The 55,050-nt window shown below is 60.9% G+C and carries 57 protein-coding genes, 2 tRNA genes and 2 pseudogenes (2 of these 61 running past the window's edge); 34 read left to right on the top strand and 27 right to left on the bottom strand.

Translation table 11 applies throughout. The features are described 5' to 3' along the window. The 7 genes from LUU92_RS07590 to LUU92_RS07560 all read left to right on the top strand — a co-directional run. Positions 1–842, top strand: the 3' portion of a protein-coding gene (locus tag LUU92_RS07590) for an STAS domain-containing protein (RefSeq protein WP_257103369.1). It extends 10 nt beyond the left edge of the window; 842 of the gene's 852 nt are visible here — the last part of the coding sequence; its start codon lies beyond the left edge, outside the window; its stop codon occupies positions 840–842. A gap of 2 nt (positions 843–844) precedes the next feature. Beyond that, a complete protein-coding gene (locus LUU92_RS07585) occupies positions 845–1,207 on the top strand; it encodes an STAS domain-containing protein (protein WP_017254285.1) in 363 nt (120 codons plus the stop codon). After that, positions 1,204–1,608 carry an ATP-binding protein gene (locus LUU92_RS07580; protein WP_071488948.1) on the top strand — a complete coding sequence of 135 codons (405 nt, stop codon included), beginning with the start codon at positions 1,204–1,206 and terminating at the stop codon, positions 1,606–1,608. The genes LUU92_RS07585 and LUU92_RS07580 overlap by 4 nt, the downstream gene beginning before the upstream one ends. After that, positions 1,599–2,606, top strand: coding sequence for an ATP-binding protein (locus LUU92_RS07575; RefSeq protein WP_083351550.1), 1,008 nt, complete (start codon positions 1,599–1,601; stop codon positions 2,604–2,606). Before LUU92_RS07580 ends, LUU92_RS07575 begins: the two co-directional genes overlap by 10 nt. After that, on the top strand, positions 2,599–3,462 hold the full coding sequence (locus LUU92_RS07570; RefSeq protein WP_071488947.1) for a sensor histidine kinase: 864 nt from the start codon (positions 2,599–2,601) through the stop codon (positions 3,460–3,462). The genes LUU92_RS07575 and LUU92_RS07570 overlap by 8 nt, the downstream gene beginning before the upstream one ends. Beyond that, positions 3,452–5,371, top strand: coding sequence for a PAS domain-containing hybrid sensor histidine kinase/response regulator (locus tag LUU92_RS07565; RefSeq protein WP_071488946.1), 1,920 nt, complete (start codon positions 3,452–3,454; stop codon positions 5,369–5,371). The genes LUU92_RS07570 and LUU92_RS07565 overlap by 11 nt, the downstream gene beginning before the upstream one ends. Positions 5,372–5,806: 435 nt before the next feature. Continuing rightward, positions 5,807–7,033, top strand: a complete 1,227-nt coding sequence (locus tag LUU92_RS07560) for an MFS transporter (RefSeq protein ID WP_071488945.1) — start codon at positions 5,807–5,809, stop codon at positions 7,031–7,033. A 424-nt stretch (positions 7,034–7,457) separates the two neighbouring features. On the opposite strand, the gene LUU92_RS07555 is transcribed toward LUU92_RS07560, so the two are convergent. From LUU92_RS07555 to dapA, 5 genes are all read right to left on the bottom strand, one after another. Continuing rightward, positions 7,458–7,547, bottom strand: a tRNA-Ser gene (locus tag LUU92_RS07555). Positions 7,548–7,630: 83 nt separating this feature from the next. Further along, positions 7,631–8,344 carry a phosphoribosylaminoimidazolesuccinocarboxamide synthase gene (gene purC / locus LUU92_RS07550; RefSeq protein WP_010212191.1) on the bottom strand — a complete coding sequence of 238 codons (714 nt, stop codon included), beginning with the start codon at positions 8,342–8,344 and terminating at the stop codon, positions 7,631–7,633. Positions 8,345–8,371: 27 nt separating this feature from the next. Then, a complete protein-coding gene (locus LUU92_RS07545) occupies positions 8,372–9,130 on the bottom strand; it encodes an MBL fold metallo-hydrolase (protein ID WP_012722776.1) in 759 nt (252 codons plus the stop codon). 4 nt (positions 9,131–9,134) lie between these two features. Then, positions 9,135–10,250, bottom strand: a complete 1,116-nt coding sequence (bamC, locus tag LUU92_RS07540) for an NlpB/DapX family lipoprotein (RefSeq protein WP_058425138.1) — start codon at positions 10,248–10,250, stop codon at positions 9,135–9,137. 17 nt (positions 10,251–10,267) lie between these two features. Then, positions 10,268–11,146: a 4-hydroxy-tetrahydrodipicolinate synthase gene (gene dapA, locus LUU92_RS07535; protein WP_071488942.1), complete on the bottom strand. Its 879-nt coding sequence runs from the start codon at positions 11,144–11,146 to the stop codon at positions 10,268–10,270. Positions 11,147–11,419: 273 nt separating this feature from the next. On the opposite strand from dapA, the gene LUU92_RS07530 reads away from it, so the two are divergent. Together LUU92_RS07530 and LUU92_RS07525 are read left to right on the top strand one after the other, a co-directional pair. Then, complete coding sequence (locus LUU92_RS07530) at positions 11,420–11,980, top strand: glycine cleavage system transcriptional repressor (RefSeq protein ID WP_003172487.1); 561 nt, start codon at positions 11,420–11,422, stop codon at positions 11,978–11,980. Positions 11,981–11,990: 10 nt separating this feature from the next. Further along, the gene (locus tag LUU92_RS07525) at positions 11,991–12,464 is read left to right on the top strand and encodes a peroxiredoxin (RefSeq protein WP_071488941.1); all 474 of its coding nucleotides are present in this window, start codon (positions 11,991–11,993) and stop codon (positions 12,462–12,464) included. Between the two features lie 40 nt (positions 12,465–12,504). Here the strand turns inward: LUU92_RS07525 and LUU92_RS07520 are convergent, their stop codons facing one another. Together LUU92_RS07520 and LUU92_RS07515 are read right to left on the bottom strand one after the other, a co-directional pair. Then, the gene (locus tag LUU92_RS07520; protein WP_071488940.1) at positions 12,505–13,575 is read right to left on the bottom strand and encodes an AI-2E family transporter; all 1,071 of its coding nucleotides are present in this window, start codon (positions 13,573–13,575) and stop codon (positions 12,505–12,507) included. Between the two features lie 30 nt (positions 13,576–13,605). Further along, the gene (locus LUU92_RS07515; RefSeq protein ID WP_092247220.1) at positions 13,606–13,845 is read right to left on the bottom strand and encodes a sulfurtransferase TusA family protein; all 240 of its coding nucleotides are present in this window, start codon (positions 13,843–13,845) and stop codon (positions 13,606–13,608) included. A gap of 94 nt (positions 13,846–13,939) precedes the next feature. Between LUU92_RS07515 and LUU92_RS07510 the strand changes: the two genes are divergently transcribed. Beyond that, positions 13,940–15,373 (top strand): M48 family metalloprotease, encoded by a 1,434-nt coding sequence (locus LUU92_RS07510; RefSeq protein WP_071488938.1) that lies wholly within the window; start codon positions 13,940–13,942, stop codon positions 15,371–15,373. A gap of 65 nt (positions 15,374–15,438) precedes the next feature. Here LUU92_RS07510 and LUU92_RS07505 read toward each other — a convergent pair whose 3' ends face one another. Next, positions 15,439–16,875: a DegQ family serine endoprotease gene (locus LUU92_RS07505; protein WP_071488937.1), complete on the bottom strand. Its 1,437-nt coding sequence runs from the start codon at positions 16,873–16,875 to the stop codon at positions 15,439–15,441. Between the two features lie 25 nt (positions 16,876–16,900). Here LUU92_RS07505 and LUU92_RS07500 point away from each other — a divergent pair, with 25 nt between their 5' ends. Continuing rightward, a complete protein-coding gene (locus tag LUU92_RS07500) occupies positions 16,901–17,080 on the top strand; it encodes a hypothetical protein (RefSeq protein ID WP_130898099.1) in 180 nt (59 codons plus the stop codon). A 29-nt stretch (positions 17,081–17,109) separates the two neighbouring features. Here the strand turns inward: LUU92_RS07500 and LUU92_RS07495 are convergent, their stop codons facing one another. The 3 genes from LUU92_RS07495 to rpoE are packed head-to-tail and all read right to left on the bottom strand — an operon-like array spanning position 17,110 to position 19,289. Next, the gene (locus LUU92_RS07495; RefSeq protein WP_071488936.1) at positions 17,110–18,072 is read right to left on the bottom strand and encodes a MucB/RseB family sigma factor regulatory protein; all 963 of its coding nucleotides are present in this window, start codon (positions 18,070–18,072) and stop codon (positions 17,110–17,112) included. A 15-nt stretch (positions 18,073–18,087) separates the two neighbouring features. Continuing rightward, entirely contained in the window at positions 18,088–18,675 is a 588-nt protein-coding gene (locus LUU92_RS07490; protein ID WP_071488935.1) for a sigma-E factor negative regulatory protein, read from the bottom strand. 32 nt (positions 18,676–18,707) lie between these two features. Further along, entirely contained in the window at positions 18,708–19,289 is a 582-nt protein-coding gene (gene rpoE / locus LUU92_RS07485) for an RNA polymerase sigma factor RpoE/AlgU (RefSeq protein ID WP_003172477.1), read from the bottom strand. A gap of 463 nt (positions 19,290–19,752) precedes the next feature. Here rpoE and nadB point away from each other — a divergent pair, with 463 nt between their 5' ends. Beyond that, on the top strand, positions 19,753–21,369 hold the full coding sequence (nadB, locus tag LUU92_RS07480) for an L-aspartate oxidase (protein ID WP_071488934.1): 1,617 nt from the start codon (positions 19,753–19,755) through the stop codon (positions 21,367–21,369). Here nadB and LUU92_RS07475 read toward each other — a convergent pair. Next, entirely contained in the window at positions 21,338–21,784 is a 447-nt protein-coding gene (locus LUU92_RS07475) for a protein YgfX (RefSeq protein WP_071488933.1), read from the bottom strand. The two genes, nadB and LUU92_RS07475, sit on opposite strands and share 32 nt — an antisense overlap. Continuing rightward, on the bottom strand, positions 21,768–22,022 hold the full coding sequence (locus LUU92_RS07470; protein WP_071488932.1) for an FAD assembly factor SdhE: 255 nt from the start codon (positions 22,020–22,022) through the stop codon (positions 21,768–21,770). The genes LUU92_RS07475 and LUU92_RS07470 overlap by 17 nt, the downstream gene beginning before the upstream one ends. Positions 22,023–22,164: 142 nt before the next feature. Here LUU92_RS07470 and ygfZ point away from each other — a divergent pair, with 142 nt between their 5' ends. Both ygfZ and LUU92_RS07460 read left to right on the top strand, forming a co-directional pair. Continuing rightward, positions 22,165–23,106 carry a CAF17-like 4Fe-4S cluster assembly/insertion protein YgfZ gene (ygfZ, locus tag LUU92_RS07465; RefSeq protein ID WP_257103368.1) on the top strand — a complete coding sequence of 314 codons (942 nt, stop codon included), beginning with the start codon at positions 22,165–22,167 and terminating at the stop codon, positions 23,104–23,106. Positions 23,107–23,143: 37 nt separating this feature from the next. After that, positions 23,144–23,965, top strand: coding sequence for an HDOD domain-containing protein (locus LUU92_RS07460; protein WP_071488930.1), 822 nt, complete (start codon positions 23,144–23,146; stop codon positions 23,963–23,965). Here the strand turns inward: LUU92_RS07460 and tctE are convergent, their stop codons facing one another. Together tctE and tctD are read right to left on the bottom strand one after the other, a co-directional pair. Then, on the bottom strand, positions 23,966–25,351 hold the full coding sequence (gene tctE, locus LUU92_RS07455; protein WP_257103367.1) for a two-component system sensor histidine kinase TctE: 1,386 nt from the start codon (positions 25,349–25,351) through the stop codon (positions 23,966–23,968). It abuts the gene before it with no gap. Next, positions 25,344–26,015: a two-component system response regulator TctD gene (tctD, locus tag LUU92_RS07450; protein ID WP_010212220.1), complete on the bottom strand. Its 672-nt coding sequence runs from the start codon at positions 26,013–26,015 to the stop codon at positions 25,344–25,346. The genes tctE and tctD overlap by 8 nt, the downstream gene beginning before the upstream one ends. Positions 26,016–26,250: 235 nt before the next feature. On the opposite strand from tctD, the gene LUU92_RS07445 reads away from it, so the two are divergent. The 5 genes from LUU92_RS07445 to LUU92_RS07425 are packed head-to-tail and all read left to right on the top strand — an operon-like array spanning position 26,251 to position 31,636. Next, positions 26,251–27,543 carry an OprD family porin gene (locus tag LUU92_RS07445; protein WP_071488928.1) on the top strand — a complete coding sequence of 431 codons (1,293 nt, stop codon included), beginning with the start codon at positions 26,251–26,253 and terminating at the stop codon, positions 27,541–27,543. Between the two features lie 39 nt (positions 27,544–27,582). Further along, positions 27,583–28,572 (top strand): Bug family tripartite tricarboxylate transporter substrate binding protein, encoded by a 990-nt coding sequence (locus LUU92_RS07440; protein WP_162276416.1) that lies wholly within the window; start codon positions 27,583–27,585, stop codon positions 28,570–28,572. A 59-nt stretch (positions 28,573–28,631) separates the two neighbouring features. Continuing rightward, positions 28,632–29,090, top strand: coding sequence for a tripartite tricarboxylate transporter TctB family protein (locus tag LUU92_RS07435; protein ID WP_071488927.1), 459 nt, complete (start codon positions 28,632–28,634; stop codon positions 29,088–29,090). 1 nt (position 29,091) lies between these two features. Next, positions 29,092–30,606 carry a tripartite tricarboxylate transporter permease gene (locus tag LUU92_RS07430; protein WP_257103366.1) on the top strand — a complete coding sequence of 505 codons (1,515 nt, stop codon included), beginning with the start codon at positions 29,092–29,094 and terminating at the stop codon, positions 30,604–30,606. Next, positions 30,599–31,636, top strand: coding sequence for an AbrB family protein (locus tag LUU92_RS07425; RefSeq protein ID WP_257103365.1), 1,038 nt, complete (start codon positions 30,599–30,601; stop codon positions 31,634–31,636). The genes LUU92_RS07430 and LUU92_RS07425 overlap by 8 nt, the downstream gene beginning before the upstream one ends. 50 nt (positions 31,637–31,686) lie before the next feature. Here LUU92_RS07425 and ung read toward each other — a convergent pair whose 3' ends face one another. Next, positions 31,687–32,379, bottom strand: coding sequence for a uracil-DNA glycosylase (gene ung / locus LUU92_RS07420; protein ID WP_071488924.1), 693 nt, complete (start codon positions 32,377–32,379; stop codon positions 31,687–31,689). Between the two features lie 136 nt (positions 32,380–32,515). On the opposite strand from ung, the gene dspII reads away from it, so the two are divergent. Further along, positions 32,516–33,628, top strand: a complete 1,113-nt coding sequence (dspII, locus tag LUU92_RS07415; RefSeq protein WP_071488923.1) for an enoyl-CoA hydratase/isomerase DspII — start codon at positions 32,516–32,518, stop codon at positions 33,626–33,628. Positions 33,629–33,681: 53 nt separating this feature from the next. On the opposite strand, the gene LUU92_RS07410 is transcribed toward dspII, so the two are convergent. Continuing rightward, positions 33,682–34,047, bottom strand: a complete 366-nt coding sequence (locus tag LUU92_RS07410) for a hypothetical protein (protein ID WP_083351549.1) — start codon at positions 34,045–34,047, stop codon at positions 33,682–33,684. A 262-nt stretch (positions 34,048–34,309) separates the two neighbouring features. Here LUU92_RS07410 and LUU92_RS07405 point away from each other — a divergent pair, with 262 nt between their 5' ends. From LUU92_RS07405 to LUU92_RS07380, 6 genes and pseudogenes are all read left to right on the top strand, one after another. Next, entirely contained in the window at positions 34,310–35,932 is a 1,623-nt protein-coding gene (locus LUU92_RS07405) for a methyl-accepting chemotaxis protein (protein WP_257103364.1), read from the top strand. Between the two features lie 74 nt (positions 35,933–36,006). After that, positions 36,007–36,219: a cysteine-rich CWC family protein gene (locus LUU92_RS07400; RefSeq protein ID WP_071488921.1), complete on the top strand. Its 213-nt coding sequence runs from the start codon at positions 36,007–36,009 to the stop codon at positions 36,217–36,219. Further along, positions 36,219–36,911 carry a pseudouridine synthase gene (locus tag LUU92_RS07395; RefSeq protein ID WP_257103363.1) on the top strand — a complete coding sequence of 231 codons (693 nt, stop codon included), beginning with the start codon at positions 36,219–36,221 and terminating at the stop codon, positions 36,909–36,911. The genes LUU92_RS07400 and LUU92_RS07395 overlap by 1 nt, the downstream gene beginning before the upstream one ends. Positions 36,912–37,216: 305 nt before the next feature. Then, positions 37,217–38,101, top strand: a complete 885-nt coding sequence (locus tag LUU92_RS07390) for an alpha/beta fold hydrolase (protein WP_071488919.1) — start codon at positions 37,217–37,219, stop codon at positions 38,099–38,101. Between the two features lie 215 nt (positions 38,102–38,316). After that, positions 38,317–38,390, top strand: a tRNA-Gly gene (locus tag LUU92_RS07385). Between the two features lie 349 nt (positions 38,391–38,739). Beyond that, positions 38,740–38,862 (top strand): annotated as a pseudogene (locus LUU92_RS07380) (addiction module antidote protein); the annotation flags it as partial. On the opposite strand, the gene LUU92_RS07375 reads toward LUU92_RS07380, so the two are convergent. Beyond that, a complete protein-coding gene (locus LUU92_RS07375) occupies positions 38,851–40,020 on the bottom strand; it encodes an MFS transporter (RefSeq protein WP_257103362.1) in 1,170 nt (389 codons plus the stop codon). The pseudogene LUU92_RS07380 and the gene LUU92_RS07375 sit on opposite strands and share 12 nt — an antisense overlap. Beyond that, positions 40,017–41,180, bottom strand: coding sequence for an MFS transporter (locus LUU92_RS07370; RefSeq protein ID WP_257103361.1), 1,164 nt, complete (start codon positions 41,178–41,180; stop codon positions 40,017–40,019). The genes LUU92_RS07375 and LUU92_RS07370 overlap by 4 nt, the downstream gene beginning before the upstream one ends. Before the next feature lie 95 nt (positions 41,181–41,275). On the opposite strand from LUU92_RS07370, the gene LUU92_RS07365 reads away from it, so the two are divergent. The 5 genes from LUU92_RS07365 to LUU92_RS07345 all read left to right on the top strand — a co-directional run bounded on the left by LUU92_RS07365 (position 41,276) and on the right by LUU92_RS07345 (position 44,051). Continuing rightward, positions 41,276–42,169, top strand: a complete 894-nt coding sequence (locus LUU92_RS07365) for a LysR family transcriptional regulator (protein WP_093119191.1) — start codon at positions 41,276–41,278, stop codon at positions 42,167–42,169. 168 nt (positions 42,170–42,337) lie between these two features. After that, positions 42,338–42,520 (top strand): type II toxin-antitoxin system HicA family toxin, encoded by a 183-nt coding sequence (locus LUU92_RS07360; protein WP_003189411.1) that lies wholly within the window; start codon positions 42,338–42,340, stop codon positions 42,518–42,520. A 22-nt stretch (positions 42,521–42,542) separates the two neighbouring features. Beyond that, complete coding sequence (locus tag LUU92_RS07355; protein ID WP_071488915.1) at positions 42,543–42,953, top strand: type II toxin-antitoxin system HicB family antitoxin; 411 nt, start codon at positions 42,543–42,545, stop codon at positions 42,951–42,953. A 90-nt stretch (positions 42,954–43,043) separates the two neighbouring features. Continuing rightward, entirely contained in the window at positions 43,044–43,544 is a 501-nt protein-coding gene (locus LUU92_RS07350; protein ID WP_092241352.1) for a methylated-DNA--[protein]-cysteine S-methyltransferase, read from the top strand. An 81-nt stretch (positions 43,545–43,625) separates the two neighbouring features. Continuing rightward, positions 43,626–44,051: a low affinity iron permease family protein gene (locus LUU92_RS07345; RefSeq protein WP_092241350.1), complete on the top strand. Its 426-nt coding sequence runs from the start codon at positions 43,626–43,628 to the stop codon at positions 44,049–44,051. A gap of 55 nt (positions 44,052–44,106) precedes the next feature. On the opposite strand, the gene LUU92_RS07340 is transcribed toward LUU92_RS07345, so the two are convergent. The 6 genes from LUU92_RS07340 to LUU92_RS07315 all read right to left on the bottom strand — a co-directional run bounded on the left by LUU92_RS07340 (position 44,107) and on the right by LUU92_RS07315 (position 49,993). Further along, positions 44,107–44,634 (bottom strand): DUF4142 domain-containing protein, encoded by a 528-nt coding sequence (locus LUU92_RS07340; protein WP_071488912.1) that lies wholly within the window; start codon positions 44,632–44,634, stop codon positions 44,107–44,109. Between the two features lie 164 nt (positions 44,635–44,798). After that, entirely contained in the window at positions 44,799–46,130 is a 1,332-nt protein-coding gene (locus LUU92_RS07335) for an MFS transporter (RefSeq protein WP_257103360.1), read from the bottom strand. Positions 46,131–46,189: 59 nt separating this feature from the next. Continuing rightward, a complete protein-coding gene (locus LUU92_RS07330) occupies positions 46,190–47,131 on the bottom strand; it encodes a hydroxymethylglutaryl-CoA lyase (RefSeq protein ID WP_071488910.1) in 942 nt (313 codons plus the stop codon). Next, positions 47,128–48,321 (bottom strand): CaiB/BaiF CoA transferase family protein, encoded by a 1,194-nt coding sequence (locus LUU92_RS07325; RefSeq protein ID WP_257103359.1) that lies wholly within the window; start codon positions 48,319–48,321, stop codon positions 47,128–47,130. Before LUU92_RS07325 ends, LUU92_RS07330 begins: the two co-directional genes overlap by 4 nt. A gap of 89 nt (positions 48,322–48,410) precedes the next feature. After that, positions 48,411–49,319, bottom strand: a complete 909-nt coding sequence (locus tag LUU92_RS07320) for a LysR family transcriptional regulator (RefSeq protein WP_257103358.1) — start codon at positions 49,317–49,319, stop codon at positions 48,411–48,413. Next, the gene (locus tag LUU92_RS07315; RefSeq protein ID WP_093512101.1) at positions 49,319–49,993 is read right to left on the bottom strand and encodes an NAD(P)H-binding protein; all 675 of its coding nucleotides are present in this window, start codon (positions 49,991–49,993) and stop codon (positions 49,319–49,321) included. The genes LUU92_RS07320 and LUU92_RS07315 overlap by 1 nt, the downstream gene beginning before the upstream one ends. A 337-nt stretch (positions 49,994–50,330) precedes the next feature. On the opposite strand from LUU92_RS07315, the pseudogene LUU92_RS07310 reads away from it, so the two are divergent. Both LUU92_RS07310 and LUU92_RS07305 read left to right on the top strand, forming a co-directional pair. Further along, positions 50,331–51,083: pseudogene (locus LUU92_RS07310) on the top strand (PLP-dependent aminotransferase family protein); the annotation flags it as partial. 178 nt (positions 51,084–51,261) lie between these two features. After that, positions 51,262–52,419: an MFS transporter gene (locus LUU92_RS07305; RefSeq protein WP_257103357.1), complete on the top strand. Its 1,158-nt coding sequence runs from the start codon at positions 51,262–51,264 to the stop codon at positions 52,417–52,419. On the opposite strand, the gene yiaY is transcribed toward LUU92_RS07305, so the two are convergent. Further along, a complete protein-coding gene (gene yiaY, locus LUU92_RS07300; RefSeq protein WP_222541159.1) occupies positions 52,416–53,564 on the bottom strand; it encodes an L-threonine dehydrogenase in 1,149 nt (382 codons plus the stop codon). The two genes, LUU92_RS07305 and yiaY, sit on opposite strands and share 4 nt — an antisense overlap. 123 nt (positions 53,565–53,687) lie before the next feature. Here yiaY and LUU92_RS07295 point away from each other — a divergent pair, with 123 nt between their 5' ends. Next, a complete protein-coding gene (locus LUU92_RS07295) occupies positions 53,688–54,704 on the top strand; it encodes a DUF4917 family protein (RefSeq protein ID WP_257103356.1) in 1,017 nt (338 codons plus the stop codon). Here LUU92_RS07295 and LUU92_RS07290 read toward each other — a convergent pair whose 3' ends face one another. Continuing rightward, positions 54,705–55,050, bottom strand: partial view of a helix-turn-helix domain-containing protein gene (locus LUU92_RS07290; RefSeq protein ID WP_257103355.1) — the 3' portion only. 182 nt of this gene lie beyond the right edge of the window; the window shows 346 of its 528 coding nt (coding positions 183–528); its start codon lies beyond the right edge, outside the window — the gene reads right to left on this strand; its stop codon occupies positions 54,705–54,707. It abuts the gene before it with no gap.

The raw sequence follows: 55,050 nt of genomic DNA, 5'->3' as shown, positions 1-55,050 counted from the left end.
TGCAAACGAACACAATCCAGGCCCTGCAAGCTAATCGCAGCTCTCTCCTTGATCAATGGAAAGCCAGTCTCGAAGCCTCGGGGGCCACGCGCAATATCAAGCCTGACGACGTGCAAACACAGACCGCCGAGTTCCTGGCTCTGCTGACTGAAGCCCTGCAAAATGGCGGTTCGCAGCAAATCGATCATGAAAACTGGGCACAAACCCGCCAATTCCTGGAAAAGCTCTCCCACAGCCGCGCCCTCGCCGGCCAGGACTCCCAGCAGACTGCCAGCTTCATTTTTGCCCTCAAGGGCCCGCTGTTCACGCTGTTGCAGCGTGAATATGCCGACCAGCCGGCACAATTGGCCGAACAACTGCTGACAGTCTCCGAGCTGCTCGACGCCCTGGGCATGCACACCATCCGCACCTTCCAGAAATCCCGCGAGTCGGTGATCAAGCGCCAACAGGAAGAGTTGCTGGAGCTGTCCACGCCGGTGGTGAAGTTGTGGGAAGGCGTCCTGGCCCTGCCGATGATCGGCACCCTGGATTCGCAACGCACCCAGGTGGTGATGGAGTCGCTGCTGCAACGCATCGTCGACACCGGCGCGGAAATCGCGATCATCGACATTACCGGCGTACCGACCGTCGACACCCTGGTCGCCCAGCACCTGCTCAAAACCGTCACGGCCATCCGCTTGATGGGTGCCGACTGCATCATCAGTGGCGTACGCCCGCAAATCGCGCAGACCATCGTACACCTGGGTCTCGACCTGCAAGGCGTGGTCACCAAGGCCAACCTGGCCGATGCGCTGGCACTCTCCCTCAAACGCTTAGGCGTCACCGTCACCAAGGCCGTTTAAGCATGGAACGCATCCCTATTTTGCAGATGGGCGAGTTCCTGCTCGTGACCATCCAGGTGGACATGCACGACCAACTCGCGCTGACCCTGCAGGACGACCTGTCCGAACGCATCAGCCGTACCTCCGCCCGCGGTGTGCTGATCGATATCTCGGCGCTGGACATGGTCGACTCGTTCATCGGACGCATGATCGGCACGATTTCCGGCCTGTCGCGCATCATGGACGCGCAGACCGTCTTGGTAGGCATGCAGCCCGCCGTAGCCATTACGCTGGTGGAACTGGGCATGACCCTGCCTGGCGTGGCGACGGCGTTGAATGTCGAGCGCGGCATGAAACTGCTGCGCGACCGGGTAGAACACTCATGACCCAAGCCAGCAATGGCACCCACCCGGTGCTGATCGAACAGGACGTCGTGCTGGCTCGACAACTCGTACGCAAACTGGCCCAGGACTGCGGCATGCGCCTGATCGACCTGACCAAGCTGGTCACGGCGGTCAGCGAGTTGGCGCGCAACACAGTGGTCTATGGCAAGGGTGGCTACATGGACTGGGCGGTGGTCGAAAAAGACCACCGCCCCGGCCTGCGCCTGACCTTTCGCGATGAAGGCCCGGGCATTCCCGACCTGAAACTGGCAATGACCGACGGCTGGACCTCCGGCAGCGGCCTGGGCCTGGGGCTCACCGGGGCCAAGCGCCTGGTGGATGAATTTGAACTGGAGACCGCGCCAGGCCAGGGCACCCGCGTGACGATCACCCGATGGGCCTGAACATTCCCAGTGCCTTGACCCATGTGCTGCTGATTGAAGACACCAGCCAGGTCGGCCACGCCCGCCGCACGGCGCAGCAACTCGCCGAGCAGTTGGGCTTCGACGACACCGATGCCGGGCGCGTAGCCCTGGTGGCCACCGAACTGGCCAGCAATGTCCTCAAGCATGCCGAACATGGCCAACTGCACCTGCGCACCACCGGTAATGGTGGCCTCGAACTGGTCGCCATCGACCGTGGCCAAGGCTTCGACCTGAACAGCTGCCTGGTGGACGGTTACTCTACCGGGGGCACCCAAGGCATTGGTCTGGGTGCGATTTCGCGCCTGGCCCAGGTATTCGATGCCTACGCCAATCCACGCGGAACGGCGATTCTGGCCAGGCTGTATCCACGCGGCTCAGTGGCAAAGGACATTCGCTACGGGGTCAGCCAGCACTCACTGCATGATGATCCGCATTGCGGCGATGCCTGGCACCTGGCAATCGAAGCCGGTGGTTTCAGTGTGATGGTGGCCGATGGACTGGGCCATGGCGAATATGCCGAGCAAGCCGCCCGGGCAGGTGAAGGGGTATTCGCCCAGAATGCCTTCCTGGATTCGACGGTGCTGATGAACGACCTGCACATTGCCATGAACGGCACCCGCGGTGGCGCCCTCGCCGTGGCCCAATACGATGCCGAGGCCGATAACCTGAGGTTTACCGGCGTGGGCAATATTGGCGCCAGCCTGATCGGGCCGGAAAAATCCCGTGGCCTGGCCTCCCATCCAGGGATCGTCGGCGTGCAGTTTCGCAAGGCACATGCCTTCGACTACGCTCAAGTGGGCGGCCAGTTGCTGATCCTCTACAGCGACGGCCTGCAGTCACGCTGGAACCTGTCGGACTACCCCGGGCTCGTCCACCGCCACCCTGCCCTGATCGCCGCCGTCCTGCACCGTGACTTCTGTCGCGGCCGGGATGACGTCACGGTCTTCGTGATTGCCCTGGAGGCCATTGATGGCTGACACCCCTGCCGCGCTCGCCGCTGAAATCCAACGTCTTCGCCTGGAGGCGGACGCCCTGCGTTCCGAGCTGGACGAAACCAACCAGGGCGTGCTGGCGCTGTATGCCGAACTGGACACCCAGGCCGACCAACTGCGCCAGGCGTCGGACCTCAAGAGCCGCTTCCTGTCCTACATGAGCCATGAGTTCCGCACGCCGCTGGGCTCGATCCTGAGCATCACCAGCCTGCTGGCCGATGAGCTGGATGGCCCGTTGAGCGAGGAACAGCACACCCAGGTCGGCTTCATTCGCAACTCGGCCCGCGAACTGCGCGAGATGGTCGATGACCTGTTGGACCTGGCGAAGATCGAGGCCGGACGTATCAGCATTTCCCCGGCCTGGTTCGATATGTTCGACCTGTTCTCGGCGTTGCGCGGCATGTTCCGGCCGATTGTCGATGCGTCCTCGGTGGACCTGATCTTCGAAGAGCCCTCCGGCTTGCCCAAGCTCTACACCGATGACAAGAAACTGGCGCAGATCCTGCGCAACTTTATCTCCAACGCGCTGAAGTTCACCGCGCAGGGCGAAGTGCGGGTGTCGGCGCGCATGGAGAATGAACACGAGATACGCTTTGCGGTGCAGGACACCGGCCTGGGTATACCGGGTGAATTGCACAGCAATCTGTTCGAAGACTTTTCCCAGATCGATTCGCCGTTGCAAAAGCGCCTGCGCGGCACCGGCCTGGGCCTGTCCTTGTGCAAGCGTTTCGCCGAACTGCTCGGTGGCCGGGTGGGCGTGGAAAGCACACCCGGTGTGGGCTCGCTGTTTTTTGTGGTCATTCCCTTTTCCATCGCCAGCGAGACCGTCGATGAAACGTGACATACAACTGCTGATCGTCGACGACAACGCTGCCACGCGCTATGCCCTGCGCCGACGCCTGGAGCGCCATCATTACCTGGTACTGGAAGCCGGCACGGGCCAGGAAGGGCTCGACCTGATCGCGAGGGGCAAGATCGACGCACTGATCCTGGACGTCAACCTGCCGGACATGAGCGGCTTCGACATCGTGCGTGGTTTGCGTGCCAACCCGGCCACAGCCTTGCTGCCGGTGGTGCACGTTTCGGCGGCGTCCATCGAGACCGGCGACATCATCACCGGCCTGGACGCAGGCGCCGATGCCTACCTGATCCACCCGGTAGACCCCGAGGTGCTCCTGGCGACCCTGCGCACCTTGCTGCGGGTACGCGACACCGAATACGCACTGCGCGAAAGCGAGGCGCGCTTCCGGGAAATCTTCTTCAATATCAGCGCACCGATTGCGGTGATGGACGCGCAGTTGAAGGTTCACGAGTGCAACCACGCCTTCGCCCAACTGATCCACGACAACCTCAACCCGGACGCCCTGCTCGAATGCTTCGCCAGCGATCAATACAGCGTCATCCAGGAGCTGTGCCTGCGCCTCGCGGCGGGTGAACGCTGGAAGGGCACGCTGCAGATGAAGGTCGATGGGCAACTGCGCGAAACCGAATGGCAGATTTCGCCCTATGACCGCGCCGAGCTGAGCCTGGTGTTTGTCGAGGACGTAACCGAACACCGCCATCGTGAACGCCACCAACAGGCCGAGCTGGCCAACGCCGCCACCCAGTTGGCACGTACGGAAGCGCAACTGCTCCAGGCCCAGAAAATGGATGCCTTGGGCAAGCTCACCGGCGGTATCGCCCACGACTTCAACAACCTGCTGACGGGCATCATCACCAGCCTGGAACTGATCAAGAAGCGTATCGAAAGCCAGCGCACCGACAAGGTACTCGGTTATGCCGACGCGGCGCTCAGTTCAGCCCTGAGCGCCGCCGGCCTGACCAACCGTCTGCTCGCCTTCGCCCGCCAGCAGCCGCTGGACACCCGGCCGACCGATATCAACGCGCATATCCGCTCCCTGGAAGAGTTGCTGGTGCGCACCATCGGCGAACACATTGCCCTGAAACTGGAGCTGACCACCAACCCCGCCGTGGCGATGGTGGACCCGATCCAACTGGAAAGTGCGGTACTGAACCTGGTGATCAACGCGCGGGATGCACTGCCCCAAGGCGGGATTATCTGGGTGACGACTTACCCGTCGTACTCCAACGGCAACCTCAAGCTGGAAGATGGCCCGTACGTTGCACTGTCGGTACGGGACAACGGTGTGGGCATCGAGCACAGCGTGATCGACAAGGTGTTCGACCCCTTCTTCACCACCAAACCCGTCGGCCAGGGCACCGGCCTGGGTCTGTCGACCATCTATGGCTTTGCCCGCCAGTCCGGCGGTGATGCGCAGATCCGCAGCGTGACCCGCCAGGGCACCGAGGTGACCCTCATGCTCCCCGCCGCCGACGGCCCCGCCACCTTTGCCACCAAAACCGTGGCGGTGCCGGGCAACAGCATGGGCGAACACATACTGATTGTTGAAGACATGCCCTCGGTCCGCAGTTTTGTCGCCGAGGTACTGACGGATGCCGGCTACCGCTGCAGCCTGGCGGCCGATGGTGACGAAGCCATCGTCATCCTGAAAGCCAATGCGGGCATCGACCTGCTGCTGACGGATGTCGGCTTGCCGTACATGACTGGCCGGGAGCTGGCCGACCACGCGCGAGCCCTGAACCCCAACCTGCCGATCCTGTTCATGACCGGCTACGCCGAGAATGCGGCCAACCGCCAGAACTTCCTGGGCGAACGCATGCACCTGATCACCAAGCCCTTTCATATCGATGAGCTGCTGGAAAAGATCAGGCAGGGCGTAGGGGAGTAGGGCTAGGCGCCGATAGACCGGGACACCTACAGGGCGGGGACCTGTCTGCTGGCGGAAGGCGGCAGGGATCGGGTGTTGGAACACGAAGGGCAAACCGTGACCTACGAGCTGAGAAGAAGAAGCGACGGTGTGCTGGAGGCATTCAACATTCGCGTTGAGGAAGAACCCAGTACGCATTAGTGCAGCCTACGGCGTGCCATGAACCGCGTTCGCGGCACGCCTTTCACTCTTTCCTCCCCCGTACGACCAACGCCCCACCTGCGCACGGACTGCTGCCTCGTCATGCAGTGCGCGCCAGAGCGTCGCATCGATAGCACTGATGATTACTATCGAAACGAGCGCCTGCCCGATTTTCAACACTGATTCCTATAATCGCCTCCAGATCCCCTCCCCCTCGCCTGACTGCAGGCGTCGTTCACCCTGGAACCCAACACCATGCCAAGTGCCAGCCAGGCCCCCAGCGGCCTCCCCGAACATAATCAACAGAGCGTCAAACAGCAGTGGCTGGCGATTCTCTCGGTCGCCGTCGGTGCCTTCGCCCTGGTCACCAGTGAGTTTCTCCCGGTGGGCGTGCTCAACGACGTCGCTGCCGACCTCGGCATCAGTGCCGGCCACGCCGGCCTGATGGTGACCCTGCCCGGCATCATGGCCGCCCTCGCCGCCCCATTGCTGTCGGTGATCATTGGCGCCATGGACCGCCGCTACCTGCTGATCGGCCTGACGCTGATCATGATCATCGCCAACATGGTCGTGGCGTTCGCCAGTGACTTCAGCCTGCTGCTGTTCGGCCGCGTCTTGCTGGGCATCAGTATCGGCGGTTTCTGGGCGACGGCCATCGCCCTCAGCGGCCGCCTGGCACCCAAGGGTGTGGACGTCGCCAAGGCGACCTCGATCATCATGATGGGCGTGACCCTGGCCACCGTACTGGGCGTGCCCGTCGGCACTTGGCTCAGTGGCCTGATGGGCTGGCGCATGACGTTCCTGGTCACCGCGCTGGTGGGCATACCGGTGCTGTTGGCGCAGGTCCTCCTGCTGCCCCGGCTGGACCCGGAGAAAGCCATTCTCGTTCGTGACCTGCCCGCCTTGTTCATCAACCCACGGGCTCGGGTCGGGTTGATCGCGGTATTGCTGATCGGCCTGGCGCACTTTGCTGCGTACACCTATGTCGCACCGTTCTTTAAATACAGCTCCGGTTTCGACGGCCCAACGATTGGTTCACTGTTGCTGCTCTTTGGCGTGGCTGGGGTATTCGGTAATATTTTTGCCGGTTTTGCTGCCAACCGCAGCGTACGCCACACCTTGATGCTGGTTGCACTGATGATCGGCACCAGCACCGCCCTTTTCCCTTACTTCGCCACCGGCATGACCGGCGCAGCGATGCTGATCGGCCTGTGGGGCTTTGCCTTCGGCGCCTTCCCGGCCTGTGCAAGTATCTGGATGTTCGTGGTCGCGCCCAAGGATGTCGAACGCGGCATGCCGCTGTTCGTCGCCTTGTTTCAAGTGATCATTGCCCTGGGTTCGTTCTTTGGCGGGCGGATCGTCGACCAGATGGGCAGCTCGGTGTTGTTGAGCCTGGCCACGGCCCTGGTCGGCGTCGGTTTTATGACTGTGCTGGTGCTGGGGCGGAATGTAAGCAATAGCCTGGCGGCCCAACCCGCCTGAGCGAAGAGTGCCCACCCAAAAAGCCTGCTGAGCCTTAAGCCCAGCAGGCTTTTTTATTTTCAAAGTGTCGCAACGCCCGTCACAGCGATGGAAAAGCCTGGTAATGAGAATTCGCACAATGAATCTTGTGCCCCCAGGCCCCTGGGCTAGCCTGAAAAAGTCGCTGCCGTGGCGACAGACTGCCAAGGAGGTTATATGCCAGCTAGATATCGTGACGCGGTCACAGGGGAGTACGTGACAGAGGCTGAGGCAAAGAAGAGGCCTAGGGAGACGGTGAAGGAGACGGATAAAAAGCCGCCGTCAAAGCCCAAGGGTAAGAAGTAGGGTCAAGCTTGAAGGCTTGCTGGCCACAGAGAAGGAACGATTACATTCCAAAACGAAAAAACCCCGTAGCTTATTCGGCTACGGGGCTTTTTCTATGTAATGGCGGAGAGATAGGGATTCGAACCCTAGGTACCGGTGAAGGTACAACGGATTTCGAATCCGTCCCATTCGGCCACTCTGGCATCTCTCCAACGGCGCGCATCATAACAGCATGATTCGTGGATGCAAAGCGCCGAAGCGATTTTTTTCCGTGCTATCAGATGCTTGCGTCGATTAAAGCGGTACGCCGAGACGATTGGCGACTTCTTCGTAGGCTTCGATCACGTCACCGAGGCCCTGGCGGAAGCGGTCTTTGTCCATCTTCTTCTTGGTGTCCTTGTCCCACAGGCGGCAGCCGTCCGGACTGAATTCGTCGCCCAGGACGATGGAGCCGTCGTGGAACACGCCGAACTCGAGCTTGAAGTCCACCAGCAGCAGGCCGGCGTCGTCGAACAGCTTGCTCAGCACGTCGTTGACCTTGAGGGACAGCTCCTTCATGCGCGCCAGTTGCTCAGCGGTACCCCAGCCGAATGCCACGACGTGGGATTCGTTGATGAACGGGTCACCCTTGGCGTCGTCCTTCAGGAACAGTTCGAAGGTGTACGGGTTGAGCTTGAGGCCCTCTTCCACGCCGAGGCGCTTGACCAGGCTGCCGGCGGCGTAGTTACGCACGACGCATTCAACCGGGATCATGTCGAGCTTCTTGACCAGGCACTCGTTGTCGCCCAGCAGTTTGTCGAATTGGGTCGGGATGCCGGCCGCTTCGAGCTTCTGCATGATGAAGGCGTTGAACTTGTTGTTCACCATGCCTTTGCGATCAAGTTGTTCGATGCGTTTGCCGTCGAACGCCGAGGTGTCGTTGCGAAACAGCAGGATCAGGCGGTTGGCGTCGTCGGTCTTGTACACCGACTTGGCTTTGCCGCGGTAGAGTTCTTCACGTTTTTCCATGATGGGCTCCGCTTGCTAAATGGTGGGCTAGGCGATGTGTCGCCAGTCGAGCCCTGAATCTTGATCGGCCAGTTGCAGCCAGTCCGGGTCGCACCCGAGGGTGTCGACAAAACATTGCCGGGCCAGCTGCGGCAGGTTGTTCTTGCTGCTCAGGTGGGCCAGGACCAGGTGTTGCAAGTCTTGCCAGCCCAACTCATACACCAGGTACGCCGCCTGGTGGTTGTTCAAATGTCCCAGTTCGCCGCCCACCCGCTGCTTGAGGAAGTAGGGGTAATGACCACGGGCCAGCAGGTCTCGGCAATGGTTGGACTCGATCATCAAGGCATCGAGGTTCCGGTAGCCGTCCAGCACCTTGGCGCAGTAGGAGCCCAGGTCGGTCAGTACGCCGAAGCGCCGCTCACCGTCACTGAAGACATACTGCGTCGGCTCCTGGGCATCATGCGCCACGGCAATCACATCGATGCTCAAGGCGCCGATTTGCAACTGCTCGCCACCGGCCAGGAAACCTGCGGGTTCAATGGGTTTGCGCATCCCGCGCAAGGTGCCGCGACTGAGGTACACCGGGAGATTGTAGCGCCGAGACAGCAAACCCACGCCATGCACGTGGTCGGCATGTTCGTGGGTTACCAGAATCGCGCTCAGCTGCGCGGGGTGAACCCCCAGGCGCAGCAGGCGCCGCTCGGTTTCTTTTAACGAGAAACCACAATCCACCAGCACATACGTGTCGTCATGTGCGACCAGCGTGCCGTTCCCTTGGCTACCGCTGCCGAGAACGGCAAAACGCATCGGATCAGCCCAGGTTGTCCTGAATCACGCCCAACACTTTGCGCGCTGTTTCAGCTGGCGCAACGGTATTGATGTTCTTCTCGACGGTGACCTGCACGCTGTCGCCCACCTTGCTCAAACGAACCTGGTAACGCTCGGCGCGGGTCTCGATCTCTTCCTTGGTCGGCTTGCTGCCGAACAGTTTGCCGAAGAAACCAGGCTCGTCGTCTTTACGCTCGGCCTTTTCCGCCACGTTGATGTAGTACAGGCCCAGGCTGCGGTTGATGTCTTCAACGCGCCAAGGGCCCTGCTCCAACGCGCGGCCAACACTGGCCCAGGCACGGTCGAGGTCTTCACCCAGGTTCAGCACCACGTTGCCGCTGCCGTCTTCGGTGAGGCTGACGCGGCTCGGGGTGTCGTAATCACGGGCAGCGAGCAGGGAAACCGAACCACCCTTCTCGGAGATACGGCTCATGCTGGCCAGCATCTCGTCGACCAGCGCCGAGTCGACGCCGGTGTTAACCGAGCGGTTGGTGAAGTCAACGTTGGCGGTGCTGCCGGCCGGGCGCTCGGCGCTGACCACGTAGACTTCACTGGTATTGCGCTGTACGCCTGGTTCGATGCGCACACGCACGCGGGCTTCGCTGTCAGCGGCTACGCCACCGGCCTGCAAGCGCTTGGCCATGGTGGCGGACAGCTCGCTGCCCTGCTGCCATGCGGTGGTGAACTCACCGGTCTGCGGGCGCTGCTCGTCCAGGCGGAAACCGTTGTCCTGGAAGAACTGCACGGCCACCGGCCAGACTTCGGCAGGTGGGCGTTGTGCAACGATCCAGCGCGAGTCGCCGCTCTTCTGCAGACTGTAGTCGCTGGCATCCGCCACCGCCGAGATCGGCTGTGGACGCGGCACCACGTACTCACCCTTGGTGGTGTCGTCGGCGACGTTGCGCGGGATCGGCAGCAACGGGTCAAGGCGCTTGGCGACGTTGACGCCCGGCGGCAATTCCATCGGTTTGGTGGGTTGTGCTTCCAGGTAATCGCTGCCGCGGTCACGGAAGTAGCCTTCCGGGCCCCAGATCCAACCGCAGCCACTGGTGCTGGAGATAATCAAGGCAAGTGCGGAAAGTCCGGCCAATCGCTTCATGCGTAGTGCTTCCTCAATTAAACCAGGACGCCGGACTGGCGCAGGGCCTGTCGCAGCGGTTCGTGACAGGCTTCGCTGAGACGGGTGAGCGGCAGACGGATACCGTCCGGCATCATGCCCATTTCAGTCAGTGCCCATTTCACGGGAATAGGGTTGGATTCGATAAACAGTGTCTTGTTGAGCGGCATCAGCTTCTCGTGGATCGCGCGGGCGGTCACGGCGTCGCCTGCAATGGCGGCGGCACACATTTCGCTCATGGCACGGGGGGCCACGTTGGCGGTCACGGAGATGTTGCCCTTGCCGCCCAGCAGGATCAGCTCGACAGCGGTGGCGTCGTCACCGGAATACACCAGGAAATCGCTGCTCACGCCGGCCAGGATGTCCTTGGCGCGCTGCAGGTCACCGGTGGCTTCCTTGATACCGATGATGTTCGGCACGGTGGACAGGCGGATCACGGTCTCGGCCTTCATGTCGCACGCGGTACGACCCGGTACGTTATAGAGGATCTGCGGGATGTCGACCGCTTCGGCAATGGTGCGGAAATGCTGGTACAGGCCTTCCTGGGTCGGCTTGTTGTAGTACGGGGTCACCAGCAGGCAGGCGTCGGCGCCGGCCTTCTTGGCGTTTTTGGTCAGCTCGATGGCTTCACGCGTCGAGTTGGCGCCCGTACCGGCGATCACGGCAATACGGCCGGCAACACGCTTGACCACGAATTCGATGACCTGGATATGTTCTTCCACGTCGAGGGTGGCCGATTCACCGGTGGTGCCGACCGCCACGATGGCATTGGTGCCTTCTTGCAGGTGGAAGTCCACCAGTTTGCCCAGGCTGTCCCAGTCGAGATGACCTTGTGCATCCATGGGTGTGACCAGTGCCACCATACTGCCCGCAATCATGCAACCGCTCCTGCCGGAAAAAGAGAGCCGTAATGGTACTGGCGCCAAGATGCTTGCACAAGCGAAGTACCGCCTGAGGATGCGTTCTGGCGCAACTAAACGACGGGCAATGCCATCATTGGGCGAAAGCATGCCCTGAAGCACGATGAAATCGGACCGATCACGCAATGAAAACGCCACCTCCTATCCCTTGGCGACGGTTTTCGCTACCCTTCATCCTTTGATCGATACAGCCCACACGGTATCGACCGCTCATCGTTTTAGGAAGGCTGCATGTCCACCCCCACAGTTCGCGAACAATTCCTTGTTATCAGTGCCCTCGGCGCCAACCCCATGGAGCTGACCAACGTCCTGTGCCGCGCCAGCCATGAAAACCGCTGCGCCGTCGTGACCTCCCGCCTGACCCGCCACGGCGAGTGCAGCGCGCTGGTCCTGCAGATCTCCGGCACCTGGGATGCCCTGGCGCGCCTGGAGACCGGCCTGCCAGGCCTGGCCAAGAAGCATGACTTCACCGTCAACGTGGTGCGCAGCGCAGCCCTGGAGAATCGTCCCCAGGCCCTGCCGTATGTGGCTTACGTCAGCTCCGCCTACCGCTCGGACATCGTCAATGAGCTGTGCCAGTTCTTCATCGACCACAACGTTGAGCTGGAAAACCTGACCTGCGACACCTACCAGGCCCCGCAAACCGGCGGCACCATGCTGAACGCCACGTTTACCGTGACCCTGCCGGCCGGCGTGCAGATCAGCTGGTTGCGCGACCAGTTCCTGGATTTCGCCGATGCCTTGAACCTCGATGCCTTGATCGAGCCATGGCGCCCACAGAACCCAATGTAAGGAAGTTTTCATGGCGGTAGTCATCGACAAACCCGTAGCCGATTTCGAAGCCCAGGCCACCAGTGGTCAGACCTTCAGCCTCGCCGCCCTCAAGGGCAGGCAAGTGGTGATCTACTTCTACCCGAAGGACAGCACGCCGGGCTGCACCACCGAAGGCCAGGGCTTTCGTGATCAGTACGCAGCGTTCAAGGCGGCCAACACCGAGGTGTTTGGTGTGTCGCGTGACAGCGTGAAGTCCCACGAGAACTTCAAGGGCAAGCAGGAGTTTCCCTTCGAGCTGATCAGTGACAAGGATGAAGCGGTTTGCCAGCTGTTTGATGTGATCAAGTTGAAGAAGCTGTACGGCAAGGAATACCTCGGCGTGGATCGCAGCACCTTCCTGATCGACAAGGATGGCGTGCTGCGCCAGGAATGGCGTGGTGTGAAGGTGCCGGGGCATGTGGATGCCGTGCTGGCGGCGGCGCAGGCCTTGAACAAAGCCTGAGACGCAGCAGACTGTTGTATGAGCGGGCTTGTCCCGCTCACTACAGAAGCGGCGCCACGACAGGCTCCTGCCGCGGCCACGCGTCCAGCACCGCCTTGAACAGCGTTGCCAGCGGGATCGCAAAAAACACGCCCCAGAATCCCCATAACCCACCGAACAACAGCACCGCGCAGATGATCGCCACCGGGTGCAGGTTGACTGCCTCTGAGAACAACAGCGGCACCAGCACATTGCCATCCAGGGTCTGGATGATCCCGTAAACCGCCATCAGGTAGATGAACTGGTCGCTCCAGCCCCACTGGAACAAGGCGATCAAGGTCACTGGCACCGTCACCACCACGGCGCCAACGTAGGGCACCACCACCGAAACCCCCACCAGCAAGGCCAACAAGGCTGCGTAGTTCAGGTCCAGGGCGATGAAGGCGATGTAAGTCACGCCCCCGCAGATAATGATCTCGATGACCTTGCCGCGAATGTAGTTGGCGATCTGCCGGTTCATTTCCTCCGCCACCCGGGTGATCAGCGCGCGCTCGCGCGGCAGGTAGCCTCGCACCCAGCGACCGATCATGGCGCGGTCCTTGAGGAAGAAGAACACCAGGATCGGCACCAGCACCAGGTAGATCATGATGTTGACCAGCAGCGGCAGGCTGGACAGGGAAAAGGTCAGCGCCCATTGCCCGAACTTTCCGATCTCGCCGCGCGCCACTTCGATGGCTTGCAGCACCTGTTCGTCCGACACCAAATGCGGGTAGCGCTCCGGCAACAACAGCAACAGCGACTGCCACTTGGCGAGCATGCCGGGCAGTTCATTGAACAGGGTGATCAACTGATGCCATAGCAACGGCAATACCACCACGATAAACAGCACCAACAAGCTCATGAACAAGGCAAACACCAGCCCTACCGCCGCCCCACCTGGCAGGTGCAGGCGCTCCAGCGTAGTGACCAGGCCCTGCATCAGGTAAGCCAGCACCATCCCCGCCAATACCGGCGCCAGCATGCCGCCCAAGGTGAGTACGGCCGTAAAGGCCAGAAACAGCAGGACCGCCAGCACCACCGCCTCCTCATCGGAGAAGTAGCGCTGGATCCAGTCTCGTAACACTTTGAACATCAATCAACCTCGGGTGATAGGGCAAACGATTCAGGCCTTGCGCAACCAGTAACGGTACACACCGGCGGCGTCTTCTTCATGCAACAGCGTGTGGCCGGCCAGCTTGGCAAACGTACGGAAATCACGCTGGGAGCCGGCGTCCGTAGCGATCACCTTGAGCACGGCGCCACTGCTCAGACGGTTGAGTTCCAGCTTGGCCTTGAGCAAAGGCAGCGGGCAATTGAGGCCGCTGGCATCGAGTTCGGCATCAAAGGCTACAGCGTTGGTCATGGTTTACTCCGGGCAAGCGTTGAGAGTGCTTAGAATATCTGGTCCGAAGCTCAGTGTCCGGCTACAGTAAGCTCTTTGTCGAAAGGCTCTGTGCATGACTTTTTTGCGCCCCACCCTGCTGACGCTGGCTTGCCTGCTGGCCTCCCCAGGCTTCGCCGACGACCTGCCGTCACTTGGCGACGCCAGTTCTGCCATTGTCTCGCCACAACAGGAATACCAACTGGGCCGCGCGTGGCTGGCCTACCTGCGGGGCCAGGTCTCGCAACTCAACGACCCGCAGCTCAAGGACTACGTCGAAACCAGCGTGTACAAGCTGGTGGAGACCAGCCAGGTCAATGACCGGCGGCTGGAATTCATCCTGATCAACAGCCCGCAACTGAACGCTTTTGCCGCACCGGGTGGCATCGTCGGGGTCAACGGCGGCCTGTTCCTCAACGCCCAGACCGAAGGGGAATATGCCTCGGTACTGGCTCACGAACTGGCGCATTTGTCCCAACGCCACTTCGCCCGTGGCGTTGAAGCGCAACAGCGCATGCAGATTCCGATGATGGCCGCCCTGCTCGGCGGCATCATTGCTGCTGCGGCGGGTGCAGGCGATGCAGGTATTGCCGCGATTGCCGGCACCCAGGCCGCGGCGATCCAGGAACAACGTCGGTTCTCTCGCCAGAACGAACAAGAGGCAGACCGTATCGGCATCCTCAACCTGGAAAAAGCCGGATATGACCCGCGCTCCATGCCGACCATGTTCGAACGCCTGATGCGCCAGTACCGCTTCGACGCCAAACCGCCGGAGTTCCTGTTGACGCACCCGGTCACCGAATCGCGGATCGCCGACACCCGCAACCGCGCCGAGCAATCCAAGCCTGGCGGCAAGGAAGACAGCCTGCGTTATCAGCTCATCCGCGCGCGGGTGCAATTGCAATACGAAGACACCCCTGGCCTCGCCGCCAAGCGCTTCCAGGCGCAGCTGGACGAAAACCCGAAGAACGATGTGGCGCGCTACGGCTTGGCTATCGCCCAGATCAAAGGCTCCCAATTCAAGCAGGCTCGGGAAAACCTCGCGCCGCTGCTGGCCAAGGCGCCCAACGACATCACCTACAACCTGGCGCAGATCCAGCTGGACATCGACAACAGCCGCCTGCCGGATGCCCAGCAACGCACGGATCGGATGCTCACCCAGTACCCAGGTAACTATCCGTTGAATCAGGTGCGCGTGGACCTGCTGCTCAAGCAGAACCGCACGGCGGATGCAGAAAAGGCACTGGACGGTTTGCTCAAGTCTCGCCCGGATGACCCGGACGTGTGGTACCAGGTCGCTGAGACACGCGGTTTGTCGGGCAACATCATCGGTTTGCATCAGGCCCGCGCCGAGTACTTTGCGCTGGTGGGTGATTTCCAGCAGGCCATCCAGCAATTGGATTTTGCCAAGCGTCGCGCCGGCAGCAACTTCCCGCTGTCGTCGCGCATCGATGCACGCCAGCGTGAGTTGATCGAACAGGAACGCCTGGTCAAAGGGATGATGAGCTAAACCGATCAGGCACAAAAAAGCCCCGCCTTCGTTAAACGAAGGCGGGGCTTTTTGTTATTACCGACTTACTCAGCCAGTTTGAAGGTAATGAAGCTGGCGCGGCCCTGACGCAACACACGCATCGACACCGAGCGGTTCTTCGGCAACGCCTTGGCGATGTCGGTGAACTGCTTGGTGGTCTCGATCGCCTGGTTGTTCAGGTGGGTGATGACGTCACCCGGCTGTAGGCCGATCAGAGACGCCGGGCCATCCTGCACTTCCTTGATCACAACACCGCTCTTGAGGTCAAAGCTCTTTTTCTGCTCAGCGGTCAGCTCGGCCACGGCGATGCCCAGGCGGTTGCTGCTGCGCTCGGCGCCCGGCTTGGTATTGCCCAGAGCATCCAGGGTGGCGCCTTCTTCAGGGATTGCGCCCACGGTCAGCTCAACAGTCTGGCGCTTGCCTTCGCGGATCACTTCCAGCTTGGCTTTGCTGCCCGCCTTGAGCGCACCTACGAGGTGCGGCAGGTCGGCCGACATGACGATTGGCTGGCCGTTCATGCTCAGGATCACGTCGCCAACTTGCAGGCCGCCTTTGGCAGCAGGGCCGTCGTCCTGGATCTGTGCAACCAGTGCGCCGGCCGGCTTGTCGAGGCCGAAGGACTCAGCCAGGTCTTTATTCACTTCCTGGATCACTACGCCCAACCAACCGCGGCTGACCTTGCCACCGCTTTTCAGTTGGTTGGAAACGTCCATGGCCACGTCGATCGGGATCGCGAACGACACCCCCATGAAGCCACCGGAACGGGTGTAGATCTGCGAGTTGATGCCGACCACTTCGCCCGCCAGGTTGAACAGCGGACCACCAGAGTTACCCGGGTTGATCGGCACGTCGGTCTGGATGAACGGTACGTAGTTTTCGTTCGGCAGGCTGCGGCCGATGGCGCTGACGATGCCTTGGGTCACGGTATGGTCAAAACCAAACGGCGAACCGATGGCGACCACCCACTGGCCGGCTTTCAGGTCCTGGGATTTGCCCAGCTTGAGCACAGGCAGGTCCTTGCCGTCGATCTTCAGCAAGGCCACGTCGGAACGTGGGTCGGTACCGACGAGCTTGGCTTTCAGCTCACTGCGATCGGCCAGGCGCACGAGAATCTCGTCAGCGTCGGCAATCACGTGGTTGTTGGTAAGGATGTAGCCGTCCGGCGAAATAATGAAACCCGAGCCCAGGGACTGGGCCTCGCGCTGACCACCGCCACCACGGGGTGCGCGCTGTTGCGGCATGCCGCGCTCGAAGAACTCGCGCAGCATCGGCGGCAGGCCTTCCAGGTCCGGCATCTGCTGGTTGGAGACTTTGCGATCCGGCAGTTTCTGCGTGGTACTGATGTTCACCACGGCAGGTGAGGCTTGCTCGACCAATTGGGTGAAGTCAGGCAGCTCGACTGCTTGCGCAGGCAGGGCCTGACCCAGCACCAACACCGTGGCGACTATGGATAGGTAAGACTTCAAACGTGGTATCGACATACAGCTCCCGTTACGACGAGCAGGGTTGAGCGACAGGGTTCAAGAAACGCCGGAAACCGCGACCGACATCTTTGTTCCGCGAACAAAACAAGGCCAGAGCCGACAAGCCCTGACCTATAAAAAACATGGGGGATTTTTGCAAGTGAAAATGCTGATCCAGACATTTCATGCTCTCGGCAGCCAACCTGGCATGGGAATACAGTGAAACGTCAGGATGAACATAGGATTAACGACTCACGGTTGGGCGGCTGGCTTTTTTTCACCGCGCACCGACAGGGCGATCCGCTCTGCGGTACCGATGGGTATTTCACCCACCACCGTTACCATCATCTCACCGTCCACCGTATTCAGCCGACGCGATACCGCGACTGTAGGGCCCAGCTGAGTGCGGGTCTCCGTAACGCTTGCATCGCTGATCGGCTCCAGGAATACCGAGAACCGCGCCAGCCCGTCTTCATACATCAGGCTGTCGACGGTCGCCTTGGTCTGGGTATCTTTGCGTGCACTGGTGTTGGTCAATTGAAAACCCGGTGGCAACCATTCCATATGCCAAGTCTCGGTAGATTGCACCTCGGGCGCTTTGCTATTAGCGACGGCGATAGGTGTGCAGTCGTTGCTGGGTTGCAGTTCCCGGTCATCAGGCACGACGGAAGTATTCAATCGCGTGAACTGGAAGCGCTCCAGCAGTTGCCCTTGATCATTCAGCAACAGGGACTTGAGCGGCAGCGCGGTTTCCCGATCCAGGTGCAGTTCAAAGCCATAACGGTACTGGTCACGCGGCGTGATCGAGACAATGACCGCATTTCGACCGGCCACGCGGGACTTGCCAATGACGGCCAGTTCGTAGAATTGATTGAGTTTTTGCGGATCAAGCGCACGTGATGGTGCATCACGCGAATTGCCAAGGCCTGCGACAAGAGTGCCGCTGACGCATTGCGTCCGGCCATCCAACCGCACGACCTCCTGAGCAGAACCATCGAGCTGCAAGAGCCGCTCACGGACCTGACCGTCCTGGACACGATGCCAGATGTCATGGGTAGAAAAACTGCCGTTGCGTTCGTAGACGAACGTACCTTGAAAGCTTTGCTGTTGCTCTGCACGCCCAAGTCGAGTCAGCCAGTCTTGGGCTTCATCGGCGTGGGCGGGGAGTGCAAACCAACCACTGAGCAAAAGCGTAAGGAGCGGTATGGCTCGCATAGAGCTCCTTACGGATTAGCGGTTTTCCAGGCTTGCTGCACGAGCATAAGGCAGAGCGCTTTCAGTGCCCTTCAGAGCCGATTCCTGTGCGTGTTGGCGCAGGTAGCCTGGAAGACGCTGGTCTTGCCAACCGGATTGCCCTTGCAGTACACCGTTGGCCATCGGGCCGGTGGTGTCAGCGCTTTCCTTGTAGCCGGCCAATACGGCTGGGCCTTTGACCTGCGGACCCGCCATTACAGGCTGCTGGGTCTGCTGAGCCAGTTCGGCACCGGCGATCTCGTCCTGGTTGTACAGGCGAACACCCGCCAGCACGGCGACAGTCACCGAGGCAGCAACCGCCAGGCGACCCAGGCTACGCCATGGACCACGAGCAGCCTTTGCCGGAACGGCTTCATCAGCCAGTGCAGCAGAAACGGCCGCAGCAATATCCAGACGAGGGATTAGAAGATCCTTGTGCATCACCGCCCGAGCGACTTGGTAACGAGACCAGGTATCACGGGTTTCGGCGTCATCAAATGCGTTGAGCACTCGACGAAGTTCCAGTTCATCCGCTTCGTTATCCATCACTGCGGACAGCGATTCCTGCAGGGCATCACGACTCATGGCGGTTCCTCTCTTGGCTGTCGCCGCTGTCTCTAGTTCTCTTGCAACAACGGTTGCAAGGCTTTATCGATGGCTTCCCGGGCCCGGAAAATCCGTGACCTTACAGTCCCCACCGGACACTGCATGACGCTCGCAATGTCTTCGTAACTCAGACCATCGAATTCACGTAAAGTTAACGCCGTACGCAAATCTTCTGGCAGTTGCTGAATTGTGCGATGAACGGTGCCTTCGATCTCGTCGCGCAGCAATGCACGCTCCGGCGACTCGAGATCCTTGAGGCCGTGATCACCATCGTAAAATTCCGCATCTTCTGAACTTACATCGCTATCCGGTGGGCGGCGTCCGCGAGACACCAGATAGTTCTTCGCCGTGTTGATGGCGATTCGGTATAGCCACGTGTAAAACGCACTATCACCGCGAAAGTTACCAAGTGCACGGTACGCCTTGATAAAAGCTTCCTGTGCAACGTCCTGCGCTTCATGGGTGTCGTGCACAAACCGCACGATCAACCCGAGAATTTTGTGCTGGTATTTCAGCACTAGCAGATCAAAAGCTCGCTTGTCGCCGCGTTGAACGCGCTCGACCAGCTGCTGATCCTCTTCCTGGGTTAGCATGAACACTCCTCGTAGTACTTTAAGGAGGCTTGCATAACTAAACGATCAGGCTTGCAAACATAGACTCGGTCTTTTCGCAAAAGTTCTCCCCCTTCAAGCAAGTTTCCGGCACGCACTGATTTGGCACACACGAAAAACGCAGCACGGGCAACGCCGACTGCGCGAATAATCTTGTCGTCGGTTTTCTGACGCGTCCAATGCTCCCGACGGGCCAATAAACTCAACGTTTTCCCAGCTTTCGGGCAACCTGCTATTGAGTCGGGGGCCATGCAAAAAGTTCCCGCCTCAATAACCAGCTGATTTTACCCGAGCCGTGCACCGTAATCTCACATTGCCACGAATGCCCGGCTATTGTGCCGCTCCACCCCTCTATATACTAGTAGCCCGTGTGACCCTTTGATTCGCCGATCCAGGCGTCCTGTTTGCGCCACCTCTTCGGATCGCTTTTTGCGGAATCCTTCAAATGAGCCAACAGTTTCAACACGATGTCCTGGTGATCGGCAGCGGCGCGGCCGGCTTGAGCCTTGCGCTGACCCTTCCCAGCCACCTGCGCATTGCGGTTCTGAGCAAAGGCGACCTGGCCAACGGCTCTACGTTCTGGGCCCAGGGCGGTGTCGCCGCGGTGCTGGACGACACCGACACCGTGCAATCCCACGTCGAAGACACCCTCAACGCCGGCGGCGGCCTGTGCAATGAAGAAGCGGTGCGTTTCACCGTGGAGCACAGCCGTGAGGCCATCCAATGGCTGATAGACCAGGGCGTCCCCTTTACCCGCGATGAACACGCAGGCAGCGACGACGGTGGTTTCGAGTTCCACCTGACCCGCGAGGGCGGCCACAGTCACCGCCGCATCATCCATGCCGCCGATGCCACCGGCGCGGCTATTTTCAGGACGCTCCTAGACCAGGCCCGCCAACGCCCCAACATCGAATTGCTGGAGCAACGCGTCGCCGTCGACCTGATCACCGAAAAACGCCTGGGCCTGGAAGGCGAGCGCTGCCTCGGCGCCTACGTGCTCAATCGCGGCAGCGGCGAGGTCGACACCTACGGCGCACGCTTCACCATCCTCGCCTCCGGTGGCGCAGCCAAAGTCTACCTCTATACCAGCAACCCCGATGGCGCCTGCGGTGATGGCATCGCCATGGCCTGGCGCTCCGGCTGCCGGGTGGCCAACCTGGAATTCAACCAGTTCCACCCCACCTGCCTGTATCACCCACAGGCCAAGAGTTTCCTGATCACCGAAGCGCTGCGTGGCGAAGGTGCGCACCTGAAACTGCCCAATGGCGAGCGTTTCATGCAGCGTTTCGACCTCCGTGCCGAACTGGCCCCGCGCGATATCGTCGCCCGCGCCATCGACCATGAAATGAAGCGTCTGGGCATCGACTGCGTGTATCTCGACATCAGCCACAAGCCCGAAGCCTTCATCAAGACCCACTTCCCCACCGTCTACGAGCGCTGCCTGGCCTTCAATATCGACATCACCAAAGGCCCAATCCCCGTAGTACCGGCCGCGCACTACACTTGCGGCGGCGTGATGGTCGACCAGCACGGACGTACCGACGTACCCGGCCTTTATGCGATTGGCGAAACCAGCTTCACCGGCCTGCACGGTGCCAACCGCATGGCCAGCAACTCGCTGCTCGAGTGCTTCGTCTATGCGCGCTCTGCAGCGGCGGACATCCTTGAACAACTGCCGCGCATTCCGGTGCCCGCCGCCCTGCCCCGCTGGGACGCCAGCCAGGTGACCGACTCGGACGAAGATGTGATCATCGCGCACAACTGGGACGAGCTGCGCCGTTTCATGTGGGACTACGTGGGGATCGTGCGCACCAACAAGCGCCTGCAACGGGCGCAGCACCGGGTGCGGCTGCTGCTGGACGAGATCGATGAGTTCTACAGCAACTACAAAGTCAGCCGCGACCTGATCGAGCTGCGCAACCTGGCCCAGGTCGCCGAACTGATGATCCGCTCGGCCATGGAACGCAAGGAGAGCCGGGGCCTGCATTACACCCTCGACTACCCGCAGATGCTGCCCGAGGCCCGCGACACTATCCTGGTGCCAACCACCTACGGCGGCTGAACTTCAGGCGCACACGCAGGCGCCGATGCACATCGGCGGCCTGCGCGTCCCTGGGCACACAGGCTGAACGTACCCGCCATTCGCCCTGCACCCGATAACGCAGCACCACGATCAACGGCAACGCCAGGCTGTCAGGACGCAATTGCACGGCATGCCAGCCCCGTGCGGCGCTCCACAGCTGCCAACCGTCTTCATCGCGTCGCAGGCCACGAATCGACGAACGGTGAGTCAGCAAGATAGAACGCGGCAAAACCCAGGCGGCGTGCGCCAGGCACACCAGCATGCCCAGGCTCGAAAAAGGAAGTTGCATAAACATCAAGGCGCCCAGCGCAAACAGCTGGGCAAGCAGATACGCCGCCAGCAACAGCCGTGAGGCCTGCCAGCGGCATTCAAAGCTATTACTTGGGCTGGACACGATCCAGGATCATCCGGACCATGCGCTGCAGCTCCGGGTCTTGCGACTCGGCGCGTTCCATGAACCAGCCGAACATGTCCTGGTCTTCGCACGTCAGCAGCCGCACATAGAGGTCGCGGTCCACTTGATTGAGCGTCGCGTAGACCTCTTTGGTGAAAGGTACCAGCAACACATCCAACTCCAGCATGCCGCGACGGCTGTGCCAGTAGAGGCGATTGATTTCTACATCTTCGACCATGGAGCGCTCCTCAAATAGGCGGCAAGTATACAGACCCGACGGCACCGGAACAGTCGGCTTTGGTCGCCCCATACGGAAACTATCCATTTGCCGGGCGCCCCTCTATGATGCACCCATGACTTTTTTTGACCTGCGATGACCCATGGCTGACTCTGCTTTCTTCTGCCCCCTGTCCCACGAAGGCGTTCTCGCCGTCCGCGGTTCCGACGCTGCCAAATTCCTTCAGGGCCAACTGACCTGCAACCTCAATTACCTGAGCGACACCCAGGCCAGCCTCGGCGCGCGCTGCACGCAAAAAGGGCGCATGCAGTCGAGCTTCCGCATCCTGCTGCAAGGTGACGGCGTGTTGCTGGCCATGGCCAGCGAGCTGCTGGAGCCGCAACTGGCTGACCTGAAAAAATACGCCGTGTTTTCCAAGTCCAAACTCACCGATGAAAGCGCCGCCTGGGTGCGCTTCGGTCTGATGAATGCCGACCCGGCCCTGACGGGGCTTGGCCTTGAGCTGCCTGCCGAGACCGACAGCGTCGTGCGCAACGATACGTTGATCGCCATCCGCGTCTCCCCTGGCCGCGCTGAACTTTGGGTACCTGCCGAGCAAGGCGACGCCGTACGCAGTCAATTGGCTGCAACCCTTGAACAAACCGATCTGAATGAATGGCTGCTGGGCCAGATCCGCGCCGGCATCGGCCAGGTCATGCCCCAGACCCGCGAACTGTTCATTCCACAGATGCTCAACCTGCAGGCCGTGGGCGGCGTCAGCTTCAAGAAAGGCTGCTACACCGGCCAGGAAATCGTCGCGCGCATGCAGTACCTGGGCAAACTCAAACGTCGCCTGTACCGCCTGAGTCTCGCTACGTCTGAAATGCCCGCGCCAGGCACTCCGCTGTTTTCTCCCAGCCATAACAGCTCGATCGGCGAAGTGGTGATCGCCGCAAAAGCTGACCAGACCGTTGAACTTCTGGCCGTATTGCAAGCCGAAGCTGCCGATAGTGAAGATGTGCACCTGGGCGCGCTGGAGGGTCCCCACTTGCAACTGCTGGACCTGCCTTACACGCTCGACCGCGATCGAGAGATCCAGCGCTGATCGCCGTACCTTTGTTGCAATACCCTAGAGAGCATGAATGAACAAGCTGGCGGAAAAAGTCCAACAGGCTTTGGTGAGGGCCATCGATAATGATGACCTGGTTCTGCCGACATTGCCGGAAGTGGCCCTGAATATTCGTCAGGCCGCCGAAGACCCGGAGATCAGCATCAGCCACTTGAGCAAAGTAATCGGTCGCGACACCGCACTGTCGGCACGCCTGATCAAAGTGGTCAACAGCCCGTTGCTGCGCGCGACCCAGGAAGTCACCGACCTGCACACCGCCATCACCCGGCTGGGTACCAACTACAGCAGCAACCTGGCGATCGGCCTGGTCATGGAGCAGATCTTCCACGCGCGCTCCGACGTGGTCGAACAAAAGATGCGTGATGTGTGGCGCCGCAGCCTTGAGGTCGCGGGTGTGAGTTATGCCCTGTGTCGCAGCCATTCCCAACTCAAGCCGGACCAGGCGGCCCTTGGCGGCCTGGTGCACCAGATCGGTGTGCTGCCGATCCTGACGTACGCCGAAGACCACTATGAGCTGCTCGCCGACCCGGTCAGCCTCAACCACGTCATCGAGAGCATCCACCCGCTGCTGGGCGACAAACTGCTGGGCGTCTGGGACTTTCCGGAAATGCTGGCGAAACTGCCGGGCCAATACCTGGACCTGGAGCGCGATTCAGCCCGCCTCGACTACATCGACCTGGTACAGGTCGCCGTGCTGTATTGCCATCGCGGCACCGATCATCCATTGGCAAACGTTGCGGTCTCCACCTTGCCGGCGATCAAGAAACTACGGGTCGACCCTTACAGCGACGCCTTGCGCGCCGAGCTGGATGAAGCGCGCTCGATGTTCTATTGATCAACCCGCGATAAAACTCACGCGCACCTTCAAGCCGGCGTGCTCGCCATCGTGCAGGCTGATCTGCGCCAGGTGCGCCCGGCAGATTTCGCCGACGATCGCCAGCCCCAGGCCTGAGCCCATGCCCTGCTGGCTGCGCCGGTAGAAACGCTCGAACACCCGGTCCCGTTCATCCAGCGGGATGCCCGGCCCATCATCTTCCACTTCCAGCACCGCCGGCGCCGTCACCCGCAGGATCACATTGCCGCCCGGTGGCGTGTGGGCCAGGGCGTTGTCCACCAGGTTGCTCAACAACTCGTTCAACAGGGTAGGCTCACCGCGCAGCCACACCGGCTCGTCGGCTTCCAGCGCCAATGCCACACCGCGTGCATGGGCCAGCGGTGCCATGGCCATGCCCAACTCACGGGCCAGTTGGCTGAGGTCGAGCAACTGCGCGCCGCCTTCGGCAATGGCACGCGCCCCATTTTCGATGCGCGCCAGGGACAACAGTTGATTGGCCAGGTGGGTCAGGCGGTCGGTGCCTTGGGCGGCGGCTTCGAGGGTGCTGCGCCAGGTGGCGGGGTCCTCGGCGCGCAAGCCCAGTTCCAGCCGGGCCTTGAGGGCTGCCAGTGGCGTGCGCAGTTCATGGGCCGCATCGGCAATGAACTGCGCCTGGCGTTCGAACTGGCCGCGCAGGCGTTCGGTGAAATGGTTGAGGGAACGCACCAATGGGCCGAACTCATGCTGCACTTCCACCAGGGGCAACGGCCGCAGGTCGTCAGGCTGACGCTCCTCCACTGCCGTACGCAGGCGCTCGAGCGGCCGCAACGCCGCACTCACGGCAAACCACACCAGCAACAGTGCGCCGACGGCGAGCATGCCCAGGCGCAGCAGGGTATCGGCCATGAGGCTGCGGGCCATGCTCACGCGCGCTTCATCGGTCTCGGCAACGCGGATTTCGGCCATGCCGTTCATGTTCGGTTCGGAAACGGCCTTGAGCAGGCTCACGACGCGTACCTGCTGGCCCTGGTAGATGGCGTCGTAGAAGCGCGCCAATGCCGGATAGTCATCGGTGCGTGGCGTACCCGGCGGCGGGCCGGGAAGGTTTTCGTAGCCGGAGATCAGCTTCTGGTCGATGTCGTTGACCTGGTAGTAAATGCGCCCGGCACTGTCATAGGCGAAGGTGTCCAGGGCCACGTAGGGCACGTTGGCGCTCAGGGTGCCATCCACCTGGGTCAGGCCGGCGGCGATGGTGCGCGCCGAGGCCAGCAGCGTGCGGTCGTAGGCGGTATCGGCGGCCTCGCGACCGTTCCAGTAGGCGCTCATGCCACTGGCCAGCATCAACAGCACCAGCAACAGCGCCAGGTTCAACAGCAAGCGCCAGCGCAGGCTGCTGGGCTTATGCATCGCGGGCTTCCAACAGGTAACCGAGGCCACGGAAGGTCACGATGGCGATGGGCTGGCCATCGAGTTTCTTGCGCAGGCGATGCACATAGATTTCGATGGCATCGGGGCTGGCCTCCTCGTCCAGGCCGAACACCTGGGAAGCCAGTTGCTCCTTGCTCATCACCCGGCCCGGGCGGGCAATCAGCGCTTCGAGTACGGCTTGCTCGCGGGAAGTGAGTGTCATCAGTTCACCCCCTACGGTAAAGCGCCGGGTGTCGAGGTCGTACACCAGCACGCCGCAGGCCTGCTGACGCTCCCCGCCCAGCACGCTACGCCGCAGCAGCGCCTTGACCCGCGCTTCCAACTCCGTAAGTTCGAACGGTTTGGCGAGGTAGTCGTCCGCCCCAAGATTGAGGCCGTGCACGCGGTCTTTCACATCACTGCGTGCCGTCAGCATCAGCACCGGCAGATTTTTCCCACGGGCACGCAGACGTGCGAGCACCTCGAAACCATCCATGCGCGGCAGCCCCACATCGAGGATCGCCGCCGCGTACTCCTCGCTGCTCAGGGCCAGGTCCGCCGCCACGCCATCGTGCAGCACGTCAACGGTCAGACCCGTGCTCTTGAGCGCTTGCGCAACACTTTCGGCGAGTTGCAGATGGTCTTCAACCAGCAAGACACGCATGGATTGCTACCTCATTCAGGGGTGGTCGGTGCCACGCTTTGGCGGGCAGTTTACAGGCGCCGACCGGCCTGTGAAGCCCGAAAACATTGAAAGCCGACTGAAAGGTTAGTGAAAGCTTCGCCCTTTAGCATCCAGTCTCGGTGGTCTATGCCCGCCAAGTTGCCTTATCCGCAGCGCCCGAAAAACGCCTCGAAGCGTTTTCGCCAAAATAAGAACAATAACGGAGTACACAACGATGCTGTCGACACAGCCCCAGGCCCCCTCGCCTGTTCGTTTTTCTCGCCTGACCCAGACCGCCCTCGCCAGTGCTGCTACCCTTGCCGGCTTTTCGCCGCTTAGCCAGGCTGCCTTCTTCGAAGACAGTAGCGCGACCCTGGAAACCCGCAACATGTACTTCAACCGCGACTTTCGCGATGGCACCAGCGCCCAGCAATCCAAGCGCGACGAATGGGCCCAGGGCTTCATGCTCAACCTGCAATCGGGCTACACCGACGGCACCGTGGGCTTCGGCGTGGATGCGCTGGGCATGCTCGGAGTCAAGCTCGACTCCAGCCCCGACCGCACTGGCACCGGCCTGCTGCCCACCCATGATGATGGCCGCGCCGCCAATGAATACTCCAAGCTGGGCCTGACCGGCAAAGTGAAGATCTCGGCCACCGAGCTGAAGATCGGCTCACTGATACCCGAGCTGCCGATCCTCAAGCCCAATGACGGGCGCATCCTGCCGCAGACCTTCAACGGTGGCCTGATCACCTCCAAGGAATTCAAGAACCTGGTGTTCACCGGCGGGCGCCTGGACAAGGCCAAGGACCGCGACGACACCAACTACGAAGACATCGCCCTCAACAACAAGAACAGCCGCTTCGTCAGCGGCGCCACCGGCAAGCATTTCAATTTTGGCGGGGCCGACTACAAGTTCGCCGACAAGATCACCGGCAGCTACCACTTCGCCCAACTCGACGATGTGTACCGCCAGCACTTCCTCGGCCTGGTGGCTTCGCGCCCGATGGGTCCCGGTACGTTCGGCACCGACCTGCGTTTGGCCATCAGCGATGACACTGGCGCCGCTCGTGGCGGCAAGATCGACAATACCTCCCTCAACGGCCTGTTCAGCTATGCCCTCAACGGCCACAAGCTCAGCGCCGGTTACCAGCACATGTCCGGTGACAGCGCCTTCCCCTATGTGGATGGCAGCGACCCGTACCTGGTCAACTTCGTGCAGATCAACGACTTTGCCGGCGCCCAAGAGCGTTCCTGGCAGGCGCGCTACGACTACGACTTCGCCAAGCTGGGCATTCCCGGCCTGAGCTTCATGAGCCGTTACCTCTCAGGTGACAACATCAAGCTCAAGAACGGCGAGACCGGCAAGGAGTGGGAGCGCAACACCGAGATCAAGTATGTGGTGCAAGCCGGCACGTTCAAGGACGTGGCCGTGCGCCTGCGCAACGCCACGTACCGCTCCAATTACTCGGCCCGTGATGCGGACGAAGTGCGTCTGCTGGTCAGCTACAGCGTTGCACTTTGGTAAGTAGTGCCTGGTAAGCCATTCATAACAACAACGACGGAGATAACCATGACCCTATCACTGCGTAAACTGGCCCTCGCCGCCGGCTGCATGCTGTTCGCCGGCCAACTGCTGGCCGCTGACGAACCCAAGCGCCCAGAGTGCATCGCCCCGGCCTCGCCGGGCGGTGGTTTTGACCTGACCTGCAAACTGGCGCAAAGCGCGCTGGTCAACGAGAAGCTGCTGAGCAAGCCGATGCGCGTGACCTACATGCCAGGCGGCGTCGGCGCGGTGGCCTACAACGCCGTGGTCGCCCAGCGTCCTGCGGACGGCGGCACGCTGGTGGCCTGGTCCAGCGGTTCGCTGTTGAACCTGGCCCAGGGCAAGTTCGGTCGCTTCGATGAAAGCGCCGTGCGTTGGCTGGCGGCGGTCGGCACCAGCTACGGGGCTATCGCGGTGAAAGCCGATTCGCCCTACAAGACCCTCGACGATCTGGTCAAAGCCTTGAAGAAAGATCCGGGCAGCGTGGTAATCGGTTCCGGTGGCACCGTCGGCAGCCAGGACTGGATGCAAACCGCGCTGATCGCCAAGGCCGCCGGGATCAACCCGCGCGAGCTGCGTTATGTCGCCCTTGAAGGCGGCGGTGAAATTGCCACCGCCCTGCTCGGCGGCCATATCCAGGTGGGCAGTACCGACATTTCCGACTCCATGCCGCACATCCTGAGCGGCGATATGCGCCTGCTGGCGGTGTTCTCCGAACAGCGTCTGGACGAGCCGGAAATGAAGAACATTCCGACCGCCAAAGAGCAAGGCTACGACATCGTCTGGCCAGTAGTGCGTGGCTTCTACCTCGGGCCAAAAGTCAGCGATGCCGACTACGCATGGTGGAAAGACGCCTTCGACAAACTGCTGGCCTCCGAGGAGTTCGCCAAGCTGCGTGACCAGCGTGAGCTGTTCCCGTTCGCCATGACCGGCCCGGAGCTGGACACTTACGTGAAGAAACAAGTGGCTGACTACAAAGTGCTGGCCAAAGAGTTCGGCCTGATCCAGTAATCGCCCCTCTTTTGTGTGGCCACGCCCTTTAGCCAAGCGGCGTGGCCCAGGAGTTCCACATGCTCTTACAACGCATTTTCGCCGCCGCGCTGCTGCTGGCCTGCGCCGGCCTCGCGCTGATGGCCTGGCCGTACCAGGCGTCGTTTTCCTACGAGCCGGTGGGGCCGCGCGCCTACCCGCTGCTGATGCTCGGGCTGATGAGCCTGGCACTGATCTACATGCTGTTTCGTCCACAGCCGACCAAACACACCGAAGAAGAACCCGCGCTGGACCGCGAAACCCTGATCAAGATCGGCGTGTGCGTCGCGCTGTTGATCGTGTTCGCCGGCACCTTCGAACCCCTGGGCTTCATCCTCAGCAGCATGCTGATCGGCATTCCCATGGCGCGCTTGTACGGTGGTCGTTGGTTGCCCAGCGTGGTGATCGTCACGTTGATGGCCATCGGCTTGTACCTGCTGTTCGACAAAGCCATGGATGTACCGCTGCCCCTCGGCCTGCTCGACGTTCTGGAGAACTGACATGGATACTTTCGGCTACCTGGGCCAGGGCTTCGGCGTTGCACTGTCCCCTTACAACCTGGTGACCGCGTTGTGCGGCACCTTGATCGGCACCGTGGTCGGCCTGCTGCCGGGCCTGGGCCCGATCAACGGCGTGGCGTTGTTGATCCCCATTGCCTTCGCCCTGGGCCTGCCGCCGGAATCGGCGCTGATCCTGCTGGCAGCCGTGTACCTGGGCTGCGAATACGGTGGGCGCATCAGCTCGATCCTGCTGAACATACCGGGCGAAGCGTCCACCGTAATGACCACTCTCGACGGCTACCCCATGGCCCGCAAAGGCCTCGCCGGTGTGGCGCTGTCGCTGTCGGCCTGGAGTTCGTTCATCGGCGCGTTTATCGCCACCTGCGGCATGGTGCTGTTTGCGCCGTTGCTGGCCAAATGGGCGATTGCCTTCGGCCCGGCGGAATATTTCGTACTGATGGTGTTCGCAATTGTCTGCCTCGGCGGCATGGCTGGCGACAAACCGCTGAAGACGTTTGTAGCAGCACTGATCGGCCTGTTCCTGTCGGCGGTCGGCATCGACGCCAACAGCGGTGTGTATCGCTTCACCGGCGACAACATCCACCTTACCGACGGCATCCAGTTCGTCGTGCTGGTGCTGGGTCTGTTCTCCATCAGCGAGATTCTGTTGCTGCTGGAAAAAACCCACCGTGGCCAGGAAGCAGTCAAAGCCACTGGCCGCATGATGTTCAACCTGAAGGAAGCGGGCGCGGTGTTCGTGGTGAATATCCGTTGCGGCCTGCTCGGTTTCATCATGGGCGTACTGCCCGGTGCCGGTGCCACGTTGGCGTCGGCCGTTGCCTACATGACCGAAAAACGCCTGGCCGGTGCCAGCGGTAAATTCGGCCAGGGCGACATGCGCGGCCTCGCCGCTCCGGAAACCGCCATCGGCGCGTCCGCCTGCGGCGCCCTGGTGCCGATGCTGACCCTCGGCGTCCCAGGTTCGGGCACCACCGCGGTGATGATCGGCGCACTGTCGCTGTACAACATCACCCCGGGCCCGCTGCTGTTCCAACAGCAACCGGACATCGTCTGGGGCCTGATCGCCTCGTTGTTCATCGCCAACATCATGCTGGTGATCCTCAACATCCCGATGATCCGCATCTTCACGCGCATCCTCGCCGTGCCGAACTGGGCGCTGGTGCCGGTGATCGCAATCATCACCGCCATCGGGGTATACGCGGTGCACGCCACCACCTTCGACCTGTTCCTGATGGTGGGTATCGGCATCTTCGGCTACATCCTGCGCAAGCTCGACTTCCCGCTGTCGCCGGTGCTGCTGGGCTTTATCCTTGGCGGCCTGATGGAGCAGAACCTGCGCCGTGCGCTGTCGATCTCCAACGGTGACGTGCAGATCCTGTGGTCGAGCCCGATCACCTTTGGTGTGTGGGTACTGACCGCGCTGATGCTGGCTTTCCCGTTGCTGCGCATCTACCGCAAACGTGCCCTGCAGCGTCGTGCCGTGGCCGATGTCTGAGGTCACCTTCAGACATTGGTGGGGGACACCGTTGGTCGGCCTGGCCGGAGGTTTCCTGGCCAGCCTGGTCGGCTGGCCTTTGCCTTACATGGTCGGTTCGTTGCTGGCGATCATCCTGGTGCGCTGCCTCACGCCGTGGCAGCTGGCGGAGATTCCCGGCGGGCGCAAATGCGGCCAATGGGTGGTGGGCATCGGCATCGGCCTGCACTTCACCCCGGTGGTGATCGAACAGGTGATGAGTCACTTCGGCCTGATCTTCTTCGGTGCGCTGGTCACCAGTCTGTCGAGCGTGGTGGGCGTGTGGTTGATGCGCCGTAGCGGTGAAGACCGCGCCACGGCGTTCTTCTCGAGCATGCCCGGCGGTTCCGGTGAGATGGTCAACCTCGGCGCGCGTAATGGTGCGGTGCTCAGCCGTGTTGCGGCGGGGCAGAGTCTGCGGGTGCTGATGGTGGTGTTGTGTGTGCCGGCGATTTTCAAGTACTTGCTGGAAGGCGGTACACCGCAGTTTCATCCGGCGCCGGTGAGCTGGCCTTGGCTGCTGGCGCTGTTTCCGCTTGGTGCGTTGGTTGCCTGGGGCTGGCAGCGCTTGCGCCAGCCCAACCCTTGGTTGTTCGGGCCATTGCTGGTGAGTGCGACGGCCAGCGTGGTCTGGGACCTGCATATCGGCCTGCCCGATGGCGGCAGCCAGATTGGCCAGTGGTTGATCGGCAGTGGCCTGGGTTGCCACTTCAACCGACAGTTCTTTCGTCGGGCGCCGTCGTTCATGGGGCGTACCTTGATCGGCACGGCGTTGACCATGGCATTGGCGACGTTGGCGGCGGTGGGTCTGAGTGCACTGACCCAGCTGGACCTGCGTTCATTGACCCTGGGCATGATGCCCGGTGGCATTGCCGAGATGAGCCTGACCGCCGAGACCCTGCAACTGTCGGTGCCGTTGGTGACGGCCATGCAGGTGATGCGCTTGTTGTTTGTGCTTTTTCTGGCGGAGCCGTTGTTCAGGTATTGGAACCGTCAGCCGGAAACAATCTAAACCTTCAAATGTGGGAGGGGGCCCCTCCCACACTCTGCATGTGCTTGGCCTTAGAGCGGCGGCAACCGCCACTCGATCGGCGTCTCGCCATTCTGCTCAAGAAACTTGTTGGTCCGGCTGAAATGCCCGCAACCCAAAAACCCGCGATACGCCGACAACGGCGACGGATGCACCGAGGTCAGCACCAGGTGCTTGGTCGCGTCGATCAGCTTCTGCTTGCTCTGGGCATGGGCGCCCCACAGCAGAAACACCAGGTGCGGCTGATGTTCGCTGACCACTTCGATAATCCGATCGGTAAAGAACTGCCAGCCCTTGCCCGCATGGGCGTTGGCATTGGCGCGCTCGACGGTCATGGTGGTGTTGAGCATCAGCACGCCCTGGTCGGCCCAGCTTTGCAGGTAGCCGTGATTAGGGATGTCGATGTTAAGGTCGCGCTTGAGCTCTTTGTAGATATTGACCAACGACGGCGGCGCCGGCACGCCCGGTTGCACCGAGAAGCACAGGCCGTGGGCCTGGCCGGGGCCGTGGTACGGGTCCTGGCCGAGGATCACCACCTTGACCTTGTCCAGCGGCGTGGAGTTGAGCGCATTGAAAATCAGCGGGCCAGGCGGGTAGATCTCTTTGCCGGCGGCATGTTCCTGGCGCAGGAACTCGCGCAACTGGGCCATGTACGGCAGCTCGAACTGATCCCGCAGGGCGTGTTTCCAGCTGGGTTCGAGTTTGATACGGTCGTCGTCGGTCATGGTTGAATGGTCTTGTCAAAAAGAATGAGGCGAACCCTAGGAAAGCCGACCCCGCTTGTCAATTGATCTGACACACCAACGGCGCTTTCCTGCGAAGCGATCATACTCATCCTTCACCTTCTCGATTGAGGTCACGATGAACCTGCACTTCGAAGAGCTGACCGGCAGCGACGGTGCCCGCATCGGCATCGCCAGCCTCGACGCTGAAAAGTCCCTCAATGCCCTTTCCCTGCCGATGATCCTCGCCTTGAGCAGTCGCCTGGACACCTGGGCCAAAGACCCGAATATCGTCTGCGTGCTGTTGCGCGGCAACGGCCCCAAGGCCTTTTGCGCCGGTGGCGAAGTGCGCAGCCTGGCGCAGGCTTGTCGCGAAGAGCCCGGTGTGGTGCCGGCGCTGGCGGCGCAATTTTTTGCGGCGGAGTATCGCCTTGATTACCGCCTGCACACCTACCCGAAACCGTTGATTTGCTGGGGCCACGGCTATGTGCTGGGCGGCGGCATGGGTCTGCTGCAAAGTGCCGCGATCCGCATCGTCACCCCCAGCAGCCGGCTGGCCATGCCGGAGATCAACATCGGCCTGTACCCGGACGTCGGCGCCAGTGGGTTCCTGTCGCGCCTGCCGGGCAAGCTCGGATTGTTCCTCGGACTCACCGGTGCGCATATCAACGGGCGTGACGCGTTGGACCTGGGCCTGGCCGACCGTTTCCTGCGTGACGACCAGCAGGACGAATTGCTTGATGGCCTGCTGCAACTGAACTGGCAGGAACAGACCCCGATGCAGCTTAACAGCCTGCTCAAGGCGCTGGCCCAGGAAGCCGCCAGCCAGCAACCCGAAGCGCAATGGCTGCCGCGCCGGGCACAGATCGACGAATGGCTGGATGTGGGCGACGTGCGGTGTGCCTGGCGCGCCTTGAGCCTGTTGAGTGAGCATGCTGATCCACTGTTCAGCCGTGCCGGCAAGACGTTGAGCGAAGGCTGCCCACTGACCGCCCATCTGGTGTGGGAACAGATCCAGCGCGCACGGCACCTGTCGCTGGCCCAGGTATTCCAGATGGAATACACCCTGAGCCTCAATTGCTGCCGTCATCCGGAATTCAGCGAAGGGGTGCGTGCGCGTTTGATCGATAAGGACCAGGCGCCCCATTGGCATTGGCCGGATATCAACGCCGTTCCTGCGGCGGTGGTGCAGGCCCACTTCGACAAGGCGTGGGAAGGTCGCCATCCGCTGGCCGACCTGTCCGATTACTGACGGCTGCGCCCAAAAAAAGCGGCGCTTCATGCGCCGCTTGCCGTACAGGCCCGTCAACGGTGACCGCCGCGACCACCTCCATGGTCGGAACCGCGACCGTGTCCACCACCATTCCCCCAATGACCTCCGCCCCAGCCCTGGTTTGGATACGGCCGGTAACCGGCACGCGGCCCGTAGTAACGCGGCGCCGGCTGGTAATAACGCGGGGCCGAGTAGTAGCGCGGTTGTGGCGCGTAGTAGCGCGGCGCGGGGTAGTAATCACGGCGGTACTGATACGCCGTGCCGCCGCCGTAGTAATACACCGGTGCCGGTGAGGTATAGACCTCGGATCGATAGTAGCTCTGGCCTCCATCGTAATAGGGCACGCAAGCGGAAAGGGTTAGACCGAGTAAAGCGCTGAGCAGCAGTCGTCGATACATGGCGGCCTCCTGGACCGCGGAAGAGCGCCTCCAGCGACGCTGGAGGGCGGCACTCAACTTTCATTGAATGACGAAATATCTGACATCAAAAACTGAATCTGGTGCGTTTTCGTAATAGGTTGAAACATCTACGTGCGCTTTATCGATTCAGTAAATTTATCTGGCTCGCAACTTTCTCAATTGCGATGATGTCACTATGACATCGCCAAGGGCCAGGGAGGCTCTAGCGTGCACCCTTCGCTACCCTGCCCGGACCTGACTCATGAAAATCTCAACCAAACTGCTGCTCTCATTCCTACTGTGCGCGCTGGTCACCCTGGGGGTGGGCCTGCTGGGCATCAAAGGCGTGGTTCGCCTCTCGTCAGCGCTGGAGCTGACGTTCTCCAACAACCTGGTCTCGGTCAGCAACACGGCCGCCACCCTCAATGGCATAGTGGCCCATAACCGTGGCTTGTATCGCTTGCTGGATGCCAGCAAGGGCGACGTATCCCCACAGGATCGCGACCGTGTGCGCCAGGATATCGCCCAGGAACTCAAGCGCAGCCAGGCTGCGTACGCCACCTACCGCGCTACGCCGCTGGAAGACGACGAACGGGCAGCGGGAGACAAGCTTGACCTGCTCTGGCCCAGCTACATCAGCAACTCCGAACGCATCATGGCGATGCTCGACGGCGGCCAGGTCGATCAGGCCCGCACCCAACTCAACACCAGCAATAATGAACTCTTCCGCCAGGCACGCGAGCTGATCCGCGTGATGATCGAGTCCAACAACCGCCAGATCAAGGAAGGCGCCATCGCTGCCGAGGAACTGCGCAACAGTGCATTGACCTGGATGATCAGCGGCATTGTGCTGGCCTTCATCATTGCGGTCATCATCGGTGTGTTGATCACCCGCCTGATCACCCGCCCCATCGCTCAAGCCGTGCAGAACGCGCAACGCATTGCCCAGGGCGACCTGACCCAGGCCATCGTCACCGAGCGTACCGACGAAGCCGGGCAACTGCTGATGGCCCTCTCGGATATGCAGGGCGGCCTGAAAAGCACCCTGGTGGAAATCGCCAACGCGTCCGACCAGCTTGCATCGGCGGCTGAAGAACTGAGTGCGGTCACCGATGAAAGCAGCCGTGGCCTGACCCGCCAGAACGATGAGATCCAACAGGCGGCTACCGCCGTCAACCAGATGACCGCCGCCGTGGACGAAGTGGCCAGCAACGCCGTCTCGACCTCTGAAGCCTCGCGCCAGGCCACCACCGAAGCCGAAGAGGGTCGCCAGCAAGTGGAACAGGCGGTGTCCGGCATGAGCTCGATGGTGGTTGAGATCAATGACTCCACGCAGTCGGTGGCAGACCTCGCCGGGCAGGTACGGGAGATCGGCAAGGTGATCGATGTGATCCGTGGCATCGCCGACCAGACCAACCTGCTGGCGCTCAATGCGGCCATTGAAGCGGCCCGTGCGGGTGAGCAAGGTCGCGGTTTTGCCGTGGTCGCCGATGAAGTGCGCGCCCTGGCCCATCGCACCCAGACGTCCACGGTCGATATCGAAAAGATGATTGGTGAAGTGCAGACCGGTGCCGACGCCGCCGTCGCGGCGATGAACAAGAGCCTGACCTGGGCCAACAATACCCAGACCCTGGCGCAGAACGCCGGCGAAGCGCTGCAACGGATCACCACCAGCGTGGCGAAGATCAATGAACGCAACCTGGTGATCGCCTCGGCCTCGGAGGAACAGGCCCAGGTGGCCCGCGAAGTGGACCGCAACCTGCTGAACATCCAGGACCTGTCCACCCAGACGGCGGCCGGCGCCCATCAGACCAACGCCTCCAGCCAGGACCTGTCGCGCCTGGCCACCTCGTTCAACGTGCTGGTCAGCAAGTTCCAGCTCTGAGTGGCCTGGGCGGGGACGGCCCTGTATCGTACAGGGCCTGGCGGAATCATCCGCACCCTTGCCCGAACCAGCCCATGACCACACCCACCCTTTGCCCCGCCTGCGGTGCACGCAACGACTGCAGCCTGGCTGACCCCCGTACGGTCGACCAGGCCTGCTGGTGCTACAGCGTCACCATCGACCCGGCGGTGCTCCAGGCCCTGCCCGATGAACTGCGCAACCAGGCCTGCCTGTGCCCGCGTTGTGCCCAGGTCGATGAGCAACTGCGTAGGGTTGAGCCGACGTAATGCGGGTGGATCGTTTCCTCAGTAACCTGCCGCGCTTCAATCGCAAGCAAGTGCGCCTGCTGTTGGTTGAGCGGCGTGTGGCGGTGGATGGCGTGGCCGTCAGCGACCCCCATCACGAGGTGCGGGAATTCAGCCGAGTGAGCGTTGACGATGAGGTGCTGCAGGCAGGCAAACCGGCGCGTTACTTCATGCTGCACAAGCCCCGGGGGTGCGTGAGCGCCACCTCTGATCCGCAACATCCGACGGTTCTGGATTTACTCGATGAGCCGGACAAAGGCGAATTGCACATTGCCGGCCGTCTGGACTTCAACACCACCGGCCTGATGCTGATCACCAACGACGGCCAATGGTCGCGGCGCCTGACGCAACCGCAGACCAAGTTGCCCAAGGTGTACCTCGTCGAGACCGAACAGGCTATCGGCCCTGAATACGCAACGACATTTGCCGAAGGTATTTACTTCGCCTTCGAAGACTTGACCACCCACCCCGCCGAGTTGGAATTGCTCGGGCCGAGAACCGCACGCTTGAGCATCATCGAAGGGCGTTATCACCAGGTGAAGCGCATGTTCGGGCACTTTGATAACAAGGTCATCGGCCTGCACCGCGAGCGCATGGGGCCCCTGGTGCTGGATGCGCCCCTTGCGCCTGGCCAGTATCGGGCGCTGACTGACGACGAAATCCGACAGGTCTGACGACCGTTCAGCCGCTGATAGCAAAAAACCGCCAGGTCACCTTGCGAGGTACCGACTCGACTGCTTGAATCAGGATCACCAGTTCAAATATGACTGGCGAGTCGCCTATAACCTCCAAGAAACACCTTGCCCCGCCCGCGCTTGATCTACGGGCCTTCCAGGCAAACAGCCCGTCACAACAACACCCGTCGGCCAGCCGTCATCGGATCGACATGGGCCCTCCTTTTCCAGGCGTATGCCTACCTGTCACAAAGCTCGTGCAGAGTGATCTGCGCGCCCTACCCGCTTGCCAGGAGTCTTACGACATGAGGCCAGAAATCGCTGTGTTGGATATACAGGGTCAGTATCGGGTTTACACGGAGTTCTATCGCGCGGACGTTGCTGCAAAGACCATCATCCTGGTCAACGGCTCCATGGCCACCACGGCATCCTTCGCCCAAACCGTGAAAAGCCTGTACCCGCAGTTCAATGTGGTTTTGTACGACCAGCCCTACGCCGGTCGCTCCAAAATCCATAACCGCCATGAGCAGATGCTGACGAAGGAAGTCGAAGGCCAGATCCTGCTGGAGCTCATCGACCACTTCGCCGCTGAACATGTGCTGTCGTTTTCCTGGGGCGGTGCCGCCACCCTGGTCGCCCTCGCCCACCGGCCACGTCGCGTGGAAAAAGCCGTGATCAGCTCGTTCTCCCCAGTGATCAACGCGCCCATGCGCGACTACCTGGAACGCGGCGTCGACTACCTCGGCAACCTCGATCGCGACCGCGTCGGCCACCTGGTCAACAGCACCATCGGCAAACACCTGCCGTCACTGTTCAAGCGCTTCAACTACAAGCACGTGAGCAGCCTGGCCGAGCACGAGTATGGGCAGATGCACTTCCACATCAGCCATGTGCTCAACAGTGACCGCCTGTGCTACCTCAAGGCAGCCAGGCAGATCGACATCCCGGTGTTGTTTTTGAACGGTGAATGGGACGAATACACCAGCGCCCAGGATGCCAAGCTGTTTGGCCAGCATGTGGCAAAAAGCAGCTTCAGCACGATCCAGGCCACGGGGCATTTCCTGGACATGGAGCACAAGGCCGCCTGTCGGGACAGCCGGGATGCGGTGGTGGGCTTCTTGAAACCGGAGCGCCAGGTCAGCCGATTGCGTTATCAGACCGGCCCGGCACAACATGCCTTTGCACTCTGAAACACGCCCCCCTGCAAGAGCGGGCTTGCCCGCGAAGAACGTCAACGATAACGCTCGTCTCCTGAGAGAACGTGGCGCTCTTGAGTCTTTCGCGAGCAAGCTCGCTCCTACAATGGGTTCGCTTGTCGATGTGTGAGACATCTGTAACCCACACATATTTTTGAAGAAAAACTTCAAATCCCGACGAACTTCTGGTACAAAGTCAGCCGCTCTGAGCGGGTATAGTTTAATGGTAGAACAGTAGCTTCCCAAGCTTCCGACGAGGGTTCGATTCCCTCTACCCGCTCCACTCGGATTCTCGTTCCGCGTCAGGTTGTCTCTGACGAGGGATGCAAAAAAACCGGTCCTTTGGTGGCCGGTTTTTTTATGCGTTGAATTTGATGGGAGGGTGGCAACTGCACGCAGGCGAGTGAACCGGGTAGCTTTCGGGATACCGGCACACTTTAGGATGTGTTGCGTGCAGTTGCCATCGAGCATCTAGCGGCTGACAAACCATAAATAGCCTCCCCATGGTATACAACCCAACGCGTTCCGATGAGCGTGTAGGCAACTTCGCAAGATCAGACTTCAGCGGTCAACACATAGATGCACATTGTGTTTTTCGGCTTTCCTCCCCCTTGGCATGGGCGGCCTGGTGTCTGTACAAGGCGTTTGCTCCCGGGGCAACACCTCGCTTTGAAACCGTGTTCAAGGCTCCCTGCTCCTTGGGCATCGACCTTTTCGCTCGAGCTGGACATACCACCAGACACTCAATCGCTTGAGTGAATCCCCCGCTGCACCACCCACGCCAACGGCAACGTCACCCCCAATATCCCGGCCAGCAGCATCACCGCCACCATCACGCCCAGCGCATCCCCCACCCCGCCGAACACCACCGGCGCCAGTGCCCCGCCACCAATCGTGCCGGTGTAGAACACGGCGAACGCCTGTTCGCGTTTCTCTGCTGGTGCCAGATCGGGCACCGCACCGTACAACACCGAAGACGTGCCGTTGAGCACCAGCCCCAGCACCGGCAACATCACCATCAACCCGCTCAACGGCAGGTACACCGCCGCCACGATCAGCAGTGCCGTGCTGCCCTCCGTCAACCACACCGTCTTCATCATGCCGATGCGTGCGCCCAGGTAGCCGCAGAATAATTTGCCGAACGCGCCGCCGATAAACAGCAGGGTCAGGGCCAGGCCAATACCGGCGGTGCCGGCCCCCTTGGCCTGCAGCAGAAACGGCAGGAAGGTGAGAAAGCCCATGCGCACGGCACTGTCGAGGGTGCCGGTGAGGATCAGTGCGCGCAGGCCGGTGACGGAGCCTGTTCCAGTGAAGGGTCTGGCTTTTTTGGTCGAGGACGCTTCGGATGTTTGCGCAGGAATAAGCCACCACAGCAACCCCGCCGCCGCCAGCCCCAGCAACCCCAGCAACGTGGCACTGGCGCGCCAACTGATCAGCGTGAGCAACAGGCCGACCAGACCGGGGATCAGGGTTTTGCCGATGTCGCCGGAGAAGTTGTACTGGGACAACGCCTGCTTGATTCCGCCACCGTCTTCGTAGGCATCGCTGATCATCGAAGACGCCAGCGGGTGTTGGCTACTGGCCCCGAGCCCACCGAGCAGCAGCGCCAGCAATAGCATCACCAGCCCGGTGGCCTGGCCCACCAACAGGTAAGCCGTGCCGGCGAGCGCGGTTCCGCCGACCAGCATCGGCACTCGGCCCCAGCGTTTTGCGGCGCGGCTGGCCATGAGCTGGAACACCGCCATCATCCCGGAATAGGCACCGCGCAACAGCCCGACCTGGGCGTAGGACAAGGCGAACTGTGTTTGCCAGATCGGCAGCAGCACGTAGATGACATCGGTCAGGCCATCATGCACGGCGTGGGCGCTGCAGCCGGCGATCAGCGTGCGACGGCGGGGTGGGATGGCATTCATGGCGTCGGGATCAGTTGAGTTTTGGCGGGCCTCCAGCCGGTCAGGGCGATCAGCAAGGTCAACACCTGGAAGGTGATAATCAGCGCCACACACCCGGCCCAGCCCCAGCGTTCCCAGATCAATGCCGGGACAATGGCGCCGCAACTGCCGCCCAGGTAGTAACACGTCAGGTACACCCCCACAGCGCCTGCTTTATTGTCACGGGCCGTCGCCGTGGTGAACGCGTTGGCCGCCGACTGCGCGAGGAATACGCCGGTAGAACTGAGAGCCAGGCCCACCACGATGCACCACAAGGAAGGCACCAGCGTCAGCGCCGAGCCGCTGATGCCCAGCAGCGCAGCCACACTCAGCAGTTCAGCGTGGGGCCGGGATTTGCTGAGGCGCCCGGCGATGGGGATCACGATCAGCGCCAGCAAAAACACCATATACAGCGTGCCCAATGCCGCAGGCCCCAGGCTGAAGGGCGGTAATCCAAGGTACAAACCTGCGTAGGTAAACGCTGCGACCTGTGAGAACAACACACAAAATCCTACGGCGTAGGCAGCCAGCAAAGGCTTGCTAAAAACCGCCGAGAACGAGGGTTGAACCTTCTCAGAGCGCACACGACTCATCGGCAACAGAAACTGGATAAACCCACCCACCATCAGGCTCAGCACCGCCAGCCATTCAAAGGCTTCGCGCCAGCCGACATATTCAGTCACGACGCCGGTGATGAAACGCCCGGCGAACCCACCCAGCACGGTCCCTGCCACATACAGGCTGGTGACTTCCGTCAGCGTACCGCCACGCCAGCGGTCGCCGATATACGCCACGCTGGTGGCGAATACCACCGGGATCAACATCCCCGCCACACACCGCCACACCAATACTTCGGCAAAGCTGTCGGCCCAGGCGGTCATCAGCGACGGCAGCGCCAACAGCAAAGCCGCTGCGCTGATCACCGTGCGTGGTTCGAAGCGCCCGGTCAGGCGGCTGACAAACGGCGCAGTGATCGCCACCGCCAGCGTCGTCACGGTGATGCTCCACCCCGCCGCCTTGGCGCTGATGTGAAACTGCGTAGCAAATGTCTGGAGAATGCTCTGTGTGGCATACAGGTTGAGGAACGCCGCGCAGCCACACAGGAACAGAGCAAGACGGGCACAATGCAGGCGCGGTTTCATGAAACCTCTCGTTTTATTTTGTGAGGTCTTTATAGAATGGCCGGCAGGTCTTGAACCAATACCGATTTCGGACCGATCGATACCCAAGGACCAGGATGCTCGACCTACGCAAGCTGCGTTACTTTCTGACCGTCGCCGAAGAATTGCACTTCGGCCGCGCAGCTATTCGCCTGCACCTGGCGCAACCGCCGCTGACGCGACAGATCTCGGCGCTGGAAACCGAGCTGGGCTTCAAGCTGTTCGACCGCACCAGCCGCACGGTCACCCTCACCGCGCAAGGCCGCTCATTCCTGCCCTATGCACGCGGCGTACTGGAGCAGGTGGAATTGGCACAGGTAATCGCCGGCAAACTCGCGGCAGGTACGGCCGGGCAACTGGCGTTAGGCTATGTCAGCTCGATCGCACTGTCGGACCTGTTCAGCCAGGCGATCCAGGCGTTTGCCCAACGCTTTCCCGATGTGCAATTGACCCTGGTGGAATGCGCCTCGGGCAGCCTGGGTGCGCAGGTGGCAGATGGGCGGCTGGATATCGGCCTGAGTCGCCTGTTGCCCCAAGGCGAAGCGGTGCAAGCGCTGTCCCTGGGTGAAGAACGCCTGGTGGCCGCTGTGTCCAGCGACAGCCCGCTGGCCAGCCTTTCTAACGTCAGCCTGGCGCAGCTCTGTGCCTACCCGTTGATTCTGTTTCCAGCGGATTATGGCTCGGGGCTCAACCAGTCCATCGAACAGCTTTACCGGCACCACGGCCAGCCGTTACGCCCAGGCCCGACCGGGCGGCAGATCACCTCGATCATTGCGCTGGTGGCCGCCGGACAAGGCGTGGCGTTGGTGCCGGCGTGTACGCAGAGCCTGATGAATAAAGGCGTGACGTACAGGCCGTTGGTGGAAGCGGATGCGTGTGCGCAGCTGTTGGTACTGACCCGAACAGAATCAAAAAGTGTACTGGTAGATGCGTTTCTCGCAGTCATTGCACAGACGCTAAAGGTCCGGTAACGCCGCTGCAAAACCTCGCAATACCTCCTTGCGACGCCATTCCGCCGCGCTCATACACTCTCTTGACCACCTGCCAAAACGCCGGTCATCGACCACTGGTAGGTAGAGTGTTGATAATTTCATTTCAGTGGTTATAGTCACCACCATCACACACCACAAGGAGGTGTTGTGGATAGCCGATATTTGATAGGTCACATCGTTGCGGACGGTTGGTATCTGGTACGCATCAGAGGCAGCCATCACCACTTCAAGCACCCGACAAAACCGGGGCTGGTGACGATTCCCCATCCAAAGAAGGACCTGTTGGACAAGACCGCCAAGAGCATTTTGAAACAGGCTCTGCTGAGTTAACCGTCCGTGGAGGACAACAGACATGCTTTACCCGATTGCAATTTCAACCGGCGACGACGACCACGCCTGGGGCGTGGAAGTCCCGGATATTCCCGGCTGCTACTCCGCCGGCGATGACCTGGACGACGCCATGGCCATGGCCCGCGAAGCCATTGAAGGACACTTCGAGATCCTGGCGGAAGACGGTGCACCGATTCCCAGCGCGCAAAAGGTCACCTTGCACGCCGCCAACCCTCAATATGCAGGTTGCACCTGGGCGGTGGTGGACATTGATGTCACCAAGTACCTGGGCAAGGCGCAGAAGCTGAACATCACGCTGCCTGGTTATCTGCTGAACCGCATCGATGAATATGTGCTGCACCACCCGGAAGAAAAAAGCCGTTCCGGCTTTCTGGCTTCAGCGGCACTTAAAGTGTTACAGCAGGACCACTGAACAAACCGAATTCAATCGCAAGAAACGTAGTTTTCAGTTGGGCGGCGTGGTCTAGATTCAACGCTACCCCGCCTACCAAGGAGCCCGCTCATGTCCTACGAATACAAGCTCATGCCTTCGCCTGTCGGCGTACTCACCCTCGTGGCGCGTGCTGGCAAGCTCAGTGCCATCCTCTGGGCAGAAGAACGCGCCAATCGCGTGCGCCTGGGTGAACTGCACGAGGCCAATGACAGCCCGGTGTTGCTGGAGACCGAACGCCAGTTGCACGAGTACTTTGCCGGCAACCGCAACCAGTTCGAACTTGAGCTGGACTTTACCGGCACCGATTTTCAAAAGCAGGTCTGGCAGGCGCTGCTCACCATTCCTTTTGGCGAAACCCGCAGCTACAGCCAAATTGCCCAGCAGATCGGTAATCCTAAAGCCGTTCGCGCAGTGGGCGCGGCCAATGGACGTAACCCGATTTCGATCATTGCGCCGTGCCATCGGGTCATTGGTGCGTCGGGCGGCTTGACCGGGTTTGCCGGAGGGTTGAAAGCCAAGCAATATTTGCTCGCGCTTGAAGGTACTGGCCAGGTCGAATTGGCGTTTTAAGAAGCGTCGGTCAAATGTAAAAAGAAATTTCAAAGATTCCCTGCGGTCCATAACTTCATCACCCTTCCAAGGAAAACGGTCATGAAATTCTCCGCAGTCTCCCAATCCCTGTCCCGCTGGGCCGGCAGCCCGCGCACGTTCTACGCGGCAGTGGCGCTGATCCTGGCGTGGAGCTTGAGCGGGCCGTATTTCCACTACAACGACACCTGGCAACTGATCATCAATACCTCGACCACCATCATCACCTTCTTGATGGTGTTCCTGATCCAGAACACGCAGAACCGCGATAACGACATCTTGCATATCAAGATCGACGAGCTACTGCGTGTGTCCAAGGATGCACAGAATGCGGTACTTAGCCTGGATGGGCTGGATCGCAAGGAACTGGAAAAACTGCGCCAGGAATATCGCAGCATCGGCAACGCCGGCACGGTAAGCCTGAACAGCAGTTGTGGTCATGCCGCCGACGATGCGGCAGCGACCAAGACCGATTTGAACCAGGCATGAAAAAACGGCGGTTGGAGAAGATCCAGCCGCCGTTTTTTCAGTTCAGGAGACAGGCTCAACCGTCGCCTTGATGACCTTTGCCATAGGTCGACGCCAATTCACGGGCTTTTTGCAGACGCTCTTCCAGCTTGGGCAGCGTCTCATCGACCAGGGCTTTGATTTCCGGCACATCCGACGCCGCACCTTCCTGCTTGAACAGGGCGATGGCGTCTTCGTTTTCCTTCACTTGCTGCGCAGTGTAGGCCGCATCGAAGGAGTCGCCGTCCTTGAGTTCGGGCATCAGGGTTTCGGCTTTATCGACAATCTTTTCGCGCGGTGCCACGGGCAGGTCGAGCTTCTTGGCGATGGCCGCCAGGTGCTGGTTGGCCAGGGTGCGCTCGTTGATCACCTCGATGGTGTAGTCCTTGATTTCCTGGGACGAGGTCTTGGCGTGGGCCATGCGGCTGGTTTCGATATCGGCCATGCCTTTGGCCGAAGCCTGCTCGATGAATTCAGCAGGCGACTGGGCGAAAGCATTGCTGGCGCCGAGGCCCAGCAGCATCGCGAAACTGGCGGTGCGTAACCGGATAGCCATGCGGCTCATGTTGGGTTCCTCCAGGGCAAAAATAGGGGCGGGGAATACACCCCGCCCTCATTTCGAATTTTGAGGGCGGTAAAGGTTTAGAAAAAACTTGTCAGTGCGACGAACGGTCATCACCGAATCAGGCGGGCTTGCCAGCGTTGCAGTGTTCGCCCTCAATGGGCCGATCAGCCTTTATCGAGGGTGCGCAACTTCTGCGGCAGCCCCCACAGCAACAGCGCCGCCGCCAACAGCGCGCACACACCGATCACGTAAAGCGCCGGGGTGGTGCTGCCGGTGAGGTCCTTGATCCGCCCCACCATCACCGGGCTGACAATGCCGCCGAACTGCCCGAGGGTATTGATCACCGCAATGCCTCCCGCCGCGCCTGCACCGGCGCCGGCCAGCAACTTGGGTGGCAGGGTCCAGAAGGTCGGGATCGAGGCGATGATACCCGCGCCCAACATGCCCAAGGCGATGATCAGGAAGGTGGTGTGGTCGGCAAAAATCCCGGCACTGAAAAAGCCTATCGCCCCCAGCACCACCAGGCCGCAGACAAACTTGCGCCGCTCGCCGGTGGCATCCGACAGCCGCCCGATTACCACCATGCTGATGGCGCCGCACACATAAGGAATCGCCGTGAGCAGGCCGATCATCACCGGGCTCTGGGTGCCGGCGCTGCGGATCAATTGCGGCGCCCAGAAGTTGAGGCCGTAGGACGCCACCTGGATCAGGAAGTAGATAAAACCGAGCATCAGGAACCCGGGGATGCGGATCGCCGACAGCAGCGAACCGCCGTGCTGGTTCGGCTCATGCTTGGCAATGCGGCTCGACAGCAGGGTCTTCTCCGCCGCCGTCAGCCAGTGGGCGTCTTCGATGCGATCCTTGAGCAAGGTCAGCACCAGCAAACCCAGGCCAATGCAAGGCAAGCCGCCGAGCAGGAACAGCCAGTGCCAGCCGCGCATTTGCAACACGCCGTCGAGGTGTTCCAGCACCAGGCCGGAGAACGGTGCGCCCACCAGGCCCGCAAACGCCGAGGCCAGGAACAACATCGAGGTGATGCGCCCACGGAAATGCTGCGGGAACCATAAGGTCAGGTAATACAGCACGCCTGGCGCAAAACCCGCCTCCATCGCGCCGATGATGAAGCGCAGGCCGTAGAACTGCCACTCGGCCGTGACAAACACCATGGCCGCCGTCGCCAGCCCCCACGACATCATGATCCGCGCAATCCAGCGCCGGGCGCCGACCTTGTACAGCATCATGTTGCTCGGCACCTCGAAGATCACATACCCCACCACGAACAACCCGGCGCCCAGGCCATAGGCGGTGTCGCTCAGGCTCAGGTCAGCCTGCAACTGGAACTTGGCGAAGCTGATGTTGATCCGGTCAAAAAACGCGAACAGGTAGCACACCATGATCAGCGGCATCAGGCGCCAGGCGACCTTGCTGACCAGGGCTTTTTCTGCATCGATTTCAGCGGCCGGGCGCGCGCCGGCCTCCAACGTATTAGTGCTCATGGTTTCTCTCCAGCGGGCTGCTCACAGGCGCCCGATTGTTTTTGTTGTCTGGTGCGGCGTTACAGCGTTGCGATATACGCCGGGGGGAGATGCAGGTCGCAATTGCGTCCGGCCTTGGCTACCTGGCCGGGCAACTCGTGTCCAAGCAAAGCGGGAAGACGGCGGGACATATTCAGCAGATGCGGCAGGTCGATGCCGGTGTGAATCCCGACTTCATCACACAGGTTGACCAAATCTTCAGTGCAGATATTGCCCGACGCCCCCGGTGCAAACGGGCAGCCCCCCAAGCCACCCAGCGCCGCGTCAAAACGACGGGCGCCAGCCTCATAGGCGGCCAGCACGTTGCACAAGCCCAGGCCGCGCGTGTTGTGGAAATGCAGGGTCAGATTGCTGGCGGACACACGCTCCAGCACGCGTTTGACCAGGCGCGTCACTTGACGCGGATTGGCCATGCCGGTGGTGTCCGCCAAGCTGATGCCCTGGATGCCCAGTGCCTGATAAGCCTCGACAATCTGCAGAACACGGTCTTCATCGATCTTGCCCTCGAACGGGCAACCGAAGGTGGTGGCAATGCTGCCGTTAAGCCTCACCGGGTAGTCGCGGGCAAAACTGACGATGTCATCAAACGCCGCCAACGACGCCTCGCAGCGCATGCGCATATTGGCCAGGTTGTGGGTCTGGCTGGCGGACATCACCAGGTTCAGTTCATCGGCACGGGACTCGATGGCGCGCTGAGCGCCCTTGAGGTTGGGGATCAGCGCCACGTAGATCACACCCGGCTTACGGTCGATGCCCTGGAACACCTGTTCGCCATCACGCAACGCCGGGATGGCCTTGGGCGACACGAATGAACCGGCTTCGATCCGTGAGAAACCGGCGAGGGAAAGCTGATCGATCAAGGCGATCTTGTCCGCTGTTTCGACCCAGGTCGGCTCGATTTGCAGGCCATCGCGCGGGGAGACTTCCTGCACGATCAGCGGGTCGCAATAGTCTGAAATCATTGCACCACTCCCGAGGTTTTCAGGCGTTGGATATCGGCACCGGCCAGGCCCAGGCTGCCAAGAATTTCGTCGGTGTGCTGGCCCAGGGTCGGGCCTTGCCAGTTCACGCCGCCGGGGGTTTCCGACAGTTTGGGTACGATGCCCGGCATCTTCACCGATACACCGCCGGGCAGCTCGGCATTGAGCAACATCTCACGCGCCTGGTAATGCGGGTCGCTGACGATATCCGCCACGGAGTAGATGCGTCCGGCCGGCACTTCGGCGGCTTCCAGGGCGCTGAGCACCTGCTCGATGGGCAGGCTGCTGGTCCAGTGGGTAATCGCGGCGTCGAGCAAACCGCTCTTGGCGGCGCGGCCATCGTTGTGGGCGAACGCGGGCGCTTCGGCCAGGTCGGCGCGGCCAATAGTGTGCATCAGGCGCTTGTAGATCGGGTCGCTGTTGCCGGCGATCACCACGTAGGCCCCGTCGGCGGTCAGGTAGGTGTTGGACGGCGCAATGCCCGGCAAGGCGCCGCCGCTGCGTTCACGCACATGGCCGAGCATGTCGTATTCCGGCACCAGGCTTTCCATCAGGTTGAACACGCTTTCGGCCAGAGACACATCGACAATCTGCCCATCGCCCTGGCCGGTCTTGACCCGCAGCAGCGACATCAGTGCGCCGATCATGCCGTGCAGTGAAGCCAACGAATCCCCCAGGCTCACGCCGACCCGCGCCGGTGGCGAGTCCGGGTTGCCGGTGGTGTAGCGGATGCCGCCCATGGCTTCGCCGATGGCGCCGAAACCCGGACGGTCGCGATACGGGCCGGTCTGGCCATAGCCGGAGATACGCACCAGGGTCAGCTTCGGGTTGAGAGCGTGCAGCACGTCCCAGCCGAGGCCGAGCTTTTCCAGGCCGCCGGGGCGCAAGTTTTCGATGAGCACGTCGGCGTCGCCAAGCAATTGCTTGATCAGGTCCAGGCCTTCCGGCGACTTGAGGTCCAGCGCCAGGGACTTCTTGTTGCGCGATTGCAGGTACCACCACAGCGACGTGCCTTCGTGCAGCTTTCGCCATTTGCGAAGTGGGTCGCCCTGGCCCATGGCTTCGATCTTGATCACCTCGGCGCCAAACTCGGCCATCAGCCGGGCGGCGAACGGCGCGGCAATCAGGGTGCCGATCTCGATCACCTTGATACCGCTCAGGGGAGCCGTCATGGGGTGTACCTCTTATTCTTGGAATGTGCGGCCAAGACTAGAGGGCCGATGCAGGAGAAATCCAACCGTCAGTTGGCAAACAGCGTTCGCTAAACGCGAACGCTCAAATAATCGAACAACAATCGACTGACCGGTGACAGCTGGGTTTCATCGCGCACCACCAGGATCAGGCTGCGATCCGACCAATCGTCCGTCAGCGGTACGGCATGCAAACCCAGTGCGCGACCAAATAATTCATAGGCTTTCTGCGGCAGGATGCCGATGCCCATATTGGCCTGCACCATCCGGCACATCGCATCAAACCCCGGCACGTGAATGCGCAGGCGCAGCAGCTTGCCCGCCTCGCGTGCAGCCGCGTGGGTGCGCATATTGATGGAGCTGGCGGCATGCAGGCCGACATAGTCGCTGTCGAGGGTTTCGGCGAAGGCCAGGCTTTCGCGGCTCGCCAGTGGATGATCCTTCGGCATCAGCACCACCAGTTTGTCGTGGCGATAGGTCACGCTGGGCAGGCCTTTGGTGTCGGTGTCACTGGAGCAGATCCCCAGGTCCGCGACGCCATCCAGTACGCCCTGCACCACGCCTTTGCTGGGGCGTTCTTCCAGATCGGTTTTGACTTCGGGGTGCAGTTTGGAAAAGTCCCGCAGGTCTTCCGGCAGGAACTCAATGATCGCCGACAGATTGGCCAGCATCCGCACATAGCCGCGCACGCCATGACTGTGTTCGCCCAGTTCCAGGCCCATCTTCTCGACGTTGAACAGCATCTGCCGCGCATGGTGCAGCAGGGTCTCACCGGCGGCCGTCAGGTCCATGCCCTTGGCCCGCCGCACGAACAGGCTCACGCCCAGCACCTGCTCCAGTTCCATCAAGCGCTTGCTGGCGGCGGACACGGCGATGGCTTCGCGGTTGGCAGCACGGGTCAGCGTGCCTTCCTCGAACACCGCGACGAACAACTGCAGCGTGATCAGGTCCAGCCGACGCACCAGACTCTTGTGCAGCATCAGCGACGCTCGCTGGCCAGCCGGTTGATCCCGGCCTGTTCCACCACCGGCTGCGGCGCGCCGTGGCTGGCCGCCTGCAACATGGCCCGGCCCACCGTCTCGGTACTCACCACCCAACCCGGTTTCAGCCGCCGTACAAACGACAGCAACGGCCCAAGCACGGAATAAAACCACTGATACAACGGCGTCTTCGAGCGCACGCCATGCAGCGGCTGGATCACCCCCGGCCGAAACACATACACCGCCTTGAACGGCAGGCGCAGCAAGGCGTTCTCGGTCTTGCCCTTGACCCGTGCCCACATCGACTTGCCCGCCTCGGAACTGTCGGTACCGGCGCCGGACACATAGATAAAGGTCATCTGCGGGTTGAGCCGCGCCAGGGTGCTGGCGGCGACCAGGGTGAGGTCGTAGGTGAGGTGGGTGTACCTGGCTTCATTCATGCCCGCCGATGAAACGCCGAGGCAGAAGAAACACGCATCAAAGCCTTGCAGCAGGTTTTCCAGGGGTTGGAAATCCAGCATGTCGCTGTGCAACACCTGGTGCAGCTTGCCGTGTTCCTGGGTCAGGGGCGTGCGACCGACGGCGACCACTTCCTGCACGTCGGCGGCCAGCAGGCACTCCCGCAGCACGCCCTGGCCGACCATGCCGGTGGCACCGAATAACAGAACTCTCATCCACTACTCCCTTCATCCCGCTGGTTTTGACTACCTGAGAGACAGGTCTTCAGAGGCTATCGTCACATTAGGCCCTTGCACTACCACCTTACTCAATATGGTGACAGGTGACTTCATCAAATCGTACGACGCCTCTGGGTATAGCTCGAAACACCACGATAAAAAACGCCTTGATCTCGTTACCCATTCAGTGCAGATGAATACACGCCATTGAAAATGGTAGGAAGTTACACACATCAAAATATCCGCCGACTGTCACCTCAAAAAGAAAGTCCTGACTTAACCTTCAAAAAAATTCCCATTAGTGTTATTTCTCTCCATCGCCAAGGACAGAAAAATGGAAAGCTCCAGGTCAACCAACAAATTCTCAAACTATAAAAAAATCATTCAAACCTCCAACCAAGACTGGGAATCGGCCAAAGAAGGACTAACCTGTGAACTTAATGCAATCATCAAAAGCAACAACTGCTTTGTCGACCAATACGGCCGTGAACTTCAACATTTCTGCACCACCTCCTACCTCGGACTTGATTACAACCAGCAAATACTGGATGGCGCTATCGAAGGGATACTCAAAGCCAAGACCCTGCGAGTAGCGAACTCAAAAAATAGATGCAAGCTGGACATGCTCGAACAATATGAAACAGCGCTTTCAACGCTTTTCGACTCAATCTGTCTGAGCACCTTATCTTGCAGCGCGGCCAGCGCTGGATTACTGCCCTTACTTGCCAGCGGAGCGTTTACCAAAAACGTCCCCCCTACGATGATATTCGACAGACATTCTCACTATTCAATGAACTATATGAAGGCCTCCTGCGCGGATGAAACAGAAGTAATAACAGCGCCGCATAATGACATAGACTTCATTGAAGAATCATGTAAGAAACACAAGAAAGTCGCCTACGTAGCCGATGGCATCTACAGCATGGGTGGAAAGGCGGATATTGACGGTTTGATCTACCTTAAATCCCGCTATGGTCTATTTTTATATCTGGACGACTCGCATGCTCTGTCGGCTTTTGGGGAGAAAGGAAAAGGCTTCATCCGCCCTAATTTTCAAACGCTAGACGATCAAACCTTAATCGTTGCAAGATATGACCCATGAAACAATACGTTTATTTTGCTCAAGGCTCCTGAGTCTGATAGAAGAAAATAAACGTGCTCGCTGAATTACACACGTTTCAAAAATGAAGAGCTTCAAACGGCACGATTCATATAACCCGACTTCCGACGATTTGTTCAGAACTCACGCTGGCGGTTTCCTCGTCTTGAAAAATACCACCACCCTTGTCATAGCCTGCAGTGCCGCCTTCCTCGCCCAAGTCGGCATCAGCAGCTACCTGCCCGCCGTCCCCACGATTGCACATGCACTCCCCGCCGCCGAAGACCACGTCGCGCTGGCGCTGGCGATCTACTTGGTCGGCATGGCATTGCCGATGTTGCTGTGGGGCAGCCTGGGCGAACGCTTTGGGCGTAAGCCGGTGCTGTTGGCGGCGCTTTGCGTGTATGCGCTAGCGAGTGCGGCGATTCCCTCGGCGTTCAGCGTTGAAGTCTTCTTGGCGTTGCGGCTGGTTCAAGGGTTGGGGGCAGGCGGTGTTTCGGTGATGGCGCGGGTGTTGGTGCGTGACAGCTTCAGCGGTGCATTGCTGGCAAAAGCGTTGTCATGGCTGGGCATGACTTTCGTGATTGCTTTGGGCATCGGTCAATTCGTTGGGTCGTTGTTGCAGGTGGTCTTCGGCTGGGAGGCGATCTTCTACGGATTGGCGATTGGCGCAGTCGGTTTGATGCTGGTGTTGAACCGGGTGATATTCCCTGCACGGGTAAAGGTCGATACATCGGCATCTGCCTGGCGTATCTACGCCATGATCATGCAGCATCCGCCGTTTCTGCACGCGGCGTTGGTCGGTGGCCTGGGTTATGGGGTGATCATCGCCTTCAACACCTGTGCACCGTTGATTCTGCAAGGGCGTTTCGAGTGGAGCGCGGCGCAATATGGCTGGCTGGGTTGGCCAATCAGCGTGGCGTATCTGGCGGGGGCATTAACGGTCAATCGCTTCGTCGCTCGCACGGGGCGGCTGAAAATGATGGGTTGGGGCATGACCCTGGTTCTAACGGGAACGGCTGTGATGTTGCTGAGCAGTGTGTTTGCTGGCGGAATCGCTGTCTTGCTGTGGCTGCCTTACTGCGTGGCGGTGCTGGGGCAAGCGATGAGTTACCCGATCAGTTTGTCCCTGGCCAACGATGCCTCACCGGTGAGCGACTCCTACGCCATGGCGTTGAGCGGCTTCATGCATCAGTTGATGGCCGCGTTGATCGGCGGCGTGGCGAGCCTGCTGGTGAGTCAACAGGCCTGGCCGTTGGCGGTTTTATGTGTGGTGTTGGCGGGCGCCGCATCGATATGCGTCGCCCGTTCTCGGATGGATTAAAACGCGCTGCGAAAGATCTCCTCGATCTGCCGCTGGTCCGCGCGGCGTGGGTTGGTGAAGCCGCATGCATCCTTCAACGCGTTGCTCGCCAGCAGTGGAATGTCCTGCAGTTTGGCGCCGAGTTCGCGCAACCCCGCCGGGATTTCGACGTCGTGGGCCAGGCTGCGAATCGCGGCGATGGCGGCCTGGGCGCCCTCTTCATCGGTGATGCCCTTGATGTCCGCACCCAACGCTCGGCCGACGTCGCTCAGGCGTTTGGCGCTGACGCTGGCGTTGAAGCTTTGTACGTGGGGCAACAACACCGCGTTGCACACGCCGTGGGGCAGGTCGTAGAAACCGCCCAGTTGGTGGGCCATGGCGTGTACGAAACCCAGGGATGCATTGTTGAACGCCATGCCGGCGAGGAACTGCGCGTAGGCCATGTTTTCCCGTGCGGCCTTGTCGGTGCCGTCGCGAACGGCCAGGCGCAGGTTGGCGCTGATCAGTTCGATGGCCTTGATCGCACAGGCGTCGGTGATCGGTGTGGCGGCGGTGGACACGTAGGCTTCGATGGCGTGGGTCAACGCGTCCATGCCGGTGGCGGCGGTGAGGCCCTTGGGCATGCCGACCATCAGCGCCGGGTCGTTGACCGACAGCAGCGGCGTGACGTTGCGGTCGACAATGGCCATTTTCACGTGGCGGCTTTCGTCGGTGATGATGCAGAAGCGGGTCATCTCGCTGGCGGTGCCGGCGGTGGTGTTGATGGCCACCAGCGGCAGTTGCGGTTTGCTCGATTGGTCGACGCCTTCGTAGTCGCTGATATGCCCGCCGTTGGTGGCGCACAGCGCAATACCCTTGGCGCAGTCGTGGGGCGAGCCGCCGCCCAGGGACACCACGAAATCGCAGGCGCTCTGCTGCAACAGCGCCAGGCCTTTCTCGACGTTGTCCACATTGGGGTTGGGCTTGGCGCCGTCGTAGATCACCGAATCGATGTCCTGCATCGCCAGTTTCTCGGCGATCATGCTGGCTACGCCGGCCTTGGCCAGACCGGCATCGGTGACGATCAACGCCTTGCGAAAACCATAGTTGCGGATGGCGATCATGGCTTCGTCGAGGCAGTCGGTGCCCATGATGTTGACGGCGGGGATGAAGAAGGTGCTGCTCATGGTCAATCCTCAGAGGCTTTATGCCTACAGAATCAACCGATCACGCGTTCTGCATCTTGATCAGGATCAACGCTCGCTCGTGATAAAGTCACCGTCCAGCCGATTTCGAGTAGACCCGCCCCGATGAAGGATTTCCAGGATATAGACGCCCACCTTGAAGACTGGAGCGCACTGCGCGCGAGCCTCGACTTCAGCGGGATTCTGATCGGCAACGGCGCCAGCCGCACGATTTGGGAAGACTTTGCCTACGACTCGCTGTTCGAAAACGCTCGCACCGTCGAAGAAAAACCCCTCGGCCAATCCGAACTCAGCGTGTTCGATGCCCTGCAAACCCGCAGCTTCGAGCAGGCCCTGGGCGCGTTGAAGACCACCAGCCGGGTCAACAAGGCCCTGGCCGTCAGTTCGGCGGCACCGCGCAACCGCTATTACGCGATCAAGGAAGCGTTGATCAATACCATCCACGCCGTGCATATCCCCTGGCGCCTGGTGCAACCGTCGACGCTGGCGACCCTCAACACGGAGTTGCAGCACTACGCGACGGTGTTCACCAGCAACTACGACTTGCTCAACTACTGGGCGACGCTGCACACGCCGGGCATCGACGATCTGTTCCGCAGCGCCGACGCCAGCTTCGACCTGCGCAACACCCGTACCGACGCCACGCGTATTTTGTACCTGCACGGCGGCCTGCACCTGGTGCGCAACCTCGACGGCACCGCGCGCAAACTGCCGACCACCGATAGCACCTTGCTCAGCAGTTTTGCGATCAACAACACCATCAAGACCCTGGACGATGTGCCGCTGTTCGTCAACGAGGGCAAGGTGCAAGAGAAGCTCAAGACCATCCGCAGTTCGGATTACCTGTCGTTCTGTTATGAGCAACTGCTGAACCACCGGGGCGCGCTGTGCATCTTTGGCCACGAGCTGGGGGCGCAGGATCAGCACTTGGTGGATGCGATTCGCCAGGCCGATGTGACAACCCTGGCGATCTCGGTGTCGGGGCGCAGCGATGGGTTTATTCGTCAGCAGAAGCGGCGGTATTCGCAATTGTTCGATGGGGCTGGAGTGGCGCTGAAGTTCTTTGCGGCGCGTACCCATGCATTGGGTAATCCGGCGCTGTCAGTTCCTGTCGAACGCTGATCACTCTTCGCCGCTGTGCACCACCACCAATAGCTGCGCCTGCACCGGCCCCACCGAACGCAACCGATGGGGCTTCTGCGCATTGAAGTGCAATGCATCGCCCCGCTCCAGGATCACCCGTTCATTCATGAAGTCCACCTCTACCTGGCCTTCATGCACGAACAGAAACTCTTCGCCCAGATGCTCCTTGAAGGACTTGTCGGTGAACTCCGCCGGCGGGTAGATGATGAACGGCAGCAGGCTGCGTTCACTGACCTGATGGGCCAGCACCGCATAACCGGGCGAGGTGTCGGGCCGCTCATGGCTGCGCACCAGGCTGTAGCTGTCCAGGCTGACGCTGTCTTCG

This window comes from Pseudomonas extremorientalis (assembly GCF_024584605.1).
In the GTDB taxonomy this organism is placed as follows: Bacteria; Pseudomonadota; Gammaproteobacteria; order Pseudomonadales; family Pseudomonadaceae; genus Aquipseudomonas; species Aquipseudomonas extremorientalis.
This window is presented reverse-complemented; position numbering and strand designations above follow the sequence as displayed.

Bases quoted from the DNA above. Each gene is read 5' to 3' on its own strand.
- LUU92_RS07585 (WP_017254285.1), top strand. From the start codon at position 845: ATGGAACGCATCCCTATTTTGCAGATGGGCGAGTTCCTGCTCGTGACC.
- LUU92_RS07580 (WP_071488948.1), top strand. From the start codon at position 1,204: ATGACCCAAGCCAGCAATGGCACCCACCCGGTGCTGATCGAACAGGAC.
- LUU92_RS07575 (WP_083351550.1), top strand. From the start codon at position 1,599: ATGGGCCTGAACATTCCCAGTGCCTTGACCCATGTGCTGCTGATTGAA.
- LUU92_RS07570 (WP_071488947.1), top strand. From the start codon at position 2,599: ATGGCTGACACCCCTGCCGCGCTCGCCGCTGAAATCCAACGTCTTCGC.
- LUU92_RS07565 (WP_071488946.1), top strand. From the start codon at position 3,452: ATGAAACGTGACATACAACTGCTGATCGTCGACGACAACGCTGCCACG.
- LUU92_RS07560 (WP_071488945.1), top strand. From the start codon at position 5,807: ATGCCAAGTGCCAGCCAGGCCCCCAGCGGCCTCCCCGAACATAATCAA.
- purC (WP_010212191.1), bottom strand. From the start codon at position 8,344: ATGGAAAAACGTGAAGAACTCTACCGCGGCAAAGCCAAGTCGGTGTAC.
- LUU92_RS07545 (WP_012722776.1), bottom strand. From the start codon at position 9,130: ATGCGTTTTGCCGTTCTCGGCAGCGGTAGCCAAGGGAACGGCACGCTG.
- bamC (WP_058425138.1), bottom strand. From the start codon at position 10,250: ATGAAGCGATTGGCCGGACTTTCCGCACTTGCCTTGATTATCTCCAGC.
- dapA (WP_071488942.1), bottom strand. From the start codon at position 11,146: ATGATTGCGGGCAGTATGGTGGCACTGGTCACACCCATGGATGCACAA.
- LUU92_RS07530 (WP_003172487.1), top strand. From the start codon at position 11,420: ATGTCCACCCCCACAGTTCGCGAACAATTCCTTGTTATCAGTGCCCTC.
- LUU92_RS07525 (WP_071488941.1), top strand. From the start codon at position 11,991: ATGGCGGTAGTCATCGACAAACCCGTAGCCGATTTCGAAGCCCAGGCC.
- LUU92_RS07520 (WP_071488940.1), bottom strand. From the start codon at position 13,575: ATGTTCAAAGTGTTACGAGACTGGATCCAGCGCTACTTCTCCGATGAG.
- LUU92_RS07515 (WP_092247220.1), bottom strand. From the start codon at position 13,845: ATGACCAACGCTGTAGCCTTTGATGCCGAACTCGATGCCAGCGGCCTC.
- LUU92_RS07510 (WP_071488938.1), top strand. From the start codon at position 13,940: ATGACTTTTTTGCGCCCCACCCTGCTGACGCTGGCTTGCCTGCTGGCC.
- LUU92_RS07505 (WP_071488937.1), bottom strand. From the start codon at position 16,875: ATGTCGATACCACGTTTGAAGTCTTACCTATCCATAGTCGCCACGGTG.
- LUU92_RS07495 (WP_071488936.1), bottom strand. From the start codon at position 18,072: ATGCGAGCCATACCGCTCCTTACGCTTTTGCTCAGTGGTTGGTTTGCA.
- LUU92_RS07490 (WP_071488935.1), bottom strand. From the start codon at position 18,675: ATGAGTCGTGATGCCCTGCAGGAATCGCTGTCCGCAGTGATGGATAAC.
- rpoE (WP_003172477.1), bottom strand. From the start codon at position 19,289: ATGCTAACCCAGGAAGAGGATCAGCAGCTGGTCGAGCGCGTTCAACGC.
- nadB (WP_071488934.1), top strand. From the start codon at position 19,753: ATGAGCCAACAGTTTCAACACGATGTCCTGGTGATCGGCAGCGGCGCG.
- LUU92_RS07470 (WP_071488932.1), bottom strand. From the start codon at position 22,022: ATGGTCGAAGATGTAGAAATCAATCGCCTCTACTGGCACAGCCGTCGC.
- ygfZ (WP_257103368.1), top strand. From the start codon at position 22,165: ATGGCTGACTCTGCTTTCTTCTGCCCCCTGTCCCACGAAGGCGTTCTC.
- LUU92_RS07460 (WP_071488930.1), top strand. From the start codon at position 23,144: ATGAACAAGCTGGCGGAAAAAGTCCAACAGGCTTTGGTGAGGGCCATC.
- tctE (WP_257103367.1), bottom strand. From the start codon at position 25,351: ATGCATAAGCCCAGCAGCCTGCGCTGGCGCTTGCTGTTGAACCTGGCG.
- tctD (WP_010212220.1), bottom strand. From the start codon at position 26,015: ATGCGTGTCTTGCTGGTTGAAGACCATCTGCAACTCGCCGAAAGTGTT.
- LUU92_RS07445 (WP_071488928.1), top strand. From the start codon at position 26,251: ATGCTGTCGACACAGCCCCAGGCCCCCTCGCCTGTTCGTTTTTCTCGC.
- LUU92_RS07435 (WP_071488927.1), top strand. From the start codon at position 28,632: ATGCTCTTACAACGCATTTTCGCCGCCGCGCTGCTGCTGGCCTGCGCC.
- LUU92_RS07430 (WP_257103366.1), top strand. From the start codon at position 29,092: ATGGATACTTTCGGCTACCTGGGCCAGGGCTTCGGCGTTGCACTGTCC.
- LUU92_RS07425 (WP_257103365.1), top strand. From the start codon at position 30,599: ATGTCTGAGGTCACCTTCAGACATTGGTGGGGGACACCGTTGGTCGGC.
- ung (WP_071488924.1), bottom strand. From the start codon at position 32,379: ATGACCGACGACGACCGTATCAAACTCGAACCCAGCTGGAAACACGCC.
- dspII (WP_071488923.1), top strand. From the start codon at position 32,516: ATGAACCTGCACTTCGAAGAGCTGACCGGCAGCGACGGTGCCCGCATC.
- LUU92_RS07410 (WP_083351549.1), bottom strand. From the start codon at position 34,047: ATGTATCGACGACTGCTGCTCAGCGCTTTACTCGGTCTAACCCTTTCC.
- LUU92_RS07405 (WP_257103364.1), top strand. From the start codon at position 34,310: ATGAAAATCTCAACCAAACTGCTGCTCTCATTCCTACTGTGCGCGCTG.
- LUU92_RS07400 (WP_071488921.1), top strand. From the start codon at position 36,007: ATGACCACACCCACCCTTTGCCCCGCCTGCGGTGCACGCAACGACTGC.
- LUU92_RS07395 (WP_257103363.1), top strand. From the start codon at position 36,219: ATGCGGGTGGATCGTTTCCTCAGTAACCTGCCGCGCTTCAATCGCAAG.
- LUU92_RS07390 (WP_071488919.1), top strand. From the start codon at position 37,217: ATGAGGCCAGAAATCGCTGTGTTGGATATACAGGGTCAGTATCGGGTT.
- LUU92_RS07375 (WP_257103362.1), bottom strand. From the start codon at position 40,020: ATGAATGCCATCCCACCCCGCCGTCGCACGCTGATCGCCGGCTGCAGC.
- LUU92_RS07370 (WP_257103361.1), bottom strand. From the start codon at position 41,180: ATGAAACCGCGCCTGCATTGTGCCCGTCTTGCTCTGTTCCTGTGTGGC.
- LUU92_RS07365 (WP_093119191.1), top strand. From the start codon at position 41,276: ATGCTCGACCTACGCAAGCTGCGTTACTTTCTGACCGTCGCCGAAGAA.
- LUU92_RS07355 (WP_071488915.1), top strand. From the start codon at position 42,543: ATGCTTTACCCGATTGCAATTTCAACCGGCGACGACGACCACGCCTGG.
- LUU92_RS07350 (WP_092241352.1), top strand. From the start codon at position 43,044: ATGTCCTACGAATACAAGCTCATGCCTTCGCCTGTCGGCGTACTCACC.
- LUU92_RS07345 (WP_092241350.1), top strand. From the start codon at position 43,626: ATGAAATTCTCCGCAGTCTCCCAATCCCTGTCCCGCTGGGCCGGCAGC.
- LUU92_RS07340 (WP_071488912.1), bottom strand. From the start codon at position 44,634: ATGAGCCGCATGGCTATCCGGTTACGCACCGCCAGTTTCGCGATGCTG.
- LUU92_RS07335 (WP_257103360.1), bottom strand. From the start codon at position 46,130: ATGAGCACTAATACGTTGGAGGCCGGCGCGCGCCCGGCCGCTGAAATC.
- LUU92_RS07330 (WP_071488910.1), bottom strand. From the start codon at position 47,131: ATGATTTCAGACTATTGCGACCCGCTGATCGTGCAGGAAGTCTCCCCG.
- LUU92_RS07325 (WP_257103359.1), bottom strand. From the start codon at position 48,321: ATGACGGCTCCCCTGAGCGGTATCAAGGTGATCGAGATCGGCACCCTG.
- LUU92_RS07320 (WP_257103358.1), bottom strand. From the start codon at position 49,319: ATGCTGCACAAGAGTCTGGTGCGTCGGCTGGACCTGATCACGCTGCAG.
- LUU92_RS07315 (WP_093512101.1), bottom strand. From the start codon at position 49,993: ATGAGAGTTCTGTTATTCGGTGCCACCGGCATGGTCGGCCAGGGCGTG.
- yiaY (WP_222541159.1), bottom strand. From the start codon at position 53,564: ATGAGCAGCACCTTCTTCATCCCCGCCGTCAACATCATGGGCACCGAC.
- LUU92_RS07295 (WP_257103356.1), top strand. From the start codon at position 53,688: ATGAAGGATTTCCAGGATATAGACGCCCACCTTGAAGACTGGAGCGCA.